Origin of the sequence: Lichenicoccus sp., from assembly GCF_965277665.1 — a bacterium.
Classification (GTDB): Bacteria; Pseudomonadota; Alphaproteobacteria; order Acetobacterales; family Acetobacteraceae; genus Lichenicoccus.
This window is the reverse complement of the sequence record NZ_OZ255835.1, coordinates 3455496-3511844: the sequence shown is the minus strand read 5'-3', so window position 1 is coordinate 3511844 and position 56349 is coordinate 3455496. Positions and strand designations below refer to the sequence as shown.

Sequence of the window (56349 nt, the reverse complement as noted above, 5' to 3'; positions counted from 1 at the left end):
TCCGGCCACCGGACGCGTGCAGTTCGCGCCGGTGCCGTTCTCGACGCTGCTCGACAGCCCGCTCTATGCCGGGCGCTATTTCGAACGCCTCGACCTCGATCCGGGCGGCAAGGTACCGGTGCATCTCGATATTGTCGCGGACCGGCCCTCCGAGCTTGCCGTGACGCCCGCACAGCTGGCGGCGCATCGCGCGATCGTGCAGCAGGCGTACCGGCTGTATGGCTCGCACCATTACGACCATTACGATTTCCTCCTCGCCTTGAGCGACGAACTCACCGACGAGGGGCTGGAGCATCACCGGTCCAGCGAGAACGCGACCGCCGGCAACTATTTCAGCGAATGGGACAAGACCGCCGACGGACGCGACCTGCTGACGCACGAATACACCCACTCCTGGAACGGCAAGTACCTGCGTCCCGCGGACCTTTGGTCGCCCGACTTCAACAGCCTGCCCGAGCGCGACAGCCTGCTCTGGGTCTATGAGGGCATGACCGAATACTGGGGCCAGGTGCTCGCGGCGCGGGCGAGGCTCTGGAGCCGCGACCAGGCGCTGGACATGCTCGCCGTCGAGGCCGCGCTGATGCGGGCCGAGGTCGGACGCGCCTGGCGTCCGCTCGAGGACACCACCAACAGCGCGATCTTCGTGCGGCGGCGCGGTCTGCCCTGGCCGGACTGGCAGCGCGGCGAGGACTACTATCTCGAAGGCGTGCTGCTCTGGCTGGACGCCGACACGCTGATCCGCGCGCGCAGCCACGGCGCGAGATCGCTCGACGATGTCGCGCGCGGCCTGTTCTCGACCAACGACGGCAGCTTCGTCACCTCGACCTACCGTTTCGACGATGTCGTGCATGCGCTCAATGCCGTGCTGCCCTATGACTGGGCCGGCTTCCTGCACGCCCGCCTCGACCGGCGCGGCGGCTCGGCGCCGCTGGACGGCCTGACGCGTGGCGGCTACCGGCTGGTGATGACCGACAAGAAGTCGCCGCTTTTCGAGTCCTTCGAGCAGGGACGCAAGATACGCGATTTCAGCTTCTCGATCGGCCTGGTGCTCAAGGACGCCAAGATCGCGTCGGTGGCCTGGAACAGCCCGGCCTACAAGGCGGGCCTGATCGAGGGCGACACGCTCGCCGGGATCGACGGGTCGAGTTTCCAGGGCGCCGACGATCTCGCCGATGCCATCACCCAGGCCAGGCAGACCGGTGCGCCGATCCAGCTTCTGGTGACGTCGGGCAGGCGCTACCGCGCGGTGCAGGTCGAGGATCGGACCGGCCTGCAATACCCGCACCTCGTGCGTGCCGGCGGCGGCCAGGCGAGCCTGGACACGATCCTCGCCGCGAAGCCGTGATGCGCGGCGCCGTTTCGCAACAAATTGGAACTGCGCCGCTGGAGCAGGAAAACAGCACCCATCGACGGCACGGATCGCGCTAGTCTCCCGCGATCCGAGGGCCGGGCCGGAGACGCCCGCCTCCCTCGGGAAGGGATGCACCGATCTGGCTTGGGATGGGGGTCGATGTCTGCACGCGGTTCATCTCCCGGCATGTCCGCTCGCGCCTCGGCGGCCCGTCGCATGGCTGGCTGCCGGAGCTGGTTCATCCTGCATGGACATGCGCGGTTCCTGCTGGCGCTGCTGCTGCTGTGCGCCGCCGCGTTGATCCTGCCGTACTGCGTGATCAGGTCGGACGCGCTCTATTGTCGGCACAGCACGGTGTTCTGGGATGCCACGGATTGTTACAAATTCGGCCTCACGAACCAGCAGGCCAGGGTCGTTTTCGTCGGCGACTCCTCGCTGACCTTCGGCGTGCGGCCGACCCTGCTGGACGCGACGGACCATCTCAGCGCCTATAATCTTGGTCTCTCCGCCGGCGCGGTGTTGTTCTCGCCCGGCCTGCTGCTCGACGACTATCTCGCCCACAACCGGCGTCCGCGCGTGATCGTGCTGTATGTCGGTCCCTGGACCCTGGTCGAGGGCCAGCCGGACATCGAGCATCTCTGGGCGGACGGTGCCCGGGTGGCGATCCGGCACGGGACGTTCGCCGACATCCGCAAGGTATTCTGGCAGGACCCGAGACGGCTGATCCAGTTGCCGGTGATCGTGCTGCAGCAGGGCGTCCGCCAGTTCAGCCCGTCCGAGAAATGGTGGGTGTGGGCCTATGCGGAGATGCAGAAGGAGCGTGGCTGGGCCGACATCCTGCGCCCGAGGAAGCCGTTCACCATGCTGGGTCCCGGCCAGCGGCCGACGCTGCCGGAGCATTGCGCGATGGCGGCCAAGCCGCTGGCGCCGCCCGACCGCGCGCTGATCGAGCAGTTCCGGCAGGCCTACCAGGGCCACGGCAGCCGGGTGCTGGTGTATGTCGCGCCAGTGCCGGTCTGTGACCCGTCCTACGCCTCGATCGTGCGGTCCTATGCCGGCGTGTCGGACAACAAGCCGCTCACGCTGCCCGGACCCGACTTCATTGACGATGGCTGGCGCGTCCACCTGACCCGGGAAGGCGCCGCCGAGGCGACCGCGCAGGTGGCGGAGTTCCTCAGGCCATACGTCGCCGGCCGCCCTGGAACGCTGCACGCCGCGTCGCCGCTCCGAAAGCGGCCCTCGTGAACGCGATCCTTCCCCAGAGCATGATGCATGCATCATGCTCTTCTTGAAGGTCGAATAGCGCAGGAAGAGGGCCATGCTGTTCAACTCCTACGGCTTCATCTTTGCCTTCCTGCCGGTCTCCGTCGTCGGTTTCTACCTCGCCGGCCTGATCCGGCACCGGCTGGCGGCCGCGTGGCTCGTGCTGTGCTCGCTGTTCTTCTACGGCTGGTGGAACCCGCATTTCCTGCTGCTGCTGGTGGGCTCGATCGCCTGCAACTACACCATGAGCCGCCTGATCGACCGCACGCGCGATCGCCCCCGTCTGCAGGCGGCACTCCTCGCTTCCGGCGTCGCCGGCAACCTGTTGCTGCTGTTCTTCTACAAGTACCTGCTGGCGTCGCTCGCCTTCCTGGGCCTGCTGCACGCGCTGCCCGCAGGCTGGGCGAGCCGGATCATCCTGCCGCTGGGGATCTCGTTCTTCACCTTCACCCAGATCGGCTACCTGATGGACGAGAAGGATGGCGTGGTGGAGCAGCACGGGCTGCTCGACTACGCGCTGTTCGTCACCTTCTTTCCGCACCTCATTGCCGGGCCGATCCTGCACAACCAGGAGATGATTCCGCAATTCGCCGATCCTCGGACCTATGCGTTCCGGGCCGAGAACCTGAGCGTCGGGCTCAGTATCTTCGCCATCGGCCTCGCCAAGAAGGTGATCATCGCCGACCCGCTGGCGGTTGCCGCCAATGCCGGCTTCGCCACGCCGCACGCGCTGAGCGCCTACGGCGCCTGGCAGGCCGTGCTCAGCTATGCGTTGCAGCTCTACTTCGATTTCTCCGGCTACTCCGACATGGCGATCGGCGTCGCCCGCATGTTCGGGATCGTGTTTCCGCTCAACTTCAACTCGCCGTACAAGAGCCGCTCGATCATCGATTTCTGGCATCGCTGGCACATGACGCTGACGCGATACCTGACCCTCTACCTCTACAATCCGATGGCCCTCGCGGTGGCGCGCTGGCGCATGGCGCGCGGCCTCGGCACCTCCCGGCAGGCCCTGCGACAGCCGGGCGCGTTCGCCGGCATGATCCTGCTGCCGATGGTCTTCACCATGACCCTGGCCGGCATCTGGCACGGTGCCGGGCTGCAGTTCCTGGTCTTCGGCCTGCTGCACGCCACCTACCTTACGATCAACCATGCCTGGCGCATCTTCGTATCCCCGCCCCGTCGGGCCGGGGATGCCGAGGCGCCGTGGTCGGTCGTGGCGGTTTCGGTGGCGCTCACCTTCCTGTCGGTCGTGGTCGCGCAGGTGTTCTTCCGGGCCGGCTCGACGTCCGGCGCCCTGTCGATGCTGGGCGGCATGCTCGGGCTGCATGCCGCCAAGGGAGCGATCCTGTTCCCGGCATGGCTCATGGGGCGCACGCACGGCGTGCTGCCGTGGCTGGTGCATCTGCGGCTGGTGGCGCTCTCCGACACGGCGAACGACCTCAAGCAGTGGCTGCTGGTCGGCATCGGCTTCGTCATGGTCTGGACGCTGCCGAACACGCAACAGATCATGGTGGACTACCGGCCGGCCCAGGGACCGGTCAGGCCGTTCCTCTGGCGCCGGGTGCGCTGGCATCCCGGCCTCGGCTGGGGTGTGGCATTGGGCGCGCTGCTCATCGGCAGCGTGTGCCACCTCGATGATCCGAGCCGGTTCCTCTACTTCCAGTTCTGACGCGCCGCCGCCGGACACCGGCCGCCGGCCGTCGCGGTCGCAGCGGCGGCCTCGGCGGCTTTGACGAGCCCCCGCAGATCGTCGAGGATCAATTTCCGGACGAGTGCGGAATTATGATGCCAACCTCGCATTTATGATCCTGCCGCTCAGAGCAGGAGGTCGAAAGCCAAACCTACAGGTTCTTTCGGTTTCAAATTATATTTTCAAGCTAAATCTTTGGAACTGCCCTGCATAAATCTCATGCAGTTTCTCGTTTTTTGGACGCACCCAGCGGTTATTGAGGCTCAGTCGTTCACAGGAGCGTCTCTCCCGGAACGATCTCTTCAAAAATTGAGGGCATCATGTACGCATTGCTGTTTTCCGAACCTTCCGTCGACCGACACGCTTTGCGTGTCCATGCGCGGGAAGAAGTCTTCTGCTCGCCGTTGATCAGGGCCTGCGCCGCTGGCGACCGGGAGGCGATCCGCGCCCTTCTGATCGGCTTCTGGCCCTTCGTGACGGCCTTCGAGCGCGCCATCGACGTGCGCGTCGGACGCCTGCCGACCCGCCCGCTGGTCCAGCGTTTCGGCCAGAGCCGAGTGCGGGCGTTCTTCAACGAGGCGCGCGAGGCGGTGCGCGAAATGAAGGAGGAGGAGGGCTCGCACAAGCTGCTCTGGCGCCGCGCCGCCGATGAAATGAACATCGACCTCGATGACTCCGCCATGGTCGAGGGCGTGCGGAACCTGCTCGCCAATGCCGAAAGCGAGGATCCGGTCGAGTTCTTCTGCTGGCTTGCCGGAACGGAATATATCGCCGAGGAACTCGCGGCCTACCTGTGTCACGCACCGGCCTTCACTGGCGCGTTCCCCTCGGGCCGCTGGGTCTGGGGCCTGGCCCATCTCGATGACGAGCACGACGGTCCGTCGCATCTGGAAATCGACGAGGATCTGGCCCGGGCCTATCACCCGGCCACCGACCCTGTTATCGCGGGCGCCACGTTGTTCGCGCATATCAGGCGCTGCGAGGAACTGTTCGGCCTGGCTGCGGCCGACGTGATGGAAAAGCTGGCGCTCACGCCTGCATGAAACGAATCATTATTTTCACAGTTGTGTGATGAACATTCTCGTGAGGCACGGCCAGGAGACAACCCGGCCCTGCTTTATTACACGGCTGACTATTTATGCGCGTGCTAGCGTCCCGCCGCGATGCGGTGGCGCCAGAGGTGCCGACGCCCCCGAGATGACCCAGACTTCTGTTATGCTGAGAGAGATCGGATGCGTCTGCTGCAGGCAGCACGGGACAGGCTTGTGCGGATCGTGCGGCGCCAGCCAGCCCCGAGCCGCTACCATGCCGCCGCTTACGACGAGACGCTCCGCGCCGCTGCCCGGCTGACACCCTACTGCATGCTGACCAGCGGCATGGTGGCCCTGGTCCTGCTGCCCAATCTCGGCGTCGGCCTCATCCCCTACCGCTACGGATTAACCGCGATCATCGAGATCGTGGTGGCGTTGGCCTGGTTGACATCATGGCGCGCGCACCGCGCCCTGCGCGGCCGCATCAGCGACCGCGACCGCGATGTCCACATCCGCATGCTGATGGGGCTGAGCCTCACTCTGGGATTGGCCTGGAGCACCATGCCGGTGATGCTGTTCGGGCCGGCCGACGCGAACATGCGGGTGATGATCGCCTGCACCTGCGCGGGCCTGATCGCGACCAGCCTGGTCATGATGCCGATCTTCGCGGCCTCGGAAGCGCTCGCGATCCCGCTGATCCTGGGCTCGTTCCTGGCGCTGCACCGGACCGGGATCGTCCTGTTCCAGTGGCTCGCCGTGCTGCTCGGCATCTATGCCGTGTTCATCATCCTGGCGACCAACGCCATCCGCCTGCTGTTCGAGCGCTACACCCTGATGCGCCTGCAGCAGGACGACCAGCAGGACATCATCCAGCTCCTGCTGGGCGACGTGGACCAGCGCGTCAGCCGCTGGCTGTGGGAGACCGATGCGGAGGGCCGGCTGCGATTCGTGACGCCCGGCCTCGGGGACGCCCTCGAGCGGCCGCTCGCCTGGGTCGAGGGCCGGCGGCTCATCGAGATCGTGCGGGCCCCCCGCTACCAGTCCGACGGGATGGACGTGGAGATGACCGACGCCAGCAAGCTGGCCCAGTGCATGCGCGACCGTGTCGTGTTCCGGAGCATCACCGCTCCGGTCCGGCGGCATGGCACCCTGCGCTGGTGGTCGCTGACCGGACGCCCGGTGTTCGACGAGAACGCGCACTTCATCGGCTACCGGGGCGTCGGCGCCGACATCACCGAGGCCCGTGGCGCCGAGGCCCGCGCGTCGCACCAGGCGCGGCACGACCTGCTCACCAGCCTGCCGAACCGCCAGGCCTTCACCGAGGCGCTGCGCGCGGCGCTCAAGGAGCTCGGCCGCCGGAGCGAGGCCTTCGCGCTGATGAGCATCGACCTGGATGGCTTCAAGGCGGTCAACGACAGCATGGGGCATGCCGCCGGCGACGTGCTGCTGCAGGCCGCCGCCCGGCGGCTCGATGGCTGTATCGGCGGGGGGGGCTTGCTGGCCCGGATCGGCGGCGACGAGTTCATGCTCCTGCAGCGCAACACCACGGTCACCGCCATGCAGACCCTGGCGGAATGCCTGCTCAAGCAGTTCGAGCACCCGTTCCTGATCGACGAGCGCGATACCTCGATCGGTCTCTCCATCGGCGTCTCGATGGCGCCGCTCGCCGGCGATACCGGGGAGGCGCTGCTGGAGGCGGCCGACCTCGCGCTCTACCAGGCCAAGCATGACGGCGGCGGCTGCTTCCGATTCTACGATACCGGACTGAAGCAGATCGCGCAGGAGCAGCGCGCCCTGCTGCGCGACCTGCGCGAAGCGATCGCCGAGAAGGGCATCGTGCTGGCCTACCAGCCGATCGTCGACGCCCAGACCTACGCCATACGCGGCTTCGAGGCCCTCGCCCGCTGGCGTCGCCCGAACGGCGGCTCGGTCTCGCCGGACCGCTTCATCCGCCTGGCCGAAGAAGCCGGCCTGATCGAGGAACTCGGCGGCTGGATCCTGGAACATGCCTGCCAGCAGGCGGCGACGTGGCCGGACATGCTGAAGGTCGCCGTGAACATCTCGGTGGGCCAGCTCAGCGGACGCAGCTTCATCCAGCAGGTGTCCGAGGTCCTGCGACGCACCGGTCTCGCGCCGCACCGGCTGGAGCTCGAGATCACCGAGAGCATCTTCATGGATGCCGACACGTCGAGCTTCGGGGTGCTGGAAGGCCTGCGCGACCTCGGCGTCGGCATCGCGCTCGACGATTTCGGCCGTGGCTTCTCGTCCCTCGGCTTCCTGCGCGGCTTTGCCTTCTCCAAGATCAAGATGGACATGAGCTTCGTGCGCGACATGATCCATGACCGTCGCAGCGCCGCGGTGGTGCATGCGGTGGTCGGCCTGGCAGCCGATCTAGGCGTCGTCGTCACCGCCGAGGGCGTCGAGACGGTGGAGCAGCTCGACCAGCTGCGCCGCCAGGGCTGCACCGAGATCCAGGGGTTCCTGTTCAGCCGGGCGATGTCGGCAGAGCGGATCCCCGACCTGCTCGAGGAACTGCGTCGCACCGGCTCCCCGGAGCCCGACGCACCGGCCGATGACTATGTCTTCGACCTGACCCTACTAGACGAAACCCCGTAGAGCGCACTTGCAGATGCTACTACGCCGGCAATCCGACGCGCCTTTCTGCGCTTCCGGTGCTCACGGCCAAGAAGGCCGCTCCGCTCCGGTTCTCGAAAGACACGCCGGGCGCGCCGCGATGCGACGCTCTTGCTCGGCGTAGCGCATCTGCAAGCGCGCCCTGCAGTTGCCCTGGATTAGGCGGTGCCGACGACTTCGTCGTCGTCTTCTTCGTGTTCCTCGTACCATTCGAGCATCTCGTCGTGGAAGTCGGGGTCCTCCAGCAGGCGCCTTGCCAGGGCGGTCACCAAGACCACCGAGACGGGCAGGCCTTCCTCGTCCTCCAGGTGCTCGCCTTCCACGCGCACCGACATGCGGTTGCCATCCTGGCCGACAATCAGGCCGTACTCGCCGTGCAGCAGGGTGATCGTGTTCGCCGGCTCTGCCATCGTCTCTCTCCGCTGAGGCTGTCACCATCTTGGCACGTGCTCGGTCATCGGAAGAGGGCAGAATGACGATCGGCACGCCCACTCTGGACCAGTTGCAGGTGTTCGTTGCGGTGGTCGAGGCCGGGAGCTTCGCCCAGGCGGCGCGCTCACTGAACCGGGCCACCTCGGTGGTCAGCTACACGATCGCCACCCTGGAGGCGCAGCTCGGCATCGGGCTGTTCACCCGGGCCGGCACGCGGCGGCCAGTGCTGACCGATGCCGGCCGGTCGCTGCTGGCCGACGCACGGCTGATCCTGGACGGCCTCGACGGGCTGCGCGCCAAGGCGCGTGGCCTGGAGAGCGGCCTGGAGGCGGAAGTCGGGCTCGCGGTCGACGTGATGCTGCCGACGCACCGGCTGGTCGACGCCCTCAAGGCGTTCCAGGACACCTTCCCGACGGTGACCCTGCGCCTGCATGTCGAGGCGCTCGGCGGGGTCATGCAGATGGTGCTGGATGGACGGGCACGGGTCGGAGTCAGCGGCCCGCTCAACCTCCAGGGGCACGGCCTCGAGAGCACACAAATCGGCGAGATCGACCTGATCCCGGTGGCGGCCCCCGATCACCCGCTTGCCGCTTCGGGCCCGCGTCGCGGCGCCCGCCACCACGTCCAGCTGGTGCTGTCCGACCGGTCACCCTTGACCGAGGGCCAGGAGTTCGCCGTCGTCGGCACCCGCACATGGCGGCTGGCCGACCTGGGCTCCAAGCACGCCCTGCTGCTGGCCGGTATCGGCTGGGGCAACATGCCGGCCCTGATGGTGCAAGACGACCTGGATACCGGCCGGCTGGTGCGCCTGCACCTCGCCGATCTGCCGCCGACGCGCTACCGCTTCAGCGCGATCCACCGGACCGATTGTCCGCCCGGACCCGCTGCGAGCTGGCTGATCCGGCGTCTTGCCTTGCAGGGCTAGAAACACGGCGAGCTTGCCAACCGGGTAGAACAGGTCCGCCAGGATTATCCCACTACACACCCAGGCCGCAGGCGTCGAAGCTTCAGCCGTGACACGTCAGGAGATCCCGATGCCCAAGGTCCTCGTGCTGTACTATTCCACCTATGGCCATATCGAGCAGATGGCAGAGGCCGTGGCGGCCGGTGCCCGCGAGGCCGGCGCCGAGGTCTCGGTGAAGCGGGTGCCGGAGACGGTCCCGGAGGAGATCGCCCGCAGCGGGCACTTCAAGCTCGACCAGGCGGCGCCGGTCGCGACGGTCGCCGAACTCGAGACCTACGACGCGATCATCCTGGGGACGCCGACGCGCTACGGGCGCATCTCGTCCCAGCTCGCGGCCTTCCTGGACCAGACCGGCGGCCTGTGGGCCCGCGGCGCGCTGCACGGCAAGGTCGGCGCCGCGTTCGTTTCGACGGCGTCGCAGCATGGCGGCCAGGAAACCACCCTGTTCTCGCTGATCACCAACCTGCTGCATCTCGGCCTGGTGGTGGTCGGCCTGCCGTACAGCTTCCAGGGCCAGCTCAAGCTGGACGAGGTCACCGGCGGCAGCCCGTATGGCGCCACCACGATCGCGGCCGGCGACGGCTCGCGGCAGCCGTCGGAGAACGAACTCGCCGGCGCCCGCTTCCAGGGCCGGCATGTCGCGGAGACCGCGGCCAGGCTGTTCGGCTGATTGCTCCGACGGGCTCCGCGGTCGAGGGGCCGGTTCAGATCGTTCGGCGGCCAACGATGGCGTGGTAGATGAACAGGACCACGACGGCGCCGACGACGGCGACGATCAGGCTGTAGATGTTCAGGCCGGTCACCCCGGCCGCGCCGAACTCGTTGAAGATGAAGCCGCCGACGACGGCGCCGACGATGCCGAGCACGAGGTCGAGGAGAAGCCCCTCACCCGACTTGTTGACGATCTTGCTGCCGATGAACCCGGCGACGAGACCGAGAATGACCCAGGCGATAATGGACATGACGGACGCTCCATGGCGGCTGTTGCGGCCGGCTGTTCGCCTTCGCCGTACGCAGGACGATGCCGGCCCTGGGCCCTGCGCGTCGTGGTGACGCCGGAGCGTTCCGATGGTTGCACATCCGTCGCGGCATGCGCCGATCGCCCAGCCCGCGTGCTTTTCTTACACCGGCGCATATCCCTCGGCGCCGTCGAGCAGCTCCATCGCCGCAGCCACCGCCTCGCCCGGCCGCGACGCGAACCCTTCGGCGCGCAGCACCGCCTCCAGCGCGCCCAGGGTGATGAGGGCGGCGTGGCCCCGGCAATTGTAGCCCATGGTGCCGATGCGCCAGATCCGGCCGATGAGCGGCCCGAACGCCGTGCCGATCTCGATCTCGAAGCGCGTGCGCATGCGGGCGCGCACCCGCTCGCCGTCGATGCCATCGGGTATCAGCACGCCGACGACGTTGGCCATCTTGTGCGCCCGGTCGCCGAACAGCCGCAGCCCCATCGCCTGCAGCCCGGCCGCCATCGCGCGCCCGACCAGCGCATGCCGGGCGATGCGCGCCTCCAGCCCCTCCTCGAGCACCAGGCGCGCGCACTCGCGAGCGCCGTACAGCATCGTCGTCGCCTCGGTGTGATGGTTGAGCCGGCGCTCCGACCAGTAGTCCATCAGCATGGCGAGATCGAAGTAGTTCGAGGCGATCCGCCGCCCGGCCACGGCGGGAGCGGCGCCGGCAATGGGGTGCGCGATGCCGCGCTCGACATGCCGGCGCGAGAAGATCCGGGCCGCGGCGCGCTCGGAGATGGTGATCGGAGCCGAGCCGGCCGGTCCACCCAGGCATTTCTGCAGGCCCGCGGTGACGATGTCCGCCCCCCACGCATCGGCGGGGACATCCATGCCGCCCAGCGTCGCGGTGGCATCGACATAGAGCAGGGCAGCATGCTCGGCGCAGATGCGGCCCAGCTCGTGGATCGGCTGCGCCATCGTGGTGGAGGTGTCGCCATGCACGGTCGCCACCAGCCGCGGCCTGACCCGACGCACCGCGTCGCGCACCGCGTCGGCCTCGACGACCGTGCCCCATTCGGCATCGACCATGGTGATGACGCCGCCGCAGCGCTCCGCGATCTCGCGCAGCAACAGGCCGAACCGCCCGAAATTGACCACCACCACCGCATCGCCCGGCTCGATCACCGACACCAGGGCAGCCTCGATCGCGGCGCGCGCGGTGCCGTCGATCAGGAAGGTCCAGCGATTCCCGGTCCTGAAGACATGCCGGTACAGTGCCATCGTCTCGTTCATGTAGCCGGTGAACTCGGGATCGTACTGCCCGAGCAGCTGCGCCGACATCGCACGCAGCACCCGCGGATGCGCGTTGATCGGCCCCGGCCCCATCAGCAGCCGGCTCGGCGGGTCGATCTCGGCGAAATCGTGCGGGGAGAGCGCTGTCATCCTGTGTCCCGATCCCGTCCTGGCCGGTTGCGACGCCCGGCATGGCAGCCCACAACAGGAGCTGAACCGCCGATTAGCAACCGTATAGCAGCAAGCGACAGGCCGGTCGGCGCAGCCGTGCCTGCATACGCAGCAAGAGGAGAGCCCCGATGGACGGACCCACGCAGCCGGCCCCCGATCCGACACGCACCGCCGCCATGCTGGACCGGCTCGGCGAGGTCGCGGTCCGGACCGGGCTCAACCTGGCGCCGAACCAGGAGCTGGTCATCACCGCGCCGCTCGACGCCGTGCCCCTGGTGCGCCGTATCACCGAGCACGCCTACAAGGCCGGCGCCGCGCTGGTCACCACCTTCTTCACCGACGAGGTCACCCGCCTCGCCCGCTTCCGGGATGCGCCGGATGCCGCCTTCGACAGCGCCGCGACTTGGCTGGCGGACGGCATCGCCAATGCCTTCCGCGGCGGCGCAGCGAGGCTGGCGATCACCGGCGAGTATCCCGCCCTGCTCTCGGGCCAGGACCCGGACCGGGTCGCCCGGGCCAATCGCGCCAATGCGCGCGCCAACCAGGCCGCCCTCGGGCTGATCACCAGCTTCGCGGTGAACTGGAACATCATCGCCTGCGCCACGCCGTCCTGGGCGCGTACGCTGTTTCCCGACCTGGAGGAGAACGACGCGGTCGCCCGGCTGTGGGATGCGATCTTCGCCGCCAGCCGGCTGGACGGCCCCGACCCCGTCGCCGCCTGGCGGGCGCACGACCAGACGCTGCACGCCCGCGCCGCCCTGCTGAACGAGGCCCGCTTCGCCGCCCTGCACTTTCGCGGCCCGGGCACCGACCTCACGGTCGGCCTCGCCGACGGCCATGCCTGGCTCGGCGGCTCGGGCACCGCCGCCAACGGCATCACCTGCATTCCGAACATCCCGACCGAGGAGGTGTTCACCACGCCGCACAAGGACCGGGTCGAGGGCCATGTGCGCAGCAGCAAGCCGCTCTCCTACCAGGGCACGCTGATCGACGGCATCGCGGTCCGCTTCGAGGCCGGCCGCATCGTGCACGCCCATGCCAGCCGGGGCGCCGAGGTGCTCGACCGCGTGCTCGGCACCGACGAGGGCGCGCGCCGCCTGGGCGAGGTGGCGCTGGTGCCGCATTCCTCGCCGATCTCGCGCAGCGGGCTGCTGTTCCAGAACACCCTGTTCGACGAGAACGCCGCCAGCCACATCGCGTTGGGTCAGGCCTATGCGAGCTGCATGCAGGGTTCCAAGGGGCTGGACACGGCAGCCCTCGGTGCCCGCGGCGCCAACAGCAGCCTGATCCATATCGACTGGATGATCGGCTCTGGCGAGGTCGACGTGGACGGCATCACCCGGTCCGGCGCACGCGAGCCGCTGATGCGCGCGGGCGAATGGAGCAATTGAGGGTTATCGCGGCTGCATCCCGCTGGCAGGGGCCTACTGGATCGTGTAGCCGCCATCCACGACGAGGTTCTCGCCGTTCACCATGCCGGCCGCGTTGCTGGCCAAGTACAGCACCGCAATCGCGATCTCGTCCGGCTCGGCAAAGCGCCCGGTCGGGATCTTGGCGCGAAAGGCGGTGCCGACGTCGCCGGCCCAGGCCAGCCGGCCCAGTTCGGTATTCACCACGGTGGGGCTGACCGAATTCACCGTCACCCCCTGCGGTCCCCACTCATAGGCCATCACCTTGGTCATGCCGATGATCGCCGCCTTGCTGGTGGCGTAGGCGACATGGCCGTGCAGCGCGACCAGGGCCGCCTGCGAGGCGATGTTGACGATGCGGCCGCGCCCCTGCGCGATCATGCGACGGCCGACCGCCTGCGCCACCAGGAACGGCGCCTTGAGGTTGACCGCCATGGTGAGGTCCCAGTCCGCCTCGGTGGCCTCCGCCGCAGCCCCCAGCCGGACGATGCCGGCATTGTTGACCAGGATGTCGATACGCCCGGCTTGCGCCACGATCCGCGCGATCGCGGGCTCGATCCCGGCAAACTGCGACAGGTCGAGGAGCACTCCCGTGTGACCTGAACCCGGCAACGCCGCCGCGACCGTCTCCACATTGCCGGCCCGATCGGCCAGCACCAGTCGCGCGCCGCGCCCGGCGAGTGCGAGCGCGATGGCATGGCCGATGCCGGAAGCGCCCCCGGTGACGAGCGCCACCTGCCCCGACAGGTCGAACGCGGCCTCGAAGCTGAACGCGGTCATGGCGGCGACTCCGATGGATGCTGCAAGGTTGTGAGAGACCCTTCGAGAATGCGCTACGGCGAGTCAGAGGCGCCGAAGGCGCCCCCCGGCGTGGCTTGCGAGAACCGGAGCGGAGCGGCCTCCTGGCCGTGAGCACCGGAAGCGCAGAAAGCCGCGTCGGATGACCGCCGTAGTAGCATTATCGAATGGTCTCACTGGTCGGCGTACGTGCCGGCTGCCAGATTCTTCTTGATCAGCCCGGGCAGCTCCTTGGTGAACTCGTCCGGATGCACATACATCTGGTCGTAATAATGCCCGACATTCTGCTTGGTGATCTGCGGCATGATGAACATGGCGAGCTTCGGCACCTGGCGGCCCTGCACCTGGTCCACCGCGACCTGCATCGCCATGCCGAGTTCCAGCAGCGCGTCCTGCAGGTTGGTCTCGAGCTCGTTGCCGGCGCGCACCGCGCGCATGCCGTCCTTGATGCCGTCGGTGCCGACCACCGGGATCTTGCCGGCCAGGCCCTTCTCGCGCAGCGCCTGGATGGCGCCGATCGCCATGTCGTCATTCTCCGGGATGATGGCGCTGATCTGGCTGCCGTAGCGCGACAGGAAATCCTGCGCGACGCTGTACGCCTCGGTGCGCTTCCAGTTCGCCGGCTGGATCGCCAGCAGCTTCACGTCGGGGTTCTTGGCGAGGATGTTCTTGATGCCCTTGGTTCTGTCGATTTCGCCGGATTGGCCGAGCGGACCCTGCAGCACCACCACGCCGCCCTTGTGGCCGATTGCGTCCATGACGTGGATCGCCTCGTTCTCGCCGGCCTTCACGTCGTCGGGCCCGACATAGGAGACCGCGTTCTTCATCACCGCATCGCTGACCGTGAGGTTGGTGATGATGACCGGAATGCCCGCCGCCTTCGCCGCCTCGACCTGCGGGCCGAGCGTCGAGGAGTTCACCGCCGCGATGACAATCGCGTCGACCTTCTGGTTGATGAACTGCTGCAGCTGCGAGATCTGCGTGTTCACGTCCATATGCGCCGAGTTCCACAGCAGCTTGGCGCCGTTGGCGTCGGCCACCGTCTGCGCGCCCTGCTTGCCGAGCGAGATGAACGAGCTCATGTCGTACACGGTGAAGCCGATCACCGGATGCGCCTTGTCGGCCAAAGCGGGCTTTGCCGCCACGGCCAGGCCCAGTGCCGCGGCACAACCCATGAGTATTGTTCGCGGTGCAGATTTCGCCATGTGCATGATCCCCGTTGGTTCTTGCTGTCGCTTCAGTCTTCGGTGCGGTGCGTGATGCTGTCCACGAACACGGCGCCGATGATGATCAGGCCCTTCACGATGAGCTGGTAGAAGGGCGACACGTTGATGATGTTGAGACCGTTATCGAGCACGCCGATGATCAGGAAGCCGAAGATCGTGCCGATCAGTGAGCCGCGGCCGCCCATCAGGCTGATGCCGCCGATCACCGCGGCGGCGATCGCGTTCAGCTCGTAGCCGGTGCCGGTATTGGCGATGCCCGCCGTCGCCCGCGCCGCCAGCAGCACGCCGGCGATCCCGGCCAGCACGCCCGAGATGGTATAGACCGCGAACCGCGTGCTCCGCAGGCCGACGCCCGCGACGCGTGCCGCGTGCGCATTGCCGCCGACTGCATAGATATGCATGCCGAAACGCGTCCGCGCGAGCACCACCCAGGAGATCGCCACCGCCACGATCATCACCACGACCGGGATCGAGACGCCGCCGATATTGCCGCTGAGTGCGAGGAACTCGTCCGACAGACCCGAGATCGGCTGACCGTCGCTGAACACGAAGGCGAGCCCTGACGCCACCGTCATGTTGCCCAGCGTGGCGACGAACGGGGGCACCTTGGCGAACGCGACCAGCAGCCCGTTGAAGGCGCCGATTGCGCCCCCCGCGAGCACGCCGAGCCCGACCGACTCGGCACAGGTCAGCGCGCCGTCGTTCTGCGCGAACAGGGCGGCGGTAACCCCTGCAAGCCCGACGATGCTGCCGACCGAGAGGTCGATGCCGCCGGTCAGGATCACGAAGGTCGCACCCGTCGCGAGCAGTGCGTTGGCCGCCACCTGGATCAGGATGACGTTCATGTTCGAGACGGTCAGAAACGACCGGTTCGAGACCGCCAGGGTGACGAGGAACACCGCCAGGATGATGACCAGCGAATAGCGCAGCGCGAAGCGCCCGATCCGGCGCGCGTCCAGACGCTGCGGCGGCGCGAAGGCGACAGTCTCAGTGGAGTGCGACATGGGCCGTATCCTTGGAGGTCGCATCATCGGTCGCGCCATTCTGGGAACGGCCCATCGCCAGGCGCAGGATGGTTTCCTGGTCGAGCTCGTCGCGGCCGAGTTCGCCCATGATCCCGCCGCCGCGCATGACCAGCACCCGGTGGCTGAGATTGATCAATTCCGGCATGTCGGACGAGGCCAGCAGGATGGCGACACCCTGCGCCGCGAGGTCGTTGATGAGCCGGTAGAGCTCGCTGCGCGCACCCACATCGATGCCGCGCGTCGGCTCGTCGAGGATCAGCACCTTCGGCCGCTCGGTGACCAGCCAGCGCGCCAGTGCCACCTTCTGCTGGTTGCCGCCGGACAGGTGCCCGACCCGCTGCCCGAGTGTCGCGTAGGCGACGCGGGTGCGTTTCAGCACATCCAGCGAGCGCTCGCGCCTCGCACCATTGTCGATGAAGCCGGCCGGGCCGGTGAAACTGTCCAGGTGCGGCAAGGTGAGGTTGTCGAGGATCGACAGCGAGGTCAGCACGCCGGCCAGCTTGCGGTCCTCCGGCACCATGGCGATGCCGCGCCTAATCGAGTTTCGCATGTGCCCAAGCGGCAGCGCCTCGCCGTTCAGGGTAACGCTGCCGGTCGCCGGCCGCAGGCCGTAGATCGCCTCCAGCATCTCGCTGCGCCCGGCGCCGACCAGGCCGCCGAAACCCAGGATCTCGCCGGCGTGCAGCGTGAACGAGACCGGGTTGTCGTAGCCCGAGACGTGCAGGTCGCGCACCGTCAGCACCGGCTCCGGCGTTCCGGCGCCGACGCTGCGGTCGGGGAACAGCTCGGTGATCTCGCGCCCGACCATGTCGGCGATGATCTGCCGCTCGGTCAAGGATTTGGTCGGCTTATGGTTGATGATCGCGCCGTCACGCATGATCGCCACCGTGTCGGAGATCGCCTCGATCTCCTCCATGCGGTGGCTGGTATAGAGGATGCAGGCGCCGCGGCCGCGCAGCATCGCGATCACCCGGAACAGTTGCTCGGTCTCGCGCGACGACAGCGCCGAGGACGGCTCGTCCATCAGCACGATGCGGCTGTCCCACGAGGTCGCCTTGAGCAGCTCGACCATCTGCGTCGCCGCCACCCCCAGCGTGTGCATGGTGACGCCCGGGTCGATGTCGAGCCCGACGCCTTCGAGCATGCCGCGCGCCTGCTCGATCATGGCGCGTCGCCTGACCAGGCCGAACAGCCCGGTGGTCTCGTGGCCGATCAGCAGGTTCTGCCACAGCCGCATCTCGGGGATCGGCGCCAGCTCCTGCGGAATGATCGACACCCCGCGCGCCTGCGCCAGCTTCGGGTCGAAGCGGCGGACGCGCTCGCCCTCCAGCCACAGCTCGCCGCCATCCGGGGTGAGCTGCCCCGAGATCAGCTTGAACAGGGTGGATTTCCCGGCGCCGTTCTCGCCCGCCAGCACGTTGACCGAGCCGGGCATGAAGCTCACCGAGACGTCGCGCAGCACCGGCACGCCGTCGAAGCCCTTCGACAGCGACCGGCACTCGATCGCGGGACGATCGGATGCGTCCGTCATGACTTGCCGACCCCCCTTTGCCGGAACCACCGGTCCAGCTGCGCGGGACGCTATCGCCGCCTGCTTACAAATGTCAAACTGGCCTGAACAACGACAAGAATGCTGCGCCGCGCTACGATTGAGCAGGGTTGGAATGGGAGAGCGTATCCATCACGGCGCCCAGGAGCGTCGGATCCCGGCGGAGTTCGACGGCGATCCGGTGGTCTGGTCGGCCTGGCTGTACTACGAGGAGGGCCTCACGCAGCACGACGTGGCGCAACGGCTCGGCATCTCGCGGGCCAGCGTCAACAACCTGCTGCAGACCGCGCGCGACACCGGGGTGGTCACCATCGCGGTCGCACCCCGGCATCTGCAGACGGTGGCGCTGGCAAAGGAGTTGGCCGACCGGTACGGCTGCGCGCACTGCCTGGTGGTGCCGAACGATGCCGGGCGCCGTCCGGTGCATGAGCGCGTGGGACATGCGGGCGCCCGCCTACTTGCAGGGCAGCTGCGCCCGGACGACGTGCTCGGCGTCGCCTGGGGCCGCACGGTGTATGCGCTGTCCGAGGCGATGCCACAGCTCGACCTGCCGGGCATGTCCGTCGTCCAGGTGATGGGCAGCGCCGTCGGCGGCGAACGCTTCACCGCGGAGCTCTGCACCTCCAACATCGCCGGGCGCGTCCGTGGCCGCTGCATCTACCTGCACGCGCCGGGCATCGTGTCGCGGCCGGCGGTCAAGTCCGTGCTGATGGCCGAGCCGGCCCTCGTCGAGCAGTTCCGCATCATCGCCGCCTGCAACAGGATCGTCTTCGGCGTCGGCAGCATGCAGAGCATCAGCATCGCGTCCGACGGCGGCTTCCTGCTGGCCCCGCACGAAGCCGGCCCCGCCATCGCCCGCGGCGCGGTCGCGAGCCTCGCCGGGCGCTTCATCGACGCCGCCGGATGCGCCGTCCCGTGCCGCTTCGACGACCGGCTGATCGGCATCACCACGGACGCGATACGCGCCGTTCCGGAACGCATCTGTGTCGCCGCCGGACCCGACAAGGTGCGGCCGATCCGCGCGGTGCTGGCGGGCGGCTACGTCACCAGCCTGGTGACCGACCAGCGCACGGCCCAAGCGCTGCTGTCAGATCCGTGACGCGCCGCCGCCCTTCCGGCTGGCCCGGCGACGGGTTAGCATCGCGCAACGGCCCGCCCCAGAGGCTAGTGGTCCGATCCTGACGCTCACTACCCGAGCGGCAGGGGAATCGGTCCATCAAATCAAAGGCTAGTGGTAGAGTCTGACGACTCTTCCGTCAGGTTTCTACCACTAGAGGCATCGGAGAGGATCAGGATGACGTCCAGGATCGTGGCGACCACGCCGTTCGGCGACCAGAAGCCCGGCACCTCCGGCCTGCGCAAGCGCGTGCCGGTGTTCCAGCAACCGAACTATCTCGAGAATTTCGTGCAGTCGATCTTCGACAGCCTGAGCGGGTACGAGGGCCAGAGCTTTGTAGGAAAGACGCTCGTGGTCGGCGGCGACGGCCGCTACCATAATGTCGCGGCGATCCAGACCATCATACGCATGGCGGCCGCCAACGGCTTCGGCCGCATCCTGGTCGGAGCCGGCGGCCTGCTCTCGACCCCGGCCGCGTCCTGCGTGATACGCAAGCACCGCGCGTATGGCGGCATCATCCTGTCGGCGTCGCACAACCCGGGCGGCCCGGACGGCGATTTCGGCATCAAGTACAATATCGGCAATGGCGGTCCGGCGCCGGAGAAGATCACCGACGCCATCTACGCGCGCACGCAGAGCATCACCGAATACCGCACGCTCGATGGTCCGGACATTGCCCTGGAAACCCTCGGCACCCTGCATGCGGGTGCCGCGGTCGTCGAAATCATCGATCCGGTCTCGGACTATCTCGAGCTGATGCAGTCCCTGTTCGATTTCGCGGCGATCCGTGGCGCGATCGCCGGCGGCCTGCGCATCCGCATGGACTCGATGCACGCCGTCACCGGGCCGTACGCGCACGCCATCCTGGAGCGGGTGCTCGGAGCGCCCGCCGGCACCGTCATGAACGGCGTGCCGCTGCCGGATTTCGGCGGCCATCACCCGGACCCGAACATGGTCTATGCCGCAGACCTGTTCGACCTGATGATGCGGCCGGATGCGCCCGATCTCGGTGCCGCCTCCGACGGCGACGGCGACCGCAACCTGATCATCGGGCGCGGCGTGTTCGTCACCCCGTCCGACAGCCTTGCGATCCTCGCCGCCAACGCGCATCTCGCACCCGCCTACAAGGACGGGCTACGCGGCATCGCGCGCTCGATGCCGACCAGTGCCGCCGCCGACCGTGTCGCCGAGCGGCTCGACATTCCCTGCTACGAGACGCCCACCGGCTGGAAGTTCTTCGGCAATCTGCTCGATGCGGATCTGGCCACGATCTGTGGCGAGGAGAGCGCCGGCACCGGCTCCAACCATGTGCGCGAAAAGGACGGGCTCTGGGCCATCCTGCTCTGGCTCAACATCCTGGCCGTCCGCCGACAGACGGTGCTGGAGATCGTGCAGGAGCACTGGAAGATCCATGGCCGCAACTACTACGCCCGCCACGACTACGAGGAGGTCGAGACCGCCGGCGCGAATGCCCTGATGGCAAGCCTGCGCGAGCAGCTGGCGAGCCTGCCCGGGCGCCGGTTCGGTGAGCTTGCGGTCAGCAGCGCCGACGACTTCTCCTATACCGACCCGGTGGACGGCTCGGTGAGCACGAAGCAGGGCGTCCGCATCCTGTTCGAGGACAAATCCCGCATTGTGTTCCGCCTGTCCGGCACCGGCACCGCCGGCGCCACGCTGCGCGTTTATCTGGAGTGCTTTGAGCCGGACTCCACGCGCCAGGACCGCCCGGTCGCGGAAGCGCTCGGCCAGATCATCGAAATCGCCGAGCAGCTCGCCGGAATCAAGGTCAACACCGGACGCGACAAGCCGACCGTCATCACCTGAGCGCCACCAACGACCGGTACAGGTCGAGGGTGGTGTGGGCGATGGCGTCCCAACTGAAATGCTTGACCACCCGGCGCCGCCCGTTCTGGCCGTACAGGTCGCGTCGCGCCGGGTCACGGGCAAGCTCGTTGATCGCCTGCGCAAGCCGGTCCGAAAAGGCCGCCGGGTCGCTCGGCTCGACTGTCCCGGGCTGCAGCCCGACATCGACCAGCAGCCCGGTCTCGCCGGGCACCACCACTTCCGGGATGCCGCCGACCGCCGACGCAACGACGGCAGTTTCGCAGGCCATGGCTTCGAGATTGATGATCCCGAACGGCTCGTACACCGAGGGGCAACAGAAGATCGCCGCCTGCGCGTAGAGCTTGATGGTTTCGGCACGCGGCAGCATCTCGCGTATCCAGACCACGCCCGGACGATCGGCCGCGACCTTGGCCACCCCCTCGCGCATCTCCAGCCCGATCTCCGGCGTGTCCGGCGCCCCCGCGCACAGCACGACCTGCAGGTCGGGATCAATCGCCGGGATCGCATTGACCAGGTGGATGATGCCCTTCTGCCGGGTGATGCGGCCGACGAACAGCACGTACGGCTTGTCGGGATCGATGCCGTGCTTGACCAGCACATCGCGGTCGGCCATCGGCTGATACTCGTTCGGGTCGATCCCGTTATGGATGACATGCACCCGCTCGGGCGGCACGTCGAACAGCCGCAGCACATCGTCACGGGTCTCGCGCGACACCGCGATCACCGCGTCCGCCGCCTCGATGGAGATGCGCTCCATCCAGGCGCTGAGGTGATAGCCGTTGCCGAGCTGCTCCACCTTCCAGGGCCGCAGCGGCTCCAGCGAATGGATGGTCAGCACGAACGGCACGCCCCACAGCTTCTTCGCCAGCAGTCCGGCCATGTCGGTGTACCAGGTGTGGCAATGCACCAGGTCGGCATCGAGGCGGTCCTTGGCCATCACCAGCGAGCGCGCCAGCGCATCCACCGCGCCGACAAAGCGCGGATCGGTGTTGCGGCTGGTCTCCTCCCACTGCTCATAGCCCTTGACCGTCAGCGGCCCGGTATCGATCCGCTGATCCCCGAAGGCACGCACCTCGACCTTGATCAGGCGCGCCAACGCCCGGCTGAGATATTCGACATGCACCCCGGCGCCGCCATAGATCGTGGGCGGGTATTCCTTGCTGAAGAGTGCGACCTTTTTCAGCTCAGCCATGTCGGCCTCCCGGTTCTAAGACCAGGGCGCTGCCCTGGACCCGCTGGGGCCGGAGGCCCCAGACCCCGATTCTTACGGCTAGAGTGCCAGGCGGTTGATCATCGGCTGGGTGATGAGGCAGATGCCTTTCGCAGAACGCGTGAAGCGGGCGGCGTCCAGCTCGGGATCCTCGCCGACCACCAGCCCTTCCGGGATGCGCACCCGGCTGTCGATCACCACGTTGCGAAGCCTGGCGCCGCGGGCGACGTCGACGTAGGGCAGGATCACGGCGTTGTCGATCTTGCCGTACGAATGGACATGAACGCCGGTGAACAGCAGCGAGCGCCGCAGGTGGCTGCCGCTGATGATGCAGCCGCCCGAGACCAGGCTGTCGGTGGCCTGCCCGCGCCGGTCATCGTCGTCATGCACGAACTTGGCCGGCGGCACGACTTCGCCGTAGGTCCAGATCGGCCAGTCATGGTCATACAGGTCGAGTGCCGGCAGCGGGTCGCAGAGATCGATGTTGGCCTGCCAGTACGCATCGATCGTGCCGGCATCGCGCCAGTAGGGCTCCGCCTCCGACGTCGCGGTGACGCAGGAGGTCGAGAACCGGTGCGCAACCGCTTTGCCGTGCTTGACGATGTACGGAATGATGTCCTTGCCGAAATCGTGCTCGCTGTCCCCTGACGCAGCGTCGCGGCGCAACTGGTCGAACAGGAAGGTCGAGTTGAACACGTAGATGCCCATGCTCGCCAGCGCGAGGTCCGGCTGGTCCGGCATGCCCGGCGGGTCGCGCGGTTTCTCCAGGAAGGAAATGATCCGGTCCTCGGTGTCGATATGCATGACGCCGAAGGCACTCGCCTCCTCGCGCGGCACCTCGACGCAGCCCACGGTGACGTCCGCGTTCGAGGACACGTGCTGCTGCAGCATGAGCTCGTAGTCCTGCTTGTACACATGGTCGCCGGCCAGGATGACCATGAAGCGCGGCGCATAGCTCTCGATGATGTCGAGGTTCTGGTACACCGCGTCGGCGGTGCCGGCATACCACGCATGCTCCGAGACGCGCTGGCTCGCCGGGAGGATGTCGAAGCTCTCGTTGCGCTCGGGACGGAAGAAATTCCAGCCCCGCTGCAGGTGCCGGATCAGCGAGTGGGCCTTGTACTGGGTCGCCACGCCGATCCGGCGGATGCCCGAGTTCAGCGCATTGGACAGCGCGAAGTCGATGATGCGCATCTTGCCGCCGAAATAGACGGCGGGCTTGGCGCGTCGGTCGGTGAGCTCAAGCAGCCGGCTGCCGCGACCGCCGGCCAGGACATAGGCCATCGCGCTGCGGGACAAGGCGGCGTTGTTCTGTGTCGGATTGATCATGGGCGTCCCCCGGGTTGAACTTCTTGTTCTTGTCGCCAGGCTGCTCTTGGAGATAGTCGGGCCGGCGCCGGGTGGGCAGGCGCGGGTCTGGTAGCCTATCGGCCCGGAGCGCTTGTGAAGCGCTTGCGGACCGATGACTACAACCCGCCTTGTAGCCTCAGGGTTGCAAGACCGGAACCCGCCAGATCGACTCCGCATATTCGCGGATCGATCGGTCCGACGAGAACCAGCCGAGCCGGGCGGTGTTGAGCATCGCCATCCGCCACCAAAGCTGCGGGTCCAGCCAGGCTGCGTCCACCCGCGCCTGGGCCGCCACGTAGCTGTCGAAGTCGGCCGCCAGCATGAAGCGGTCGTAGGACTGGGTGCCGTCGATCAGGTTGCGGTAGCGGTGCGGTTCATCCGGGCTGAAGGCCCCCGACGCGATCATCTCGAACACCTGCGACAGCACCGGGTTGGCCCGCACGGCGTGGTGGCTGTCCAGGCCGAGGGCCGACTGCGCCGCCACCTCGGATGCGGTCAGGCCGAAGATGAAGATGTTCTCAGGCCCGACGAAGTCGCGGATCTCGATATTGGCGCCGTCCAGGGTGCCGATGGTCAGCGCGCCGTTCAGCGCCAGCTTCATGTTGCCGGTGCCGGACGCCTCCATCCCGGCGGTCGAGATCTGCTCGGACAGGTCGGCCGCCGGCACGATCTGCTCGGCCAGGCTGACATTGTAGTTCGGCATGTAGACGATCTTCAGCCGGTCGCCGACCACCGGGTCGTTGTTGACCATCTGGGCCACGTCATGCACCAGCCGGATGATCTCCTTGGCGCGGACATAGCCCGGTGCCGCCTTGCCGGCGAACAGCTTGACCCGCGGCACCCATTGACGCCCCGGATCGGCCAGGATCGCCCGGTAGTGCGCCACCGCCTGCACGATGTTGAGCAGCTGGCGCTTGTATTCGTGGATGCGCTTGACCTGCACATCAAGCAGGCTGGCCGGATCGACCACCACGCCGGTGCGGTCCTTGATGATCACCGCCAGCCGCTGCTTGCAGGCCAGCCGCTCGGCGGCGAACGCCGCCTGCAGCGCCGGCTTGTCGGCATAGGCGGCGAGCTTCTCCAGCTGCACCGGATCGGCCAGGAAGCCGTCGCCCAGCGTCTCCACCAGCAGCCGGGTCAGGCCCGGATTGGCGCGATGCAGCCAGCGCCGGAAGGTGATGCCGTTGGTCTTGTTGCTGATCCGCCCCGGATAGATCTGGTCCATGCCCTTGAACAGCCGGCTGCGCACCAGGTCCGAATGCAGCGCCGAGACGCCGTTGATGGCGTGGCAGCCAAGGAAGCTCAGATGGCCCATGCGGACCCGGCGGCCATGCAGCTCGTCGACCAGGGACAGCTCCGCCAGCACCCGATGGTCGGCACCCTTGTCGCGGGCGGCCTGCATGTGGCGCATGTTGATCAGGAAGATCAGCTGCATGTGGCGCGGCAGCAGCCGCTCCATCAGCGCCACCGGCCAGGTCTCCAGCGCCTCCGGCAGCAGGGTGTGGTTGGTGTAGCTGAAGGTCTCGTTGGTGATCGTCCAGGCCCGGTCCCAGGCGATGCGATGCACATCGACCAGCAGCCGCATCATCTCGATGATGGCGATCGCCGGGTGGGTGTCGTTGAGCTGGATCGCCGCCTTGTCGGGCAGCGTCTCGAGCGAGCCGAACTCCGCCAGGTGGCGGCCGAGCAGGTCCTGCAGCGAGGCGGAGGCGAAGAAATACTCCTGGCGCAGGCGCAGCTCCTGGCCGGCCGAGCTTTCGTCGCCGGGATACAGCACGCGGCTGATCGCCTCGGTCTTCACCCGCTCACGCAGGGCGCCGACATGGTCGCCGCGGTTGAAGGTGTCGAGCTGCAACGGCTCGGCGGCGCGCGCCGCCCAGAGCCGCAGCGTGTTGGTATGCTGGCCACCGGCGCCCACCACCGGGGTATCGTAGGCGAAGGCATGGATCGTCTCGTCCGGCACCCAGCCATGCGGACCGGTCGGATCTGGCTCGCCGACCACGGTGCCGCCGAAGCCGACCGGATAGAAAGTGTCCGCCCGGGCGAACTCCCACGGGTTGCCGTGCGCCAGCCAGGTCTCGGGAAGCTCGCGCTGCAGGCCCTTCTCGATCACCTGCCGGAACAGGCCGTGCTCGTAGCGGATGCCGTACCCGTAGGCGGGTATCTTGAGCGTCGACATGCTCTCCATGAAGCAGGCCGCCAGTCGCCCGAGACCGCCATTGCCGAGTGCGGCGTCGGGCTCCTCCACCACGATGTCGTCGAGGTCCACGCCGCATTGCAGCAGCGCCTCGCGCACCTGGCCGGTGAGGCCGAGATTGCCGATGGTGTCCATCAGGACACGGCCGATCAGGAATTCCAGCGAGAGATAATACACCCGCTTGCCGCCGGCGGCGGGCGCCCCCCGCTCGGTGAACCAGCTGCTGGTAGCGGTATCACGCACGGCATAGGCGGTGGCTACGAACCAGTCGCGTGGGCTGGCCGTGCGCGGCTCGCGGCCGACCTGGTAGATCAGCTTGCCCAGGATACGAAGTCGCATGGCTTCCACGCTGCCATCGAGCGGCGGCAGGCTGCCACCCTCCGGCTGCTCGTGCTTCGCTTTCCAAGCCAGATCATGCAAATCCATATACTCTTTCCCAAGCCAGGGCGCGGTTGCTTGCTGCATCGGCCAGAACGGGTACCATCCGACAACTCAAAGCCTGTTGCAGGGATAGAAAGACAGGTCCCGGCGGCTCGATTGATCTCAAAATAACGAATTCGTCACCGTAACCATTATTGTATCGTTGTTATAGAAGCGGCTGACGTATAGTAGAAGAGGTCCTCGCTCCCGGCGCAAGCAGAGCGAAAGACACGGCAAGCAGGGCGCTATTTAGGGCCTGGGCGCCATCCGGTCCATCACTTTCAATCCAGGTCCTTCGACGGCCGAAGCCAGTTGCGTGCAGACAACACCAATATGTCGGCTTCAAGGCACCCGTGCGACGGCGATGATCCGCAAGACTGTCCTGGACGGTTCAGTGCCGCCCCGCGGCTGACAGCTGGCGGGCGACGCTGTCGGGGCGGAACGGGGTGGCGCGCAGGCGAGTGCCGGTGGCTCGGGCGATCGCATTCCCCAAGGCCGCCGCGACCGGGTTGAAGGGGCTTTCGCTCATCGATTTCGCGCCGAACGGACCCAGACGGTCGAACGTGTCGGCAAACAGCACCTCGGTGCGCGGGATGTCCGCTGATCTTGGGACGTGGTAATCCCTGAAGCTCGGGTTGGCGATGGCTCCCGCGGCGTCGATCACCAGCCGCTCGGTCAGCGCCGCGCCGATCGCCTGCGCCACCCCGCCCTCGATCTGCCCGATGCATTGCGAGGGGTTGATCACGCGCCCCGCATCGGCTGCATGGACGCTCTGCAGGATCAGCACGGCCCCGGTGACACGATTGACCGCGACCCGGAAGCCCTGCGCGTTGAACGCCACCGAACGCGGCGAGCCGGTGGTTTCGCCACGGGCCTGCAGCCGGACCCCGCGCTCGCCGGCACGCGCCGCGATCGCGTCGTATCCGGCCGCGCGCACGCCATGCCTTACCGCCCCGTCGCGCAGCACGCACGCCGCGAGGGGAACATCCAGCAGGTCGGCGCCGATCTCCAGCAACCGTTCGCGCAACGCTGTGCAGGCGCGCACGGTCGCAAGGCCCGCGACCACCGTGCCGGTGCTGCCGAACGCTCCGGTGTCGTAGCCGAGTTGCGCGGTATCGGACTGCGACAGCCGGATGCGGTCGGCCGGCAATGCCAGGATCCCGGATGCGAACTGCACATGCACCGTGCTGGTGCCGTTACCGAATTCGGCAGTGCCCACACGAAGAATCACGCACCCGTCCGCATCGATCGCCGCCTGGGCCTGCGACAGATGGCCGCGCGGCGGAATGGTGTCGATCATGCCGAGCGCGATCCCGACGCCGACCTGCCACTCCTCGCCGTCGGGCGGCAGGCGACCCGCGCCGCGGGCCAATGCGTCACGCACCAGGGAAAGGCATTGATCCAGACCGTAGCTACCATATTCGACATCGTGCGCCGCCGCGTCGAACGACACCATCGCATCGCCGGGCCGGACCATGTTGCGTTCCCGCACCGCGATCGGATCGAGACCGAGCGCCTCGGACAGCTCATCCATGGCAGACTCGACGGCGTAGTTGGTCTGGCTGAGACCGTAGCCGCGGAACGCCCCGGCCGGAGGCGTGTTGGTATAGACGGCAACGCCATCGATCCATTTGTTCGCGCAGCGATAGACGCCGACGCTTTCGCCGGACCCGTGGAACAGGACGCCCGCCGCGTGATTGCCGTAGGCGCCGCTATCCGACAGGACGTCCATCGCGATCGCCGTCAAGGTGCCGTCGCGGCGCGCACCGAGTTGCACCCGCACCCGCATCGCATGCCGGCCGGAGGCGCCGATGAAGGCTTCCTCGCGGGTGAATTCGATGCCGACCGGCCGCCCGAGCCGGAGCGCCGCATAGGCGACGATATCCTCGACCAGCATTTCCTGCTTGCCGCCGAAGCCGCCGCCGACACGCTCGCACAGCACCCGCACCTGGGCGCGCGGCAAGCCCAGCAGCGTGCACAAGGCGTCGCGCACCAGGAACGGCACCTGGGTGCTCGATCGCACCGTCAGCACGCCCGCCTCACTCTGCCAGGCGATCGCGGCATGGGTTTCCAGATGCGCGTGCTGCAGCCGCTGCGAACGATAGGTGACGTCCACGGTGACGTCGGCCGCCGCCAGTCCCGCAGCCAGGTCGCCGACACCGCCATGCAGCTCGGCCACGATGTTGCGCGCGGCATCGGCGATGCGCGAGTGGGGCGCCTTGGCGTGGATGACGGGGGCACCGGGCCGATGCGCCTGCTCGGCATCGAGCACCGCCGGCAACACCGCGTATCGGACGGACAGCAGGCTGCACGCCCGCACCGCGGCCTGCTCGGTGTCCGCAACCACCGCGGCGACACGCTGGCCGATGAAGCGCATGACGTCGTCCAGCATGCGGGTATCGTCGGGGTCGTCGTGCGGGTTCTCGTGGCGTGCCGTCGAGAACAGCGTCGCGGGCACGTCCTCGTGCGTCAGGATGAGCCGCACGCCCGGCACCAGGAGCGCCTTGTTACGGTCGATATGCAGGATGCGGGCATGCGCGTGCGGCGAACGCAGCAGCCGGCAATGCAGCATCGGCCCCGGCGGCGAAGTTTCGTCGTGGCCGGCAGCCCCCCACGGCGTTGCCGACGCTGTCTTGATATCCATCGTGTAGCGGGCCTGTCCGGTCACCACCGCCAGCGCCGCGGGTGCCGCCGCATTGCGCCCCCATGCGGGCGCATCCGGCGCGCAGGCCGGATCGATGTTGGCGACGCCCTGCAGCGCGTCGTCGATGCTGCGATAGCCGGTGCAGCGGCAGATATTGCCCTTCAGCGCCTGCCCGGGATCGCTGCGCTGAGCCAGGTCCAGGCTGGCCGCCGTCAGGATCATGCCGGGCGTGCAGAAGCCGCACTGGAAGGCCCCCGCGGCCAGGAAGTCGCGCTGCATCGGATGCAGGCCGTCCGGGCCCGCCAAGCCTTCGGACGCCAGCCCCTCGATGGTAGTGACGCGGCACCCCTCGACCCGGAAGGCCGGGAACACGCAGGAATGCACCGGCTCACCGTCCAGCAGCACCGTGCAGGCGCCGCAATCGCCCGCGTCGCAACCCTTCTTCACGCCCTGGCAGCCAAGCGTGCGCAGCAGCGTGCGCAGGCACTGGCCGCTGGCAGGCTCGCAGCGGCGGGGTTCGCCGTTCAGCACCAGCCTCAAGCGGCCAACTCCCGGCGTATCGCTTCGGCCAGCCGCAGCGTCATCAGCCGCTTCCAGTCGGCCGCGCCATGCAGGTCGTCATGCAGGCGGTCGGGGTCCAGCATCCCGGACAGCGCCGCCTGCAAGCCGTCCGCATCCGGCAGCGACGGGAAATCGAGCCGCAGTGGCCGCCGCACCGAGGCGGTGACGGTGAGGCTCATGCTGCCCTCCGCTGCATCCAGCGTCCCGATCAGCAGCGCCGCCGACCGGCCATGGCAGGTCAGCGACGCCTGCCGGAGCACCGCGCGCCGGCGCAACGCGGCAGCGGGCAGGTGCACCGCGCGCAGGATCTCGCCGGCCCGCAGGGCTGTCTCGCCGGCTCCGGTGATGAAGTCGCGCGCCTGCAGGCGCCGCTCCCCGCCGCCCGGCATCCAGATCACGCAGACGCCCTGGAGCGCGACCGCGAGCGCCGCCATCGGCGCCGCCGGCAGCGCCAGGCACAGATTGCCGCCGACGGTGGCGACGTTGCGTATCTTGAACGATCCCCACAGGGCATTGCAGCACGGCCCGAACAGGGCGGCGGCCGCCCACTCGGCGCGAGGCTCGAAGGTCTCGAGTTCAGCAAGGCGGCACGTCGCGCCGATCTCGAGCCCTTCTGCACCAGCGGAAAGCGACGTCCAGCCGAGCGACGGCAGGTCCACCAGCCGGCGCAGACCAGGCTGCGGCTCGGAGAACAGCCAAGTACCGCCTGCGAGGAACGCATCCCCCGGCTGCGGGTCCGGCAGTGCTGCACGCCGGCCCGGCCGCACGAGGACATCAACGAAATGCAGGTCCAGCGCGGGCTCCTCTGCTTCAGGCCGACCAAAGGTTGCAAGAAAAGCGCCAGCGCGGCCAGTCAGCCCAGCGTGAGGCCGTAGCGCGTATAGCCGTCCGCGCCTTCGCCGAGCCGGATGACCCCGGAATGCTCGCCGAGATGCTTCGCCGTGTCGGCATTGCCGTTGAACGCCAGCACGACCGGCCGCGGCAACGGCGCGAACCGCCAAACCGCCTCGGCCGCCGGCGTGATCGATTTGTGCGCCAGCACGTAGCGCACGATCACGTCCCGGTTGAGGTCGGGCGCCGCCAGCACGATCCGGTCGGCGCCGGTGCCCGGGAAGCCGCCGCCACCATCGGCGCGGTAGTTGTTGGTGACGACGATGAACTCCTGCGCCGGATCGACCGGTCGGCCGCCACGCCGCAGGTCGATGATGCGATGCGCGTTTGGCCGGGCAACCCTGTCGTCGGGCCCGTAGCGCTCCGGCGGCGTTAGGTCGACGGCGTAGGTCACCCCCGAGATGACGTCGAACATGTAGCTCGGCACCCTGGCTGACACCAGCTCCTGCGGCCCGCTCGCTTGCGGATCGATCCGGTTGAAGATCGCCGCCGATCGCTCCAGCCATTCGCGCAACTCCGCGCCACTGCAGCGTACCGCGCAGACCGTGTTGGCAAACATATAGAGGCTGGCGATGTCCTTCATGTCGAGCGGTCCCGCCGCGATATCGACGAAGGAGTTCGGTCCCGTGCCACCCGCCTTGAACGGCGCCGCCGCGGACAGCACCGGCAGATGGTTGTATGGTGTTGCGGCGAGCAGCGGGCGCGCGTACCAGAGCTGCGCCGCGTTCACCAGAGACAGCGACGGATCGCTGCCGATCAGCGAGAAGAAGGTGTTGATCGGACGTGTCGTGTTGCCGACCGGCTGCTCCATCCAGCGCAGCGTTGCCTGGTGTTCCACCGCCACGGCAGCAAGCAGGCGCGGGTCGGCGGCGGCGAGCGAGATCGCCTCGCGTCCCTCGCGACGGTAGATCGGCCGAGGCTCCACTTTGAATCCGGCAACGCTCCAGGCCCCGGCTGCATTCTTTTCCAGGGTCAGGTCGATGATCCCGAGATGGCTGCCCCAGAACCCCGGCATCACCGCGGGCTTGCCGGCGAGGGTGCCACGCACCGCGTCCACGCCATCGATATCGGCATAGTCGGGACCGGGGAAAACCCGATGCTGGTGGCCGGTGAAGATCACGTCGATCCCAGGCACGGCGGCGAGATGCAGCGACGCGTTCTCCTCGCCGCCCTGGCGCGCGCCGGCGGCGATGCCGGCATGGCAGAGCGCCACCACGACATCGGCCTGCCGGCGCAGCTCCGGAACATGGCGCCGCGCCGCATCGACGATATCGACTGTGCGAATACGGCCCTCGAGCTTCGCCCTGTCCCACACCATGATCTGCGGGGTCACGAAGCCGATCACCCCGATGCGGAGCGTTTGCGGTTGACCGGCCTCGTCGATGTACCGGCGGGTCAGCACCATCGTCGGCGGCGCGAACGGCTTGCCGTCGACGGTCTCGATGTTGGCGCATACGAACCCGAACCGAGCGGTCCGCAGCGCGGCATGCAGGAAGTCGAGCCCGTAGTTGAATTCGTGGTTGCCGAAGGTGGCGGCGTCGTAGCCCAGCAGGTTCATCGCCCGGAACATCGGATGGCCGTCCCCAGGCTTGAGATTTCCGGGCCTGAGATGACCGGGCAGCGCCATGTAGTCGCCGAGCGGATTGCCCTGGATGATGTCGCCGTTGTCGAACAGCAGGCTGTGGCGGACCTCGGCGCGTGCCGCGGTGATCAGCGTCGAGACTTTCGCGAGCCCGACCGTGTTGTCCTGCCGCGACGCGTAGTAGTCGTAGTCATAGACGAACATGTGCAGGTCGGAGGTTTCCAGCAGCCGCAGCTTCACGGTGGCCACCGGCGCCGCGGCCGCCGCCGGCAGCCCGTGCAAGGCCGCGAGGCCTCCCACGCCCGCCACCACGGCTCGCCTGGAAATCGCTCCGTCCAAGATTCTGCCTCCGAGTGTCCTGCGGACTTCTGGTTCGGGACACTAGAGCTAGATGCGCGCCTCGGCAAAGATGCGGGATGCGTCACCGTTCCAGGCGCCATGATAGCGCGCCAGCCAGTGCTCCGCCTGGTTCGGCGCGCCGGCGACGATCGCGCGCAGCGGCTCGAGGAAGCGGCCTTCGTCGGCTCCCGATGCGCCGCCGCCGGACAGGTTCCGCGCGCGCAGCCCGTCGGCGGCGATGGCGACCATCTCGCCGGCGAGATCGCGCACGGTGCCGCGGCCCCAGCGCGCCGACAGGCCCTCGCGCGGCACCAAGGCGCGCAGCGACACGTAGTCCGTCCAGTCATGCCGGCGCACCAGCGCATGCGCCGCCGCCAGTGCCGCATCGTCATAGAGCAGCCCAACCCAGAGCGCGCTCTGGGCCAGCATCATGGCCGGGCTGCCGGCATCCGAGCCGCGCATTTCGAGGAACCGCTTCAGCCGCACGTCGGTGAACACCGTGGTGAGGTGGTCGTCGAAATCCCCCAGCGTCGGCGCGACCCCCGCGAGTCTCGGCTCGCGCCCGGCGAGCCAGCCCCGGAACGACGCGCCGGCGACATCGCGCAGCGCGCCGTCGCGGCTGACGAAATACATCGGCACATCGAGCACCCAGTCGACGAAGCGCTCGAAGCCGAAGCCGGGCTTGAAGAACGGCGCCGGCATGCCCGAACGCGCGTTGTCGGTGTCGGTCCAGATATGCGCCCGGGTGGACATGAAGCCGCTCGGGACTCCCTCGCGAAACGGCGAGTTCGCGAACAGGGCGGTGGCCACCGGCTGCAGCGCCAATGCGACCTGCAGCTTGCGTCGCATGTCCGCTTCCGAGCCATAATCGAGGTTCACCTGCACGGTGCAGGTGCGCTGCATCATGTCCAGGCCGAGGCTGCCGACCTCGGCCATGTAGCGGCGCATGATCGCGTAGCGGGTCTTCGGCATCCAGGGCATCTGCGCGCGGCTCGCGGTCGGGTGGAACCCGAGCGGCGCGAAGCCCAGCCTCGTGCCGGAGCGGTCCACCGCCCGGTGCAACTCCTCGAAGTGCCCGTGCATCTCGGCCGCTGTCTGGTGCAGGCTGGCCAGGGGCGCTCCGGACAGCTCGAACTGCCCCGCCGGCTCCAGCGAGATCGAGGCGCCCTCATGGGCCTCCAGCCCCTTGAGGCCGATCAGGTGGCCGTTATCGGCGATCGGCTCCCACGGCAGCGACCGGTCCGCGGCGAACGCCTCCAGCAGCGCCTCGATGCCGTCAGGTGCATAGGGCGGCGGCGTCAGGTCGCCGGTCCGGAAACCGAACTTCTCGTGCTCGGTGCCGATCCGCCACTGCGCGCGCGGCTTGCACCCCTCGGCCAGGTGGTCGGCAAGCTGCGCGAGCAGTCCGGGCCCTGGCTCGATCGGGGTTGCATCCTGGTCACCGGGGTTCGACATCGGGCTCCGCTTGCATCAGCCGGCTGGCAGATAAGAAGGCTTGGTCGCGTCTCATAGCGATGCAGCGCCCTCGGGCACCAGCCCCCATCGTTCGCGGACGCCCTGCAGGCACGCCAGGCCGGCCGCAGCGGCGGTCTCGGCGCGCAGAATGCGAGACCCGAGCGACAGCCCGACCACGAAGCGGCGCGAGCGCAGCAAGTCCAGCTCGTGCGGACTGAACCCGCCCTCCGGACCGACCAGCAGCCCGGCACCGGGTTGCGCCGGGGACGGGCCGGAGGCAGATCGCTCGATCGCGGCCCACAGGGTCTGCTCCGAGGGCCAGCCGCCCAGCAGGTCCGCCAGGCGCACCGGCTCGCCGATATCGGGCATGGTCAGCCGTTCGCATTGTTCGGCAGCCTCCATGGCAATGGCGCGCAGCCGGTCCAGGTTGACGCGGGATGCATTGGTGCGCTCGGTCAGCACCGGCCGGATCGAGCGAACGCCGAGTTCCGTCGCCATGCGCACCACGAGGTCGGTCGCATCCCGCTTCAGCGGCGCGAACAGCAGGGCCGGACCGTCCTCGGCGACCGGCGCCCGCACGCGCCGCAGCAGCCTGAAGGCACCGCGGCCACGCTTGTGCAGATGCTCGATGGCGGCATCCCACTCGCCGTCGCGGCCGTTGAACAGCCGCACCCCGTCGCCCGGACCACGCCGCAGCACGACGCCGAGATAGTGCGCCTGGTCCTCGCGCATCGGCACATTTGCGCCATCCCGCAGCAGGGCCGCATCCGGATCGACATGCAGCCTTGGCTGGTCCTGCATCCTATCGCTCCTCGTGCTGGTTGACCGCCGCAAGCCTGCCGCAGCATTGGAGGCGGCGCGCAGCCATACCGGCCCGCGCGAGACAGGGAAACCAGGCGTGCCGATGGCGCACACCGACATCGTATCGGGCGGATGGGTCGGCCGGTTGCCGCCGAGGCTGCGCGCCTACGCGCTGCTGGCCCGACTGGACCGGCCGATCGGCACCTGGCTGCTGTTCCTGCCGGGCCTGTGGGGCATCCTGCTGCCGAACGGCGTGGCGCCTGCGGCCCGGCTGCGGCTGATCCTGCTGTTCGGCATCGGCAGCCTGGTGATGCGGTCCGCCGGCTGCGTCGTCAACGACATGTGGGACCGCGACATCGACCGCCAGGTGGCCCGCACGGCCGGCCGGCCGCTGGCGTCCGGCGCGCTGGGCATGCCGGAAGCGGCGGCGTTCCTGGGCCTGCTGCTACTGGCCGGGCTCACGGTGCTGCTCTGCCTGCGTCCGCTCTGCTGGGCACTCGGCATCGGCTCCCTGCTGCTGGTGGCGCTGTATCCGCTGGCGAAAAGGATCACCTGGTGGCCGCAGCTCATGATGGGCCTCACCTTCGGCTTCGGCGCCCCGATGGGCTACGCGGCAGCGACCGGCCGGATCGATGCCGGCTTTGTCCTGATCTACGCCGCCGCCATCCTGTGGGACCTCGGCTTCGACACCATCTACGGTTTCCAGGACATGCGCGACGACGCGGTGGTGGGGGTGAAATCCACCTCCCGCCTGATGGCGAACCTGCCGCGACGCTTCGTCGGCAGCTGCTATGGCCTGGCGATGCTGTGCCTGGCCGGCGCCGGGTTCGTCGCGCACCTGTCCTGGCTGTTCTGGACCCTGCTGCTGCTGCCGGCGGGTCTGCTGGCGCAGCAGGTCGCGCAGCTCGACAAGGATGATGCGCCGGCCTGCCTGCGGCAGTTCCGCGCCAACCGCGAGGTCGGTCTCGCCGCCGGGCTGGCGCTGCTGCTGGGACATCTGAAGTAGTGGAAGCGGACGCCCGCTTCATCGCCGAGCATACCGAAGTCGCCACCGCGCCGCTGGTCCCGGAGATCCGGCTGCATCTTGCCACCGAGATCACGCCGATCTGGCAGGCGTCGGAGGACTGGGTGGCGCAGCACGACATGGAACCGCCGTTCTGGGCGTTCGCCTGGCCCGGCGGGCAGGCGATCGCCAGGCATGTGCTCGACCATCCGGCGCTGGTCGCCGGCCGGCGCGTGCTGGATTTCGCGGCCGGTGGCGGGATCGCCGCGATCGCCTGCGTCATGGCGGGTGCGGCAAGCGTCGAGGCCGCCGAAATCGACCGGCTCGCGCTGGCCGCCATCCGGGCCAACGCCACGATCAACCAAGTAAATGTGGGCGCTCTCGCGCTCGACGTGGTGGATGGCCCGGTCCGCTGGGACCTGATCCTGTGCGGCGACGTCTGCTACGAAGCGCCGATGACCCGCCACATCCTGCCCTGGCTGCAACATTGCGCCAGAACCGCCGAGGTGCTGGTCGCCGACCCCGGCCGCGCCTACCTGCCAACGCGCGGTCTAAGCGAGATCGCCCGCTACGAGGTCCCGACCTCCCTGGAGCTGGAGGACCGTACCATGCGAACCACAACACTTTACAGCTTGCTTGCCTAGATCGACCCCAGAGGCTGCTTGCAAACGCCCGATGCTGGATAAGAGCGGTCCGCAGGACCGCGGCCGGCGTGACTTTCCGAGCACCGCAGCGCAGCGGCCTCCTTGGCCGTGAGCAGCGGAGCGCAGGAAAGCCGCGTCGGATCGCCAGCAGCAGGCCTTTGCAAGCAGCCGCCTCTAGATGAACAGGTCCCGGCGCTGCTCCATCTCCCGCCCGCAGGCAATCACCTGGGCGACGAGCAGCAGCGACAGGCCGATGATGACCGCCGCGATCTCGTCGACACGGAACCAGTTGCCGCCCGGCGACAGCCCGGCGCGATGCAGCATCAGGTCGACCAGGATCGGTGCGGCGGCATAGGCGAGCAGCCACAGGCCGGTGCGGCTGATCTGGGTCACGTTGTCCGGCTCGAACACGATCCCGGCGGCATAGAGCCGGAACAGGCCGCGCAGGTGTGCCAGCACCATCAAGGCGGGCGCGGACAGCAGCACGAGCCCGACCGCGAGCATGTCACGTTGCATCGGCAGCAGCGCCCGTAGCGGCTGGGTGCCGGGCAACTGGCAGGCGCGCTCACCCAGGCACAGGCCGGTCGGCGCCAGGCTGACGAAGCGGCCGTCATAGAGCAGCGCCGCACCGACCAGCATGACCAGCGCGAAGCTGAGGATGGTGAGCAGCACCGAGAAGCCGGCGGCAAGCAGGCTGGCCCGGGTGCGGACCGCGCCATGCAGGCGCGGCAGCGGCGGCAACCGGGCGGTCGTTCGCATTGGACGCGGCGGGAACGTGACGATGTCGGCCATGATCGGTCACCGTTGGGCGAGGGTAAGCGCAGGTGGCGGGCGGGTGCGCGAGCCGGGAGGCGCGCGCGCGAATCGGTCAATGCTACAGCGGATCACTCGTCGGATGTTGAGCGATCGAGGCGTCCCCTGACGTGCGGCAGGCTGATATCGGAGGCGGAGCCGGCCCGCACATGAGCGTCCCCGATGACGGCTTGCACCGCGAGGTCGCCCGAGCCCCGCATCTCGGCTTCGAGACGGCCGATGCTGCCGGACGCGATCGAGATGTCTCCCGACCCCGCGCTGCTGAGATGCACGTCGCCGGCCCCGATATCCGCGATTGCCACGTCGCCGGATCCGGCGGCCTCGATCCCGGCCGAGCCGTCGAGATGCGATATGGCCACGTCGCCACCGCCATGCATGACGAGCGAAAGCGCGCCGATATGCGCGTCCGGCCCGAAATGCAGGTCGCCGTCGCCATCGAGAGAGATTTCGGCGTGGTCGATGTGGCCGCCATTGATGGTGGCATCGCCGCCGCCGCGCAGCACCAGATGCAGGCCGTCATCGACATGCCCCACGACGAGGCTGCCGCCGCCGCTCTTCTCCACGTCCAGGCCGCGTGCCGCATCGATCACCGCATCGCCGCCGCCGCGCTGCACCAGCCGCACCGGGCCGGAGAAGCCCCCGGTGCGCAGGCTGGTGCCGCCGTTCAGGGTCAGGAACAGAGCGGTGGACGGCGATGCCTGCACCACCACATCGGTGCCGCCATGCCGGCAGGTGCCCCCGAGCGTCACCCTGCCGCCGTCCTGGTCGCCGCCGCGCAACTCGAGGCCCGCCTCCTGCACCGGCGAGCCGTCGAGGGTGGACGCGTAGATGCGGTCGCCGAGATCGGATTTCGGCACCACCGCGATGCTCTGCGCGCAGGGCAGATCGATCGCCAGCTTGTGGCCGGTGGCACTCAGCGCCGAGGCGTCGCGGCGACCGTCGGGCAGAGGGGCGCCCTGCACCATCCAGGCCAGCCGCGCCATGTCCGGGATCTGCTGCAGGGCGACGTGGATCTGGTTGGCGTCGTCGCTGCTGATGGTGAAGCTGGGCAGCGCGATGTGGAAGTCGCTGCTCTCGCCGGACTGGCCGCCGGAGTGGCTCGACCGGCCGGAGACCAGGACCAGCGGCACCACGACCGTGCCGAGCAGCAGCCAGACCGCGCGGCGGCGGCGCATGCGTATGTCGGCGGCGCGCGAGGGATCGGTGATCGGGAACATCGGGAGCGCCCGCCTACTCGCCCATGCGGCGGAAATCGCGATGCAACTCGAAATCCTTCGACGTCACGAACGCCTCGATCTGCTTGAGGCGCGGCTCGATGCGCTCGAACCGGTGCGCCAGCAAGGCGAGGTTGGCTCCCATCGGGATCGCGGCGGCGCGCTCCTGCCGGCCGGCGCCGGATGCGGACATCAGGCCGGCAAAGGCCCGCTCACCGTTGGCGCGTCCGGAGCGCGCCGGCTGGACCGGGCGCCGCCGCAGCAGCAGCGACAAGGCGAGATAGGCGAGGCCGGTCGGCAGGACCAGGAACACCACGGCAACGAGGCGCAGCAGCGGCAGCGGCAGGTCGAGATCCTCGGCGAGCCCGGAACAGACGCCGCTGAACATGGCGCCGCGATCCTGGCGCCAGACCCGGAAATCCTGGTTCATCGGGACCGCTCCTACAGCGACATGCGGCTGCGCCAGCCGGCCAGCTCGGAATCGAGGATGCGCTCGAGGTTCTCGATGCGCTGCTCCATGCGCCGGGCGGCCTCGCCCATGTCGGCCAGCACCCGCTGCTCCTCCTGGCTGAGCCCCTGCAGGTTCATCTCGCGCATCCGGCGCTCATGCTTCATCCGGATGATGAAGAACACCAGCGCGAAGGGCGCGATCACCGCGATCAGGCCCGTGAGGTTCTCGATCATGAAATATCCCGGTTCACGATGGTCTGTTCGGCGCGGCAGGCGTCCTGTTCCAGGCGGTCATGCGCCGGTGGCGGGTGGATTGCCGCGGCGCTGCAGCTTGGCACGCAGGGCATCCAGCTCGCTCTCGACCTTGTCGTCGGTTTCCAGTCCGGTCAGCTCGTCCTCGAGCGACCGCCGTCCCAGATCATAGGACTCGACCCGGCCTTCGAGCACATCGAGATTGCGCTCCACCTGCTCGAAACGCGAGAACGCGTCGCCGATGCGCTCGTCATACAGCGTCTCGCGCAGCTTGACGCGCGACGAGGCCAGGCCGTGCCGGGAGACCAGCGCCTGCTCGCGCGACTTGGCGTCGGCAAGCTTGGCCTGCAGCTTGGCGATGTCCTCGTTCTGCTGCGCCAGCGCCGCCGCGATCTGCCCGCGTTGCTGGTCCAGGGCCTCGCGGGTCTTGGTGACGTGCGCGCGGGCCTGCAGCGCGCCGCGGGCGAGGTCGTCGCGTTCGCGCGACAGCGCCAGCTCGGCCTTGCGCTGCCATTCCGCCTCGTCGCGCGCCAGCATCTCCAGCCGGCGCTCGATCTCGCGTCGCTCGGCGATGGTCTGCACCGCGGAAGACCGCACCTCGACCAGCGTGTCCTCCATCTCCTGGATGATCAGCCGGATGATCTTCCGCGGATCTTCCGCATTCGCGAGGATCGCGTTGATGTTGGAGTTCACGATATCCGTCAACCGGGAGAAGATACTCATCCTGTGGGTCCTGCCATCGCGCTGGGAAAGCTTCGCGCACATTACACAGCATACGCCGTGCCACAGCCGGGCCTTCACGCAAGACATTGAAACAGCAGGGTATTTCTGCCACCGCTTGCCTCGCCGGGAACTGGCGGCAACACTGCGATCCCGCAGCTTTTGGCATGGAGAACCAAGTCTTGGCGCGTTCGGCCACGGCCTCGGAAGACAATGCGACACCGCTCGGCGAAGCGCCGCTGTTCCGCGACATGCTGGAGCATGTCTCGCAGGCAGCGCCGCTGAAGCGTCCGGTGCTGGTAATCGGCGAGCGTGGCACCGGCAAGGAACTGGTGGCAAGCCGCCTCGCCTTCCTCTCGCCGCGCTGGGACCGGCCTTTCATCAAGCTCAACTGTGCGGTGCTCGGGGACGCGCTGCTCGACAGCGAGTTGTTCGGGCACGAGGCCGGCGCCTTCACCGGGGCCAGCCGGCGGCGGCCGGGCCGGTTCGAGCTGGCCGATGGCGGCACGCTGTTCCTCGACGAGATCGCCACCGCATCGCCCGCGGTGCAGGAGAAGCTGCTGCGGGTGATCGAGTATGGCAGCTTCGAGCGCGTCGGCGGCAACGAGACCCAGCGGGTCGATGTGCGGGTCGTGGCGGCGACGCATGCCGACCTGCCGGCCCTGGCGCGCCAGGGCAAGTTCCGCTCCGACCTGCTCGACCGGCTCGCCTTCGACGTCATCGGCGTCCCGGCGCTGCGCGACCGCATCGAGGACATCCCGCTGCTGGCCGGCCACTTCGCCATACGCATGACGCGCGAGCTGGGCCGCGAGATGTTCGCAGGCTTCGCCGTGGCCGCCATGGCGGTGCTGCGGGCGCATGACTGGCCCGGCAACGTGCGCGAACTGCGCAATGTGGTCGAACGCAGCGTCTATCGGATGACCAATCCCGGCCGGCCGGTGGCGGAAATCGTGCTCGACCCGTTTCCCCGTCTCCCGGGCAGCCCGCCGCCGGAGGAGCAGCCGACGCCTGCGGCCGCATCCACCCCGCAGCCGACAAGCACCGCGATCGTCTCGGAGCCGTCGCTGCCGGTGGAGGGCGACTTCCTGACCAGGACCCGCGCCTTCGAGGCGGCGCTGCTGAAGCAGGCGCTGGAGACCGCCCGCTTCAACCAGCGCACCGCCTCACGCGCCCTCGGCCTGACCTACTACCAGTTCCGCCACCACCTGAAGACGCACGGGCTGCTCGGCCGCGCCGGCGACGAGGCCGACGAGCCGCCGAAAACCGGGACCGCCTGAGAGCCTGTTTGCAAACGCCTGCTGCTGGCGATCCGACACGGCTTTCCTGCGCTCCAGTGCTCACGGCCATTGAGGCCGCTCCGCTCCGGTGCTCGGAAAGCCACGACGGGCGCGGGCTTGCAGCCCGCTCTCATCCAGCATCAGGCGTTTTCAAACAGGCTCTGGGACAGGGATCAGCCGCAGACAAGGATCAGCCGCGCGTCGTGGCGCTCGCCGAGACGGTCCTCGGCGCAGCACTCCACTGCGACGGGAACAACTGCTGCAGCGCCTGCACCTTGGGCATGTCGTTCACCGCGATGTAGCCGGCGTCCGGGTTCAGCACGAGATAGTCCTGATGGTAGCCCTCGGCCGGAAAGAAGCCGCGCAGCGGATCGACGCGGGTCGCGATCGGGGCGCTGAACGCGTGCGCCTGGTCGAGCTGCGCGATGTAGGCCGTTGCGACATGCGCCTGCTCCGGGCCCGAGACCCAGATCTCGGAGCGATACTGGCTGCCTTCGTCGGGTCCCTGGCCATCGGTGCGGGTCGGGTCCAGCGCCACCGAGAAGAAGATGCGTAGGATCCCGCCAAGCGAGATCTTGCTGGGGTCGTAGGTGACCTTGACGGATTCCGCGTGGCCGGTGCTCCCGGTGCTGACGGTCTCGTACTGGGCGGTGGCGCCGGCGCCGCCGGTATAGCCGGAAAGCGCCTGGGTGACGCCCTTGACATGCTCGAACACGCCCTGCACGCCCCAGAAGCACCCGCCCGACAGCACGATGCTGTCCAGTGGCTGCGCGGTGCCGGCCAGCCTGGGCCCTGTGGCGGCCGGCTGGTCGATCGCCGGCGCCGGCACCAGATGCGGCGTCTCGTCGGCATGCAGCCTCGGCGCCGCGAAGATCAGCCCGGCCGGCAGCAGGGCCGCGAGCAGGCCAGCCTTGAGAGACGGCACCCTGAGGGTCAGCTTCATGTCTGCTTCTCCACGCCCTTCGCCTGCGGCGCCTGCCCAGACGGGACGAAACGTAGCGCCACGCCGTTCATGCAGTAGCGCAGCCCGGTCGGGCGCGGGCCGTCGTTGAACACGTGCCCGAGATGGCTGTCGCAACGCGCGCAGCGTATCTCGGTGCGCTGCATGCCCAGGCTGCCGTCGCTGACCTGCGCGACGCCGTGCGGCAGCGGCTCGAAGAAGGAAGGCCAGCCGGTGCCGCTGTCGAACTTGGTGCTGGCTGCGAACAGGTGGTTGTCGCAGGCGGCGCAATCATAGCGGCCGGCGGCGAACAGATGGTCCAGCGGGCTGCTGAACGGCATCTCGGTGCCCGCCTGGCGCAGCACGTCGTATTGCGCCGGGGTTAGCATGGTGCGCCACTGCGCGTCGGTGTGTGCGACAGCACCGTTGCCGGGCGCCGCCGCGTGCGCCGGCCAGGAGAGGCCGTAGGCTCCGGTAACGGCCCAGGCCACGCCGAGGCCGATACCGCCCGCAAGCAGGGATCTGCGTGATGTCATGCTCATCTTCCGATGGGTTTTCCCGGGATGTTCCGGATTACGTTCGACAGCCTCGGTCGGATGCTCGCCGTCCTGCCTGACTGTTCGCCGCCGCGAAGTCGGAAGTTACCAGCTCATGCGGAGAGTTTCAGCTATTTCCGACGCGCCCGCCGCCGTCTCCTGCGCTCAGGCGGGCTCGAAGCGGTAGGCGTCCAGCAGGGCGTGGATCTGCACCATGTCGCGGGCCGGCGGGCACCGGAACAGCGACAGGTCCTCGACCGTGGCGATCTCCTGCGCCACCTCGCGGATCGGGTGGTAGTGCGCGCGTGACGCGAAATCATGCACGAGCAGGAGCGCGTCGGGGCGGCAGCGCCGCAGCACCTGCATGGCGCAGGCAATCCGGAACCGCCCGTCGACCAGATAGAGATCCGCGCGCGCGGCACGCGGGTTGGCCCAGATGTCGCTGTGGTAGGCCGACCAGCGAGCGTGCGTGGTCGGATCGACCGGATAACCCCAGTTGCCGACGGCGCCGATGTCGACGCCGACCAGTTCGGGGACCACCGTGACACCAGCAGCGGGGCCACCAGCAGCGGGGCCACCAGCAGCGGGGCCACCAGCAGCGGGGGCGCCGGCAGCGGCGCAGGCCTCGCGCACCTGCTGCAGCCAGAACTCGGCGGAATCCACCGACAGGATCGAGCGTCCCACCAGCCCGGAGGCGAGGCACGTGCTGCCGCCGCTGCCGAACTCGACATAATCCTGCGAACAGCGCAGCAGGCCCTCGAACAGGGCAATCTCGGCCGTCGACATGCGCGGCTGCATCGCCGTCATCCTGGCGCCGTCTTGGCCGGAGCGGTTTCGCCCGGCGCCGTCTTGGCCGTCATCGTTTCAGGCAACACGCCCCCGAGCCTGCGCTGGAACAGCGACAGCATCCAGCCGGTGGCTTCACTGAACAAAGCCGGATCGTAGCGCGGCCCCTCGTCGCGCAGGAAGGCGTGCGCCGCATTGACCTCGTGCCATTCGTAGCTGGCGCCGACCTCCTCCAGCCGCGCCCGGATACGCTCGCGGCCGGCGAACGGCACATGCGGATCCTGCCGCCCCCAGACGAACAGCGTCTCGGCCCGAAGCTCGTCCATGCGCGACAGGCTGCCGTCGCGCCTGCCAGCCCCGAGCGAGCCCGAATGCCCGCCCGCGCCGAGCGAGCCCGAATGCCCGCCCGCGCCGAGCGAGCCCGAATGGATGTCGGTGGCGTAGAAGCAGGCCGCCGCCGCGACACGCGGATCGAGGGCCGCCCGGTAGGCGAGATGGCCGCCCAGGCAGACACCCGCACTGCCGAGCTGCCCGCTCGATTGCGGGTGCGACGCCAGGAAATCGAACCCGACCCTGGCATCCTCGTCGTAGGCTGCCACCGGCTTGGTGAATTTCAGGCTGTTGCCGCGGTCGGTGCCGGCCTGGTCATACGGCAGCACGGTCCCGGCGGGCTCATACTCGTGGTATATCTCCGGCACCCCGACAAGATAGCCATGGCCGGCGACCACGGCCGCGAGACGCCGGATCGGCGCGGTCACCTGGTAGATCTCGGAGAACAGCAGGATGCCGGGATAGCGGCCGGCCAGCGCGGGCCGAAAGACATGCAGCCGCATGGTGCCCGAGCTGGTCGCAAGATCGGCGGCCTCGTCGCTGCGGATGATCATGCCGATGCCTCATCATGCGTCGCCGTCTCGGCGGTCATGGTGGCACTGCCCCGCGCAGGGCGAAAGCTTTGCTTAACCGGGCGTGCCCCAGGAGACCGGTCGCGGATCGTGGCGGAGCGAAGGCCCTGCGGCTGTTTGCGATCCTCACCAGGTTCGCCAGCCCCGGCACCGCGCGTGAACTGGCGCACGCCAGGCCAGGTCGGACACCGCTGAAGGCGGCCCCGGAGCCATCCGGTTCCGGAACCGCCCCGGCTTGTCAGCCGGACTGGTTGTTGTCCTGGCCGCCGCCGTTGCCACCGTCTTCGTCACCGTCTGGCGCCTGCGAGCCGCCTGCGCCGTTCGCGTTCGGGGAGATGGCGACGAACGCGTCCTGGCCGTCGCGCAGGATGCGCAGCGCCACGGTCTGGTCCTGCTGCAGCGCGCTATGCACCGCCTTCGCCGCGTCGGCCGGATTGCTCACAAGGTGGCTGCCGACCCCGAGAATGATGTCGCCCGGCCGGATGCCAGCCTGATCGGCGGCCGAGTTCGGCTGCACGCTATGCACCACCGCGCCATGCACGCTGTCATCAATGCCGAGCTGCTGGCGCAGGTCCGGGGTGAGCGACGCGAGTCCGACGCCGATCGAACCCTGGCTGCCGGGCTGGCCGTTATCGCTGCCCCCGGCGCCGTTGCCATCCTTGCCGAGATTGCCGACATGCACGTCCACGGTCTGGCTGCTGCCGTCGCGCAGGTAGGTCAGCCTGGCCTGGCTGTCGGGCGCCACGCTCGCTACCTTGATGGCCAGATCGCGCGGCGTGCCGACCTTCTCGCCGTTGATCTGGGTGATCACGTCACCCGGCTTGATCCCCGACTTCTCGGCCGGCGAGCCATTGGTGACGTTGGCAACCAGGGCACCGCCGGGCGGCGATCCGAGCGAGGCCGGCAGGTCCAGCCCCTTGGCGATCTGCGGCGTCACCGCCTGCGCCTGCACCCCGAGATAGCCGCGCGTGACCCGTCCGTGCTTCTGCAACTGGGCGATGACGTTGCGGACCACGTCGGACGGGATCGCGAAGCCGATGCCGATCGAGCCGCCGGACGGCGACAGGATGGCGGTGTTGACGCCGACCACCTTGCCGTCCTGCGTGAACAGCGGGCCGCCGGAATTGCCGCGATTGATCGGCGCATCGATCTGCAGGAACGAGTCGTACGGGCCATCGCCGATATCGCGGCCACGCGCCGAGACGATGCCGGCGGTGACCGAGCCACCGAGCCCGTACGGGTTGCCGACCGCGATCACCCACTGGCCGGGCTCGACATCGTCGGAATCGCCGAGCTGGATGAAGGGAAGCTTGCCGCCGGGCTTGACCCGCAGCAGAGCGAGGTCGGTGCGGGCGTCCCGCCCGACGACCTGGGCCGGCAGCACGGTGCCGTCATCCAGCGTCACGCTGACCGAGGTCGCGCCCTTGACCACGTGGTTGTTGGTGACCACGAACCCGTCCGGCGAGATGATGAAGCCCGAACCGCGCGCCTCGATCGTGCGATGCGGATTGCCGTGCTGCATCTGGAACCCGAACGGGAACGGGAACGGCATCTGCTGGCCACCACCGCCGCCGCCGCCCTGGTCCTGGTCGTCGTCCTCGACCGTATCGGCCTTGAGCTGCGAGGTGATCGAGACCACCGCCGGCTTCACCTGCTTCACCAGCGCGGTGAAATCCGGCAGCCGCTGCGACGGCGCCTGCGGCTGGATCGCGCCGGGATGCGCGGCGAGGGCGCTGCTACTCGGACTCTGGGCATGCGCCGTTCCGGTCTCGAAGCGACCGCCGGCGACGCCGGTGAGCATGGTGCCCGCCAGCAGGATGGCGAGCGCCGGCCGCTTCAGGCCAGGTCCACGGGTGCGGCGGCCTTCGGGAGCCGGCGGTAGGCGAGACGGAAAGGATGGCATGGGCGTCCTGATGTTGATTGGGTTTTCGAGACCCTGTTCCTGGAGCGATCCGAATATGGGGTCCGGCGCCACTCCCCACCAATACGCAGCGATGAAACGTTGGTTATTCAAGGCGGGGGTTATCCGCGGCGCGCGGCAAAGAAGCTGCGCAGCAGTGCGGCGCATTCCTGCTCGCGCACGCCACCGATCACCATCGGCCGATGCAGGCAGCGTGGCTGCCTGAACAGGGTCGGTCCGTGCTCGACCGCGCCGCCCTTCGGGTCGTAGGCGCCGAAGATCAGCCGGGCGATGCGGAAGTGCGAGCAGGCCCCGGCGCACATGGCGCACGGCTCCAGCGTCACCACCAGGGTGCAGCCGGCCAGGCGGGAGTTGCCGAGCCGGGATGCCGCTGCCCGCATGGCGATCAGCTCGGCGTGGCCGGAGGCATCGTGCGTCGCCTCCACCGCATTGGCTGCGCGCGCCAGCTCGGTGCCGTCCGGCGCCAGCACGACGGCACCCACCGGCACCTCGCCCCGAGCCGCCGCCGCACGGGCCTCGTCGAGCGCCGCTTGCATGGGCGCCGCTTGCTTGGGCGAAGTAGGGAGGGGCGAAGTAGGGGGGGACGGATCGGACATGCGCGGTTCCTTCGCCCCGTCAGTTCCTCTAGCTAGACGCCATGAAGCAAGGCGGCCAAATCATCCGACCGGTCATCGGCGTCACCCTGGACAGCGAGCAGCCCGCAGCTGCCGGCATCGCGGGCTACTCGCGCTACCCCTGGTATGCCCTGCGCGCCAACTACATGGACAGCCTGGCGCAGGCGGGCGGCCTGCCGATGGCGTTGCCGCATCACGCCGCCCTGGCCGACGCGATGCTCGACCGCATCGATGCCCTGGTGGTCACCGGCGGCGCCTTCGACATCGATCCCAGCCTCTACGGCGACGCGGCCTTGCACGAGACGGTGGTGCTCAAGCAGGACCGCACCGCGGCGGAACTGGCCCTGGTGCGCGGCGCGCTGGCGCGGGACATGCCGGTGCTGGGGATCTGCGGCGGCCAGCAACTGCTCGCGGTGGCGCTCGGCGGCCGGCTGATCCAGCATCTGCCGGACGAGGTGCCGGGCGGCCTGCGGCACGAGCAGCCCAATCCTCGCCACGAGGCGGGGCACGAGATCAGCCTCATTCCGGACACGCTGCTGCGCCGGATCGTCGGCAGCGACACCATGCGGGTGAACTCGGCGCACCACCAGGCGGTGCGCGAGCCCGGCCCGGCCGTGGTCAGCGCGCGGGCCCCGGACGGCATCGTCGAGGCGATCGAGGCTCCGGCATACCGGTTCTGCCTCGGGGTGCAGTGGCACCCGGAATACCTGATCGACCCCGGCGACGCCCTGCTGTTCGCGGCGCTGGTCGAGGCGGCGAGACGGTCATGAGCGAGCCGGACGAGGATGGCGCTGACAGTGCGCACGCGAATGCAGACCGGGGGGAACGGATCGCCAAGTGGCTGGCCCGCGCCGGTGTCGCCAGCCGACGCGACGCCGAGAAGCTGCTGCCGGGCGGCCGAGTGAAGCTGAACAACACCCTCGTCAGCCATCCGGCGAGCTTCGTGCAGCCCGGTGACATCGTGCAGGTCGATGGCCGCGTCATCGATGCGCCCGACCGCGCCCGGCTCTGGCGCTACCACAAGCCGGACGGGCTGGTGACCACGCATCGCGACCCGGAGGGCCGCCCGACGGTGTTCGCGTCCCTGCCGCCCGGGCTGCCGCGGGTGGTCAGCGTCGGCCGCCTCGACCTCGGCAGCGAGGGCCTGCTGCTGCTGACCAATGACGGCTCGCTGGCGCGGCGGCTCGAGCTGCCCTCGAACGGCTGGATCCGCCGCTACCGGGTCCGGGTGTTCGGCATGGTGGACGAGCGCCGCCTTGCCGATCTGGTCCGCGGTTCGGAGATCGACGGCGTGCGCTACGGCCCGATCGAGGCCGGGCTCGACAGCCGCAAGGGCGACAATGCCTGGATCACGGTGGCCCTCCGCGAGGGTCGCAATCGCGAGGTCCGTCGCGTCATGCTCGACCTCAACCTGCATGTCTCGCGGCTGATCCGCACCGCCTACGGGCCGTTCCAGCTCGGCACCCTGGCGCGGCGCGAACTCGAGGAGGTGCAGGGCAAGGTGCTGCGCGAACAGGTGCCCGGGCTGGCACCTGCTCCCAGGCATTGATGGGCTGCGGAAAGAGCCAAGGCCACGAGCTTTGCCCTGGACCCCATCAAAGGCTCGCCTTGAGATCTTCTGATTTAGAGAAGCGGGTTCGGGGCCTCAGGCCCCGGCGGGTCAAGGGCAGAGCCCTTGCCTTACCTTTGTCCGTTGGCCGCTAGATGCGTATCGTTGCCGGCATCTGGCGTGGCCGGACACTGCAAGCGCCGCGCAACAGCACCACCCGGCCGACTGCGGACCGGGTGCGCCAGGCGCTGTTCGACATGCTGGCGCACGCGCCGTGGGCCGAGCCGCTCGAAGGCTGCCATGTACTCGACGCCTTCGCCGGCAGCGGCGCCCTCGGGCTCGAGGCGTTGTCCCGAGGTGCGGAGCGCGCGGTGTTCCTCGAGACGGACCGGAGCGCCCTGGCGGCCTTGCGGTCGAACATCGCGAGCCTCGGCGCCGCGCCCTGCTGCACTGTATTCCCCCGCGACGCGACGGCGCCGCCGCATCCGCCGCCTGATCACGTGCCGTGCAGGCTGGTCTTCCTCGACCCGCCCTACGGTCACGACATGGTCGCGCGCAGCCTGCCGCCGCTGCTGCAGAAGCGGTGGATCACCTCGGACGCGCTGATCGCCGCCGAGACCGGGCGAGAAGACACTCTGCCGGCCACTTCGTTCCTGGCCGAACGCCCGCACGGCGTCGCGCGCGTATCGATCTGGCGCCTGGCGGGCTAGCGACCGACTTTCCTGAACTTCAGGACGAAATTGTCCGCCTCGCCGATCGCCAGATATTTCGCACGGTCGACCTGTCCCAGCGCCAGCACCGGTGGCAGCGTCCACACGCCCTTGGGCCAGTCGGCGGTATCGCGCGTGTTGGCGTCGATCTCCGACGACCCGACCAGCTTGAACCCGGCCTTCTCGATCAGCGCCGTCGCATAGTCCTGCCGCACATAGCCGGTCGCCGCCTTCGGGTCCTGCGGCGTCCTGGTGTTGGCGCGGTGGTCCTCGATCCCCAGGATACCGCCCGGCTTCAGCGCGCGGCGGATCGCCGCCAGCATCTGCGGCGCGTCGCCCGTCGCCATCCAGTTGTGCAGGTTGCGGAAGGTCAGCACGACGTCGGCGCTGTCGGGCGGCGCCAGGTCGGGATGATGCGCGCCGAAGACCGTGAGCTTGACGCGGCCGTACACGTCCGGGTGCTGGTCGAGCATCTGCCTGAACCCCGGCGACAGGGCGAAATAGGCTTCTTCCTTGTCGCCGTCGGGCGCGCCGGTGGCGAGGGTGTAGGCGCCGCGGGCGTGCAGCGCCGGGGCCAGGATCTGCGTCCAGTAGCCACCGCCAGGCCAGATCTCGACCACATTCGATCGCGGCTTCACGCCGAAGAAGGCCAGTTCCGCGGCCGGGTGCCGTGCCCCGTCCCGCGCCCTGAACTTGTCGCTTCGCGTCGGCGCCTCCACCGCACTTTGCAGAAAGCTGTCCGCGGCCAGAGCCGAATTGGCGAGGAACGTCACCGCCCAGGCGCCCAGGACAGCGTGCCGCCGGGACAGCGGCGTCACAGGCTGCACTCGGTCACGATGCGACGCAGGATGCCGGACGCGTCCGGCTGCAGCAGGATGACACGATAGAGCCTGCCGGGCGGCCTGGCCGAAAACAAACCGCTCGGCCCACTCGCCGCGGCGACGGCGACCGCGGGCCCGGCGACGAGCACATCCGGCGGCCCAGGCGCGTGGAGTGCCGTCGGCATGGCAGTGGGAACCAGCATCATCGTTGTCTCCGCGCGGTAAATTGACACGCTATACGGGCCTGTCCCGGTCGATGATGGAGCGCGGATGAGGATTTTGTCACCGAAGAACAAGTCGGGGGGAGAACAGCTCCGCTTCAGGCCGCCTCGCCGGCGACCCAGCCGCTCGCCCAGGCCCACTGGAAATTATAGCCGCCCAGCCAGCCGGTGACGTCGACCGCCTCGCCGATCGCGAACAGGCCGGGCACCTTCTCCGACTGCATGGTGCGCGACGACAGGCTGCGGGTGTCGATGCCGCCGCCCGTCACTTCTGCCTTGGCATAGCCTTCGGTGCCGCTGGGGGTCAGGCGCCACGCGGTGAGCAGGCCGGCGAGCTGCCTCAGCAGCCGGTCCGGGATGTTGCCGATCTCCAGCGCCGGCAGGTGACGCTCGGCGAGCGCCTGCGCCAGCCGGGCCGGCAGCAGCTCGGCGAGCACCGTCCTGGCTTCGGCGCGCGGCCTGGCCCGCTTGCGCTGCAGCAGGAGCCGCGGGGCATCCGGCAGCAGTTCGAGCGCGATCGACTCGCCCTGGCGCCAGTACGACGACACCTGCAGGATCGCCGGGCCCGACAGGCCGCGATGGGTGAACAGCAGCGCCTCGCCGAAGCGGGCGCCGCCGCAGGCCGCCACCACCGGCAGGGAGACGCCGCTGAGCGCGTGCATGATCGCACCGTCGTCGCCGCCGAAGGTGAGCGGCACCAGGGCCGGCCGGATCGGCGTCAGCGCCAGGCCGAACCGGGCTGCCACGTCGTGCGAGAAGCCGGTCGCACCCAGCTTCGGAATCGACAGGCCGCCGGTCGCCAGCACGAGCGAGCTGGACGTCACGCTGCCGGTCCCGGTCTCGATGCGGTAGCGGTCGCCGCGGCTGATATCGGTGACCCGGCAGCCGCAGCGCAGGACAATTCCCGCCGCCGCGCATTCGGCCAGCAGCATCGCCACCACCTGCCGGGCGGAGCCGTCGCAGAATAGTTGTCCGAGGGTCTTCTCGTGCCAGCCGATGGCGTGCCGCTGCAGCAGCGCTACGAAATCCTCCGGCCGGTAGCGCGCCAGCGCCGAGCGCGCGAAATGCGGATTGTCGGAGAGAAAATTGTCCGGCCGCACCTCCCGGTTGGTGAAGTTGCAGCGCCCGCCGCCTGAGATCAGGATTTTCTTCCCGGGCTCGTCGGCATGATCCAGCAGCAGCACCCGACGCCCCCGCCGTCCGGCACTGATCGCGCACATCAATCCGGCGGCCCCGGCGCCCAGGATCACGACGTCGAAGCTCTCCATCATCGTCCCAGGCCACGGCTGGAGGCCAGGCCATGTAGAAAATCTTCCTCATTCATCGGTTGTCGGCCTCTCGATCTTGACCGGCGCCCGGTTAGAGGGATTTATGGAGAAAATCTACACAGCCGCAGCAAGCGGCGCCCTCTGGAGCATAGACGATGATCGAGAACTCCGCATTGTCCCGGCGGCTTCTGCTTGGAGCCGGGCTGGGGGTCGCAGCCGGCCTCGCCGCGCGACCGGCCCCGGCGCAAGGCAAGCCGCTGCTCGCGTACAGCAACAAGAGCCTCGATTATTATTTCTTCGTGGTCCAGCAGGAGGCGGTCAAGCGGGCGGCCGAGGCGCAGGGCTGGTCCTTCCAGGCGGTCAACGCCAACTTCGACAACACGGTGCAGTTGCAGCAATGGGCCAGCCTGCTGCTGCAGAGCCCGATCGCCATGGTCAGCGACCCGATCGACAGCCAGGCCATCGTCAGCGCGATCAAGCGCTTCAACTTCAAGCAGATCCCGGTCGGCATCGTCGATACCCCGGCGACCGGCGGCAAGGTCGCCATCACGGTGGATTTCGACAACCGCCAGGGCGGCGTCATGGCGGCGCAGGCGATCGTCGCGCGTCTGCGCGCAAAGCACGGCTCGCCGAAGGGCAAGGTGCTGAACTGCTACGGCGCCCTGCAGAGCGTCGCGTGGCGCCTGCGCAAGGAGGGCCTGGATGCCGAGTTCGCCAAATATCCCGACATCACGCTGCTCGACCGCCCCACCGAGGGCCTGCTCAACAACATGCTGAGCGTGACGCTCTCCACCCTGTCCGAGCATCCCGACCTGGATGCGGTGCATGCGCCCAGCGACACCCCTTCGCGCGGCATCGTGACGGCGCTGCAGCAGCGCGGGCGATGGAAGAAGCGCGGCGAGGACGGGCACGTGATCTTCGTCAATATCGACGGCGAGCCGATCGCGCTGCAATGGATCCAGCAGGGCTACATGGACGCCGAGATCTCGCAGGATCCGATCGCCTATGCCGAGATCACCGTGGCGATGATCGCGAAATATGCGCGGCACAACCAGCCGGTGCCGCTCGGGCCGTACCGCAACAAGGACTACTACTGGGAGACCGGCACGATCACCGACTCGCCGTCGGGCCCGAGCCTGGTGATCCCGCCCTTCGTCATCGACGAGAAGAACGCGCAGGACCCGCGCCTGTGGGGCAACGTGGCGTATGACAAGTGGGGCATGCACTACTCGTGATGGCAGCACCGCAGACCCAGCCCGAGGCCGCTCCGGCAGAGACGATCCTCCGGATGGATGCCCAGAAGCCGATCCTCCGGATCGATGCCCAGAAGCCGATCCTCCGGATCGAGGGACTCACCAAGATCTATGGTGCGCTCATCGCCCTGCAGGACGTGTCGTTCGACATCCGCCGCGGCGCCATCCACGGCCTGCTGGGAGAGAACGGCGCCGGCAAGTCCACCCTGGTCGGGCTGATCGCCGGCATGCGCACGCCGACCGCAGGACGCATCCTGCTCGACGGCCAGGAGGTGCAGGGGCGCGACGTCAAGGCGATGGAGGAAGCCGGGGTGTTCCTGGTGACCCAGGAACCGATGATCGTCGAGCAGCTCAGCGTCGCCGAGAACCTCATGCTCGGACGCTGGCCGGCGCGCGGCGCCTTCGTCGACTGGCGCCGGCTGCGCGCCCAGGCGCTGCAGATGCTCGAAGGCACCGCGATCGACCCGCGCCGGCTCGCCGGCGATCTCAGCGCCGTCGACCGCCGCAAGCTCAACATCCTGCGCGCCCTGTTCAGCGGCGGCCGGCTGATCATCCTCGACGAGCCGACAGCGGCCTTGACCCTGGACGATCGCGCCGTGTTGTTCGACTTCATGCGCGACCTCAAGCGCCGTGACATCTCGTTCGTGTTCATCTCGCACTATAATGATGAGATCCTGGAAATCTGTGACTCCGTCAGCGTGCTGCGTGACGGTCGCCTCGCCGGCAGCAGCGACGATCTCGCCGGCATGACCACCGAACGGCTGTCCGAGCTGGTGCTCGGCCGCGACCTGCGTCTGTTCCATCGCGCCGGCTCGCCGCGCGGCCACGTCGCGTCGGCACTCTCGGTCACCGGCACGCGGGCGCCCGCCGTCGAGATCGACGAGTTCAGCATCGCTGCCGGAGAGGTGGTGGGCTTCGCCGGCCTGCCCGGCTCGGGCGCCAAGGAGTTCGCGCGGGCGCTGTTCGGCCTCAACCCCGCTCGGTCCGGGACGATGCGCCTGCACGGCGATGCCGCGGCGACGAGGCTGCCGCCGGGGCCGCCGGAGGCGCTGGCACGCGGCATCGCCTACCTGTCGGACGACCGCCGGCGCGACGGGCTGGTGGCGCTGCTGTCCATCAGCGACAACCTCGCGTTGTCCAGCCTGGGCGCGGTCTCGCGCTACGGCTTCATGGATGCGGGCGCCGAGAGCGCCCTGGTGTCGCGCTACTTCGCCGAGATGGGCGTCAAGGCGCCGAACCCGAAGGTCTCGATCGACACACTGAGCGGCGGCAACCAGCAGAAGGTCTGCCTCGGCCGCCTGCTGGCGACACAACCGAAAATCCTGATCCTGGACGAGCCGACCCGTGGCATCGATGTCGGCGTCAAGGAGGACGTGCACCGCACCGTCGATGCGCTCACCGAGACCGGGCTTGCGGTCATCGTAATCACCGCCGATCTGGACGAGATGGCCCGCATCGTCGATCGCGTCTGCATCTTCTCGGAAGGCCGCATCGTGCAGACGCTGCGGGGGGCCGCGATCACCACGCAGCGCCTGCGCGAGGCGGCCTTCGATCGCGGCGCAAGGCAGGACTGACCGGCATGTCGCAGCAGACCGCACGCAATGTCTCGCCCGCGCAGGCCAAGCCATCGCGCCAGGCTCCTGCCCTCGATGTCCGACCCGGCCTGCGCTGGATGCTGCAGAACGTGGTCTGGTTCTGGCTGATCGGGCTGGCCATCATCTTCGGCCTGCTGAACGGTTTCTTCTTCAGCATCGCCAACCTGCAGAACATCCTGATCCAGGCGACGGTGCTGGGATTGCTCGCACTCGCGGTATCGATGCCGCTGCTGGTCGCCGAGATCGACCTGTCGATTGCGAGCAACCTGGGCTTTTCGTCGGTGGTCGGCGCGATGCTGGTGTCCGACGCGCATGTCCCCTGGTGGCTCGGCATGCTCGGCGGCGTCATGGTCGGCACGCTGATCGGCTTCTTCAACGGCATCTGCATCACCCGCCTGCGCATGGTGTCGCTGATCGAGACGCTGGCGATGATGATCATCCTGCAGGGCGCGCTGCTCGCCATCTCGCATGGCAAGACGATCACCGACATGCCAGACCAGTACAACTGGATCGGCCAGGTGAGCGTGCTCGGCTGGCCGCTGATGCCGGTGATTTTCCTAGCAGCCCTGATCGGCGGCGTGGTGTTCCTGCGCCTGACCACGCTGGGACGCAGCGTCTATGCGGTCGGCGGCAACGCCGTGGCTGCGGCGAGTGCCGGCATACGCGTCAACCGCATCAAGATCCTCGCCTTCACCATGTCGGGCTTCCTGGCCGCCATCGCCGGCTACCTGCTGGCGGCCTGGCAGATGGCGATCACCTCCAACCAGGGCAACGGCTTCCTGCTCTATGCGATCGCGGCCCCGATCATCGGCGGCGTCAGCGTGTTCGGCGGCCGCGGCCATGTCCCCGGCATCCTCGGCGGCGTGCTGCTGCTCACCGTGATCCATGTCGGGCTGTCGATCGTCAACGTGCCGTCGTTCTATGTCGACATGATCGGCGGCCTCGCCATATTCGTGGCCGTGGCGATCGACGCCATGCGTGTCCGCATGTCCAGCCCACGCTGATCGCCCCACGCTGAGTGCCGGAGACATCATGACACCGCTCGACATCCTTCCGCGCGATTACCCGAGCGCCAGCCTGCTCGGGCGCGTTTTCGATCCGGCGCTCGGCGGCCCGTGCCTGGTGCAGCTGCGCCACGACCGGCTGGTCGATGTCACCGCCGCCGGACCCACGGTATCAGCCCTGCTGGAGCATGCCGATCCGATCGCCGCGATCGCTGCGATCCCGGACGCGCGCGCGTTTGCGCTGGCTGAAATCATCGCCGACAGCCTCGCACACCGTGCCGATCGGCCGCATCTGCTGGCGCCGTGCGACCTGCAGGCGGTAAAGGCCTGCGGCGTCACCTTTGCCCGCTCCATGCTCGAGCGCGTCATCGAGGAGCGCGCCAAGGGCGACTACCGCGAGGCGGCCGCCATACGCGACAAGGTGAGTGTCGCAATCGGCGGGGCACTGGGCGACGTCAAGGCGGGGTCCGCGGCAGCCGCCCGGGTCAAGCAGGTGCTGATCGAAGGCGGCTACTGGTCGCAATATCTGGAAGTCGGCATCGGGCCGGACGCCGAGGTGTTCACCAAGGCGCCGGTGCTGTCCTCGGTCGGGCTCGGCGCCGAGATCGGCGTGTTGCGCGCCTCGTCGTGGAACAATCCCGAACCCGAACTGGTGCTGGCGGTGAATTCGCGCGGTGCGGTGCGCGGCGCGACCCTCGGCAACGACGTCAATTTGCGCGACATCGAGGGCCGCAGCGCCCTGCTGCTCGGCAAGGCCAAGGACAACAACGCGTCCTGCGCACTCGGCCCGTTCATCCGGCTGTTCGATGCAGGGTTCGGCATCGAGGACGTGCGCGGCCTCGAGCTGGAGCTGACCGTCACCGGCCGCGACGACAACTACGTGCTGCGTGGCAGCAGCTCGATGCGCGAGATCAGCCGCGATCCGCTCGACCTCGTGGCGCAGTCGCTCGGACGGCATCACCAGTATCCGGACGGCATGGTGCTGTTCCTCGGCACGCTGTTCGCGCCGACGCAGGATCGCGACCATCCCGGCCAGGGTTTTACGCATAAGCCGGGCGACGTCGTCGAGATCGCGGCAGGCCGGCTCGGGCGGCTGGTCAACGTGGTGACCTACAGCGACGAGGCGCCACCCTGGCAGTTCGGCATCGGCGCGCTTATGCGCAACCTCGCGGCCCGCGGGCTGCTCGCAGGATGAGTGCCAGCGTGTCGCAGCCGCCGGTGTTCCTGATCGACGGCGCCTGGTCCTCGGACGGCGCCGCCGATTGGTTCACCCTCTCCAACCCGGCCAACGGACAGCCCATCGCGCGCATCGCGGTCGCCGACGCGGCTGTCGTGGATCGCGCGGTGCAGGCGGCACGCCGCGCATTTCCGGCGTGGCGCGATTTCGGCCCATACAAGCGCGCCGACCTGCTGCGCGAGCTGGCCCTGATCGTCGACGAGCGGCGCGACGGTATTGCGCGCGCGGTGACGCGCGAACAGGGCAAGCCGCTCGACGAGGCGCGTGGCGAGGTCAGCAAGGTCGCGCGCACCTTCGAATACTATGCCGCCGAGGCGGTGCGCGTGTTCGGCCAGACCATCCCGAACGAGGATCCGGGCTTTCTCAGCCTGGTCGAGAAGGAGCCGATCGGCGTCGCCGCCGCGATTGCGCCCTGGAACTA

50 protein-coding genes (2 of these 50 running past the window's edge) are annotated in these 56349 nt (G+C 68.6%); 21 read left to right on the top strand and 29 right to left on the bottom strand.

The annotated features are described in order from the left end of the window. From ACQY4O_RS16425 to ACQY4O_RS16405, 5 genes are all read left to right on the top strand, one after another. On the top strand, window positions 1–1345 hold the 3' portion of the coding sequence (locus ACQY4O_RS16425; RefSeq protein ID WP_428377415.1) for a M61 family metallopeptidase. It extends 602 nt beyond the left edge of the window; only the last 1345 of its 1947 coding nucleotides appear in the window; its start codon lies beyond the left edge, outside the window; the stop codon is at window positions 1343–1345. A 222-nt stretch (window positions 1346–1567) separates the two neighbouring features. Further along, window positions 1568–2596 (top strand): hypothetical protein, encoded by a 1029-nt coding sequence (locus tag ACQY4O_RS16420; protein WP_428377414.1) that lies wholly within the window; start codon window positions 1568–1570, stop codon window positions 2594–2596. Window positions 2597–2669: 73 nt separating this feature from the next. Then, entirely contained in the window at window positions 2670–4286 is a 1617-nt protein-coding gene (locus tag ACQY4O_RS16415; RefSeq protein WP_428377413.1) for an MBOAT family O-acyltransferase, read from the top strand. A 341-nt stretch (window positions 4287–4627) separates the two neighbouring features. Further along, a complete protein-coding gene (locus tag ACQY4O_RS16410) occupies window positions 4628–5350 on the top strand; it encodes a hypothetical protein (RefSeq protein WP_428377412.1) in 723 nt (240 codons plus the stop codon). A 189-nt stretch (window positions 5351–5539) separates the two neighbouring features. Then, a complete protein-coding gene (locus tag ACQY4O_RS16405; RefSeq protein ID WP_428377411.1) occupies window positions 5540–7954 on the top strand; it encodes a putative bifunctional diguanylate cyclase/phosphodiesterase in 2415 nt (804 codons plus the stop codon). 176 nt (window positions 7955–8130) lie between these two features. On the opposite strand, the gene ACQY4O_RS16400 is transcribed toward ACQY4O_RS16405, so the two are convergent. Then, window positions 8131–8382 (bottom strand): hypothetical protein, encoded by a 252-nt coding sequence (locus ACQY4O_RS16400; protein WP_428377410.1) that lies wholly within the window; start codon window positions 8380–8382, stop codon window positions 8131–8133. A 62-nt stretch (window positions 8383–8444) separates the two neighbouring features. On the opposite strand from ACQY4O_RS16400, the gene ACQY4O_RS16395 reads away from it, so the two are divergent. Together ACQY4O_RS16395 and wrbA are read left to right on the top strand one after the other, a co-directional pair. Further along, window positions 8445–9329, top strand: a complete 885-nt coding sequence (locus tag ACQY4O_RS16395; RefSeq protein WP_428377409.1) for a LysR family transcriptional regulator — start codon at window positions 8445–8447, stop codon at window positions 9327–9329. A gap of 109 nt (window positions 9330–9438) precedes the next feature. Next, complete coding sequence (wrbA, locus tag ACQY4O_RS16390) at window positions 9439–10038, top strand: NAD(P)H:quinone oxidoreductase (protein WP_428377408.1); 600 nt, start codon at window positions 9439–9441, stop codon at window positions 10036–10038. Window positions 10039–10072: 34 nt separating this feature from the next. Here the strand turns inward: wrbA and ACQY4O_RS16385 are convergent, their stop codons facing one another. Further along, window positions 10073–10330, bottom strand: coding sequence for a GlsB/YeaQ/YmgE family stress response membrane protein (locus ACQY4O_RS16385; RefSeq protein WP_428377407.1), 258 nt, complete (start codon window positions 10328–10330; stop codon window positions 10073–10075). A 159-nt stretch (window positions 10331–10489) separates the two neighbouring features. Then, the gene (locus tag ACQY4O_RS16380; RefSeq protein ID WP_428377406.1) at window positions 10490–11758 is read right to left on the bottom strand and encodes a pyridoxal-phosphate-dependent aminotransferase family protein; all 1269 of its coding nucleotides are present in this window, start codon (window positions 11756–11758) and stop codon (window positions 10490–10492) included. A 149-nt stretch (window positions 11759–11907) separates the two neighbouring features. On the opposite strand from ACQY4O_RS16380, the gene ACQY4O_RS16375 reads away from it, so the two are divergent. Beyond that, a complete protein-coding gene (locus ACQY4O_RS16375; RefSeq protein ID WP_428377405.1) occupies window positions 11908–13170 on the top strand; it encodes an aminopeptidase in 1263 nt (420 codons plus the stop codon). A gap of 33 nt (window positions 13171–13203) precedes the next feature. Here the strand turns inward: ACQY4O_RS16375 and ACQY4O_RS16370 are convergent, their stop codons facing one another. The 4 genes from ACQY4O_RS16370 to ACQY4O_RS16355 all read right to left on the bottom strand — a co-directional run bounded on the left by ACQY4O_RS16370 (window position 13204) and on the right by ACQY4O_RS16355 (window position 17768). Then, window positions 13204–13968, bottom strand: coding sequence for a GolD/DthD family dehydrogenase (locus ACQY4O_RS16370; protein ID WP_428377404.1), 765 nt, complete (start codon window positions 13966–13968; stop codon window positions 13204–13206). A 191-nt stretch (window positions 13969–14159) separates the two neighbouring features. After that, window positions 14160–15191, bottom strand: coding sequence for a substrate-binding domain-containing protein (locus tag ACQY4O_RS16365; protein WP_428377403.1), 1032 nt, complete (start codon window positions 15189–15191; stop codon window positions 14160–14162). Window positions 15192–15223: 32 nt separating this feature from the next. Next, on the bottom strand, window positions 15224–16216 hold the full coding sequence (locus tag ACQY4O_RS16360) for an ABC transporter permease (RefSeq protein ID WP_428377402.1): 993 nt from the start codon (window positions 16214–16216) through the stop codon (window positions 15224–15226). Then, the gene (locus ACQY4O_RS16355; RefSeq protein ID WP_428377401.1) at window positions 16200–17768 is read right to left on the bottom strand and encodes a sugar ABC transporter ATP-binding protein; all 1569 of its coding nucleotides are present in this window, start codon (window positions 17766–17768) and stop codon (window positions 16200–16202) included. The genes ACQY4O_RS16360 and ACQY4O_RS16355 overlap by 17 nt, the downstream gene beginning before the upstream one ends. 133 nt (window positions 17769–17901) lie before the next feature. Between ACQY4O_RS16355 and ACQY4O_RS16350 the strand changes: the two genes are divergently transcribed. Further along, on the top strand, window positions 17902–18885 hold the full coding sequence (locus ACQY4O_RS16350) for a sugar-binding transcriptional regulator (RefSeq protein WP_428377400.1): 984 nt from the start codon (window positions 17902–17904) through the stop codon (window positions 18883–18885). A 195-nt stretch (window positions 18886–19080) separates the two neighbouring features. Next, on the top strand, window positions 19081–20727 hold the full coding sequence (locus ACQY4O_RS16345) for an alpha-D-glucose phosphate-specific phosphoglucomutase (protein WP_428377399.1): 1647 nt from the start codon (window positions 19081–19083) through the stop codon (window positions 20725–20727). On the opposite strand, the gene glgA is transcribed toward ACQY4O_RS16345, so the two are convergent. The 8 genes from glgA to ACQY4O_RS16305 form a co-directional block, all read right to left on the bottom strand. Beyond that, window positions 20720–21940 carry a glycogen synthase gene (gene glgA / locus ACQY4O_RS16340; protein WP_428377398.1) on the bottom strand — a complete coding sequence of 407 codons (1221 nt, stop codon included), beginning with the start codon at window positions 21938–21940 and terminating at the stop codon, window positions 20720–20722. The two genes, ACQY4O_RS16345 and glgA, sit on opposite strands and share 8 nt — an antisense overlap. Window positions 21941–22018: 78 nt before the next feature. Then, window positions 22019–23287 (bottom strand): glucose-1-phosphate adenylyltransferase, encoded by a 1269-nt coding sequence (gene glgC, locus ACQY4O_RS16335; RefSeq protein ID WP_428377397.1) that lies wholly within the window; start codon window positions 23285–23287, stop codon window positions 22019–22021. 157 nt (window positions 23288–23444) lie between these two features. Then, window positions 23445–25931 (bottom strand): glycogen/starch/alpha-glucan phosphorylase, encoded by a 2487-nt coding sequence (locus tag ACQY4O_RS16330; RefSeq protein ID WP_428377396.1) that lies wholly within the window; start codon window positions 25929–25931, stop codon window positions 23445–23447. A gap of 385 nt (window positions 25932–26316) precedes the next feature. Then, entirely contained in the window at window positions 26317–29100 is a 2784-nt protein-coding gene (locus ACQY4O_RS16325; protein ID WP_428378228.1) for a molybdopterin-dependent oxidoreductase, read from the bottom strand. 5 nt (window positions 29101–29105) lie between these two features. Next, a complete protein-coding gene (locus ACQY4O_RS16320) occupies window positions 29106–29897 on the bottom strand; it encodes an FAD binding domain-containing protein (protein ID WP_428377395.1) in 792 nt (263 codons plus the stop codon). Between the two features lie 86 nt (window positions 29898–29983). Continuing rightward, window positions 29984–31942: a bifunctional 2',3'-cyclic-nucleotide 2'-phosphodiesterase/3'-nucleotidase gene (locus ACQY4O_RS16315; RefSeq protein ID WP_428377394.1), complete on the bottom strand. Its 1959-nt coding sequence runs from the start codon at window positions 31940–31942 to the stop codon at window positions 29984–29986. A gap of 48 nt (window positions 31943–31990) precedes the next feature. Further along, window positions 31991–33397, bottom strand: a complete 1407-nt coding sequence (locus ACQY4O_RS16310; RefSeq protein WP_428377393.1) for a glutamate--cysteine ligase — start codon at window positions 33395–33397, stop codon at window positions 31991–31993. A gap of 51 nt (window positions 33398–33448) precedes the next feature. Then, on the bottom strand, window positions 33449–34198 hold the full coding sequence (locus ACQY4O_RS16305; protein WP_428377392.1) for a 16S rRNA (uracil(1498)-N(3))-methyltransferase: 750 nt from the start codon (window positions 34196–34198) through the stop codon (window positions 33449–33451). A 103-nt stretch (window positions 34199–34301) separates the two neighbouring features. Between ACQY4O_RS16305 and ubiA the strand changes: the two genes are divergently transcribed. Further along, window positions 34302–35204, top strand: a complete 903-nt coding sequence (gene ubiA / locus ACQY4O_RS16300) for a 4-hydroxybenzoate octaprenyltransferase (protein WP_428378227.1) — start codon at window positions 34302–34304, stop codon at window positions 35202–35204. After that, window positions 35204–35845, top strand: coding sequence for a class I SAM-dependent methyltransferase (locus tag ACQY4O_RS16295; RefSeq protein WP_428377391.1), 642 nt, complete (start codon window positions 35204–35206; stop codon window positions 35843–35845). Before ubiA ends, ACQY4O_RS16295 begins: the two co-directional genes overlap by 1 nt. Window positions 35846–36019: 174 nt before the next feature. Here the strand turns inward: ACQY4O_RS16295 and ACQY4O_RS16290 are convergent, their stop codons facing one another. From ACQY4O_RS16290 to pspA, 5 genes are all read right to left on the bottom strand, one after another. Beyond that, window positions 36020–36637 (bottom strand): hypothetical protein, encoded by a 618-nt coding sequence (locus tag ACQY4O_RS16290; RefSeq protein ID WP_428377390.1) that lies wholly within the window; start codon window positions 36635–36637, stop codon window positions 36020–36022. A gap of 92 nt (window positions 36638–36729) precedes the next feature. Beyond that, window positions 36730–37875, bottom strand: coding sequence for a GIN domain-containing protein (locus ACQY4O_RS16285; protein ID WP_428377389.1), 1146 nt, complete (start codon window positions 37873–37875; stop codon window positions 36730–36732). A gap of 13 nt (window positions 37876–37888) precedes the next feature. Next, a complete protein-coding gene (locus ACQY4O_RS16280) occupies window positions 37889–38302 on the bottom strand; it encodes a PspC domain-containing protein (protein WP_428377388.1) in 414 nt (137 codons plus the stop codon). Between the two features lie 11 nt (window positions 38303–38313). Continuing rightward, entirely contained in the window at window positions 38314–38556 is a 243-nt protein-coding gene (pspB, locus tag ACQY4O_RS16275; protein ID WP_428377387.1) for an envelope stress response membrane protein PspB, read from the bottom strand. 57 nt (window positions 38557–38613) lie between these two features. Next, window positions 38614–39297 carry a phage shock protein PspA gene (gene pspA / locus ACQY4O_RS16270; RefSeq protein WP_428377386.1) on the bottom strand — a complete coding sequence of 228 codons (684 nt, stop codon included), beginning with the start codon at window positions 39295–39297 and terminating at the stop codon, window positions 38614–38616. 179 nt (window positions 39298–39476) lie between these two features. Here pspA and pspF point away from each other — a divergent pair, with 179 nt between their 5' ends. Further along, window positions 39477–40571, top strand: coding sequence for a phage shock protein operon transcriptional activator (gene pspF, locus ACQY4O_RS16265; protein WP_428377385.1), 1095 nt, complete (start codon window positions 39477–39479; stop codon window positions 40569–40571). Window positions 40572–40761: 190 nt separating this feature from the next. Here the strand turns inward: pspF and msrA are convergent, their stop codons facing one another. From msrA to ACQY4O_RS16235, 6 genes are all read right to left on the bottom strand, one after another. Next, on the bottom strand, window positions 40762–41514 hold the full coding sequence (gene msrA / locus ACQY4O_RS16260) for a peptide-methionine (S)-S-oxide reductase MsrA (protein WP_428377384.1): 753 nt from the start codon (window positions 41512–41514) through the stop codon (window positions 40762–40764). Next, complete coding sequence (gene msrB, locus ACQY4O_RS16255; RefSeq protein ID WP_428377383.1) at window positions 41511–42047, bottom strand: peptide-methionine (R)-S-oxide reductase MsrB; 537 nt, start codon at window positions 42045–42047, stop codon at window positions 41511–41513. The genes msrA and msrB overlap by 4 nt, the downstream gene beginning before the upstream one ends. Before the next feature lie 165 nt (window positions 42048–42212). Next, window positions 42213–42845, bottom strand: coding sequence for a hypothetical protein (locus ACQY4O_RS16250; protein ID WP_428377382.1), 633 nt, complete (start codon window positions 42843–42845; stop codon window positions 42213–42215). Window positions 42846–42850: 5 nt separating this feature from the next. Further along, complete coding sequence (locus ACQY4O_RS16245) at window positions 42851–43717, bottom strand: dienelactone hydrolase family protein (RefSeq protein ID WP_428377381.1); 867 nt, start codon at window positions 43715–43717, stop codon at window positions 42851–42853. Window positions 43718–43973: 256 nt separating this feature from the next. Then, entirely contained in the window at window positions 43974–45536 is a 1563-nt protein-coding gene (locus tag ACQY4O_RS16240) for a Do family serine endopeptidase (RefSeq protein ID WP_428378226.1), read from the bottom strand. Between the two features lie 221 nt (window positions 45537–45757). Further along, on the bottom strand, window positions 45758–46192 hold the full coding sequence (locus ACQY4O_RS16235) for a nucleoside deaminase (protein ID WP_428377380.1): 435 nt from the start codon (window positions 46190–46192) through the stop codon (window positions 45758–45760). A 101-nt stretch (window positions 46193–46293) separates the two neighbouring features. On the opposite strand from ACQY4O_RS16235, the gene ACQY4O_RS16230 reads away from it, so the two are divergent. The 3 genes from ACQY4O_RS16230 (at window position 46294) to rsmD (ending at window position 48529) form a co-directional block, all read left to right on the top strand. Continuing rightward, on the top strand, window positions 46294–47040 hold the full coding sequence (locus ACQY4O_RS16230; RefSeq protein ID WP_428377379.1) for a gamma-glutamyl-gamma-aminobutyrate hydrolase family protein: 747 nt from the start codon (window positions 46294–46296) through the stop codon (window positions 47038–47040). Then, the gene (locus tag ACQY4O_RS16225; RefSeq protein ID WP_428377378.1) at window positions 47037–47819 is read left to right on the top strand and encodes a pseudouridine synthase; all 783 of its coding nucleotides are present in this window, start codon (window positions 47037–47039) and stop codon (window positions 47817–47819) included. Before ACQY4O_RS16230 ends, ACQY4O_RS16225 begins: the two co-directional genes overlap by 4 nt. Before the next feature lie 155 nt (window positions 47820–47974). Beyond that, a complete protein-coding gene (gene rsmD, locus ACQY4O_RS16220; protein WP_428377377.1) occupies window positions 47975–48529 on the top strand; it encodes a 16S rRNA (guanine(966)-N(2))-methyltransferase RsmD in 555 nt (184 codons plus the stop codon). Here rsmD and ACQY4O_RS16215 read toward each other — a convergent pair. The 3 genes from ACQY4O_RS16215 to ACQY4O_RS16205 form a co-directional block, all read right to left on the bottom strand. Continuing rightward, window positions 48526–49347: a class I SAM-dependent methyltransferase gene (locus ACQY4O_RS16215; RefSeq protein ID WP_428377376.1), complete on the bottom strand. Its 822-nt coding sequence runs from the start codon at window positions 49345–49347 to the stop codon at window positions 48526–48528. The genes rsmD and ACQY4O_RS16215 overlap by 4 nt on opposite strands. Then, window positions 49344–49556, bottom strand: a complete 213-nt coding sequence (locus ACQY4O_RS16210) for a hypothetical protein (RefSeq protein ID WP_428377375.1) — start codon at window positions 49554–49556, stop codon at window positions 49344–49346. Before ACQY4O_RS16210 ends, ACQY4O_RS16215 begins: the two co-directional genes overlap by 4 nt. 113 nt (window positions 49557–49669) lie before the next feature. Next, on the bottom strand, window positions 49670–50839 hold the full coding sequence (locus ACQY4O_RS16205; RefSeq protein WP_428378225.1) for an NAD(P)/FAD-dependent oxidoreductase: 1170 nt from the start codon (window positions 50837–50839) through the stop codon (window positions 49670–49672). Between the two features lie 155 nt (window positions 50840–50994). On the opposite strand from ACQY4O_RS16205, the gene ACQY4O_RS16200 reads away from it, so the two are divergent. The 5 genes in view from ACQY4O_RS16200 to ACQY4O_RS16180 are tightly spaced (at most 28 nt apart) and all read left to right on the top strand, a layout consistent with a single transcriptional unit that may run on beyond the window. Beyond that, on the top strand, window positions 50995–52074 hold the full coding sequence (locus tag ACQY4O_RS16200; RefSeq protein WP_428377374.1) for a sugar ABC transporter substrate-binding protein: 1080 nt from the start codon (window positions 50995–50997) through the stop codon (window positions 52072–52074). Further along, window positions 52074–53666 (top strand): sugar ABC transporter ATP-binding protein, encoded by a 1593-nt coding sequence (locus ACQY4O_RS16195; protein ID WP_428377373.1) that lies wholly within the window; start codon window positions 52074–52076, stop codon window positions 53664–53666. The genes ACQY4O_RS16200 and ACQY4O_RS16195 overlap by 1 nt, the downstream gene beginning before the upstream one ends. A 5-nt stretch (window positions 53667–53671) precedes the next feature. After that, window positions 53672–54691 (top strand): ABC transporter permease, encoded by a 1020-nt coding sequence (locus ACQY4O_RS16190; protein ID WP_428377372.1) that lies wholly within the window; start codon window positions 53672–53674, stop codon window positions 54689–54691. A 28-nt stretch (window positions 54692–54719) separates the two neighbouring features. Then, window positions 54720–55886, top strand: a complete 1167-nt coding sequence (locus tag ACQY4O_RS16185) for a fumarylacetoacetate hydrolase family protein (RefSeq protein WP_428377371.1) — start codon at window positions 54720–54722, stop codon at window positions 55884–55886. Then, window positions 55883–56349, top strand: the 5' portion of a protein-coding gene (locus ACQY4O_RS16180) for an aldehyde dehydrogenase family protein (protein ID WP_428377370.1). It continues 985 nt past the right edge of the window; only the first 467 of its 1452 coding nucleotides appear in the window; the start codon lies at window positions 55883–55885; its stop codon lies beyond the right edge, outside the window. Before ACQY4O_RS16185 ends, ACQY4O_RS16180 begins: the two co-directional genes overlap by 4 nt.

What these genes read in the sequence shown, in the direction of transcription:
- ubiA (WP_428378227.1), top strand. Translation starts at nt 34,302, where the DNA reads ATGGCGCACACCGACATCGTATCGGGCGGATGGGTCGGCCGGTTGCCG.
- ACQY4O_RS16230 (WP_428377379.1), top strand. Translation starts at nt 46,294, where the DNA reads ATGAAGCAAGGCGGCCAAATCATCCGACCGGTCATCGGCGTCACCCTG.
- ACQY4O_RS16185 (WP_428377371.1), top strand. Translation starts at nt 54,720, where the DNA reads ATGACACCGCTCGACATCCTTCCGCGCGATTACCCGAGCGCCAGCCTG.
- ACQY4O_RS16350 (WP_428377400.1), top strand. Translation starts at nt 17,902, where the DNA reads ATGGGAGAGCGTATCCATCACGGCGCCCAGGAGCGTCGGATCCCGGCG.
- ACQY4O_RS16200 (WP_428377374.1), top strand. Translation starts at nt 50,995, where the DNA reads ATGATCGAGAACTCCGCATTGTCCCGGCGGCTTCTGCTTGGAGCCGGG.
- ACQY4O_RS16250 (WP_428377382.1), bottom strand. Translation starts at nt 42,845, where the DNA reads ATGCAGCCGCGCATGTCGACGGCCGAGATTGCCCTGTTCGAGGGCCTG.
- rsmD (WP_428377377.1), top strand. Translation starts at nt 47,975, where the DNA reads ATGCGTATCGTTGCCGGCATCTGGCGTGGCCGGACACTGCAAGCGCCG.
- ACQY4O_RS16355 (WP_428377401.1), bottom strand. Translation starts at nt 17,768, where the DNA reads ATGACGGACGCATCCGATCGTCCCGCGATCGAGTGCCGGTCGCTGTCG.
- ACQY4O_RS16395 (WP_428377409.1), top strand. Translation starts at nt 8,445, where the DNA reads ATGACGATCGGCACGCCCACTCTGGACCAGTTGCAGGTGTTCGTTGCG.
- ACQY4O_RS16205 (WP_428378225.1), bottom strand. Translation starts at nt 50,839, where the DNA reads ATGGAGAGCTTCGACGTCGTGATCCTGGGCGCCGGGGCCGCCGGATTG.
- ACQY4O_RS16360 (WP_428377402.1), bottom strand. Translation starts at nt 16,216, where the DNA reads ATGTCGCACTCCACTGAGACTGTCGCCTTCGCGCCGCCGCAGCGTCTG.
- ACQY4O_RS16400 (WP_428377410.1), bottom strand. Translation starts at nt 8,382, where the DNA reads ATGGCAGAGCCGGCGAACACGATCACCCTGCTGCACGGCGAGTACGGC.
- ACQY4O_RS16210 (WP_428377375.1), bottom strand. Translation starts at nt 49,556, where the DNA reads ATGATGCTGGTTCCCACTGCCATGCCGACGGCACTCCACGCGCCTGGG.
- ACQY4O_RS16305 (WP_428377392.1), bottom strand. Translation starts at nt 34,198, where the DNA reads ATGCAGGACCAGCCAAGGCTGCATGTCGATCCGGATGCGGCCCTGCTG.
- ACQY4O_RS16225 (WP_428377378.1), top strand. Translation starts at nt 47,037, where the DNA reads ATGAGCGAGCCGGACGAGGATGGCGCTGACAGTGCGCACGCGAATGCA.
- ACQY4O_RS16280 (WP_428377388.1), bottom strand. Translation starts at nt 38,302, where the DNA reads ATGAACCAGGATTTCCGGGTCTGGCGCCAGGATCGCGGCGCCATGTTC.
- ACQY4O_RS16190 (WP_428377372.1), top strand. Translation starts at nt 53,672, where the DNA reads ATGTCGCAGCAGACCGCACGCAATGTCTCGCCCGCGCAGGCCAAGCCA.
- ACQY4O_RS16195 (WP_428377373.1), top strand. Translation starts at nt 52,074, where the DNA reads ATGGCAGCACCGCAGACCCAGCCCGAGGCCGCTCCGGCAGAGACGATC.
- ACQY4O_RS16380 (WP_428377406.1), bottom strand. Translation starts at nt 11,758, where the DNA reads ATGACAGCGCTCTCCCCGCACGATTTCGCCGAGATCGACCCGCCGAGC.
- ACQY4O_RS16240 (WP_428378226.1), bottom strand. Translation starts at nt 45,536, where the DNA reads ATGCTCACCGGCGTCGCCGGCGGTCGCTTCGAGACCGGAACGGCGCAT.
- ACQY4O_RS16405 (WP_428377411.1), top strand. Translation starts at nt 5,540, where the DNA reads ATGCGTCTGCTGCAGGCAGCACGGGACAGGCTTGTGCGGATCGTGCGG.
- ACQY4O_RS16345 (WP_428377399.1), top strand. Translation starts at nt 19,081, where the DNA reads ATGACGTCCAGGATCGTGGCGACCACGCCGTTCGGCGACCAGAAGCCC.
- ACQY4O_RS16410 (WP_428377412.1), top strand. Translation starts at nt 4,628, where the DNA reads ATGTACGCATTGCTGTTTTCCGAACCTTCCGTCGACCGACACGCTTTG.
- msrA (WP_428377384.1), bottom strand. Translation starts at nt 41,514, where the DNA reads ATGAAGCTGACCCTCAGGGTGCCGTCTCTCAAGGCTGGCCTGCTCGCG.
- ACQY4O_RS16365 (WP_428377403.1), bottom strand. Translation starts at nt 15,191, where the DNA reads ATGGCGAAATCTGCACCGCGAACAATACTCATGGGTTGTGCCGCGGCA.
- ACQY4O_RS16375 (WP_428377405.1), top strand. Translation starts at nt 11,908, where the DNA reads ATGGACGGACCCACGCAGCCGGCCCCCGATCCGACACGCACCGCCGCC.
- ACQY4O_RS16285 (WP_428377389.1), bottom strand. Translation starts at nt 37,875, where the DNA reads ATGTTCCCGATCACCGATCCCTCGCGCGCCGCCGACATACGCATGCGC.
- wrbA (WP_428377408.1), top strand. Translation starts at nt 9,439, where the DNA reads ATGCCCAAGGTCCTCGTGCTGTACTATTCCACCTATGGCCATATCGAG.
- glgC (WP_428377397.1), bottom strand. Translation starts at nt 23,287, where the DNA reads ATGATCAATCCGACACAGAACAACGCCGCCTTGTCCCGCAGCGCGATG.
- ACQY4O_RS16235 (WP_428377380.1), bottom strand. Translation starts at nt 46,192, where the DNA reads ATGCAAGCGGCGCTCGACGAGGCCCGTGCGGCGGCGGCTCGGGGCGAG.
- pspB (WP_428377387.1), bottom strand. Translation starts at nt 38,556, where the DNA reads ATGATCGAGAACCTCACGGGCCTGATCGCGGTGATCGCGCCCTTCGCG.
- ACQY4O_RS16415 (WP_428377413.1), top strand. Translation starts at nt 2,670, where the DNA reads ATGCTGTTCAACTCCTACGGCTTCATCTTTGCCTTCCTGCCGGTCTCC.
- msrB (WP_428377383.1), bottom strand. Translation starts at nt 42,047, where the DNA reads ATGACATCACGCAGATCCCTGCTTGCGGGCGGTATCGGCCTCGGCGTG.
- ACQY4O_RS16385 (WP_428377407.1), bottom strand. Translation starts at nt 10,330, where the DNA reads ATGTCCATTATCGCCTGGGTCATTCTCGGTCTCGTCGCCGGGTTCATC.
- glgA (WP_428377398.1), bottom strand. Translation starts at nt 21,940, where the DNA reads ATGGCTGAGCTGAAAAAGGTCGCACTCTTCAGCAAGGAATACCCGCCC.
- ACQY4O_RS16330 (WP_428377396.1), bottom strand. Translation starts at nt 25,931, where the DNA reads ATGGATTTGCATGATCTGGCTTGGAAAGCGAAGCACGAGCAGCCGGAG.
- ACQY4O_RS16310 (WP_428377393.1), bottom strand. Translation starts at nt 33,397, where the DNA reads ATGTCGAACCCCGGTGACCAGGATGCAACCCCGATCGAGCCAGGGCCC.
- ACQY4O_RS16420 (WP_428377414.1), top strand. Translation starts at nt 1,568, where the DNA reads ATGGCTGGCTGCCGGAGCTGGTTCATCCTGCATGGACATGCGCGGTTC.
- ACQY4O_RS16370 (WP_428377404.1), bottom strand. Translation starts at nt 13,968, where the DNA reads ATGACCGCGTTCAGCTTCGAGGCCGCGTTCGACCTGTCGGGGCAGGTG.
- ACQY4O_RS16290 (WP_428377390.1), bottom strand. Translation starts at nt 36,637, where the DNA reads ATGGCCGACATCGTCACGTTCCCGCCGCGTCCAATGCGAACGACCGCC.
- pspA (WP_428377386.1), bottom strand. Translation starts at nt 39,297, where the DNA reads ATGAGTATCTTCTCCCGGTTGACGGATATCGTGAACTCCAACATCAAC.
- ACQY4O_RS16245 (WP_428377381.1), bottom strand. Translation starts at nt 43,717, where the DNA reads ATGATCATCCGCAGCGACGAGGCCGCCGATCTTGCGACCAGCTCGGGC.